Origin of the sequence: Brevibacillus nitrificans (genome assembly GCF_003710965.1) — a bacterium.
Taxonomy (GTDB): domain Bacteria; phylum Bacillota; class Bacilli; order Brevibacillales; family Brevibacillaceae; genus Brevibacillus; species Brevibacillus centrosporus.
The window spans coordinates 864,389-922,059 of sequence record NZ_RHHU01000003.1 but is presented as its reverse complement, the minus strand read 5'-3'; the positions used below and the strand labels follow the sequence as shown (position 1 = coordinate 922,059).

The 57,671-nt window shown below is 50.2% G+C and carries 53 protein-coding genes (2 of these 53 running past the window's edge); 46 read left to right on the top strand and 7 right to left on the bottom strand.

What is annotated here, in order from left to right:
- A protein-coding gene (locus tag EDM59_RS06225) for an oxalate decarboxylase family bicupin (RefSeq protein ID WP_122922800.1) crosses the window boundary here: on the bottom strand, positions 1-124 show its 5' end (the start). 1,043 nt of this gene lie to the left of the window's left edge; 124 of the gene's 1,167 nt are visible here — the first part of the coding sequence; the start codon lies at positions 122-124; its stop codon lies beyond the left edge, outside the window.
- Positions 125-399: 275 nt separating this feature from the next.
- Between EDM59_RS06225 and EDM59_RS06220 the strand changes: the two genes are divergently transcribed.
- The 5 genes from EDM59_RS06220 to EDM59_RS06200 all read left to right on the top strand — a co-directional run bounded on the left by EDM59_RS06220 (position 400) and on the right by EDM59_RS06200 (position 6,275).
- Positions 400-678, top strand: coding sequence for a hypothetical protein (locus EDM59_RS06220; RefSeq protein WP_246010914.1), 279 nt, complete (start codon positions 400-402; stop codon positions 676-678).
- 354 nt (positions 679-1,032) lie between these two features.
- Positions 1,033-2,178: an acyl-CoA dehydrogenase family protein gene (locus EDM59_RS06215; protein ID WP_122922798.1), complete on the top strand. Its 1,146-nt coding sequence runs from the start codon at positions 1,033-1,035 to the stop codon at positions 2,176-2,178.
- 46 nt (positions 2,179-2,224) lie between these two features.
- Entirely contained in the window at positions 2,225-3,028 is an 804-nt protein-coding gene (locus tag EDM59_RS06210) for an SDR family oxidoreductase (protein ID WP_122922797.1), read from the top strand.
- A gap of 51 nt (positions 3,029-3,079) precedes the next feature.
- Complete coding sequence (locus EDM59_RS06205) at positions 3,080-4,660, top strand: class I adenylate-forming enzyme family protein (RefSeq protein ID WP_183192826.1); 1,581 nt, start codon at positions 3,080-3,082, stop codon at positions 4,658-4,660.
- A 31-nt stretch (positions 4,661-4,691) separates the two neighbouring features.
- Positions 4,692-6,275 carry a long-chain-fatty-acid--CoA ligase gene (locus EDM59_RS06200; RefSeq protein ID WP_122922795.1) on the top strand — a complete coding sequence of 528 codons (1,584 nt, stop codon included), beginning with the start codon at positions 4,692-4,694 and terminating at the stop codon, positions 6,273-6,275.
- A gap of 65 nt (positions 6,276-6,340) precedes the next feature.
- On the opposite strand, the gene gltC is transcribed toward EDM59_RS06200, so the two are convergent.
- The gene (gene gltC / locus EDM59_RS06195) at positions 6,341-7,246 is read right to left on the bottom strand and encodes a glutamate biosynthesis transcriptional regulator GltC (protein WP_122922794.1); all 906 of its coding nucleotides are present in this window, start codon (positions 7,244-7,246) and stop codon (positions 6,341-6,343) included.
- A gap of 122 nt (positions 7,247-7,368) precedes the next feature.
- Between gltC and gltB the strand changes: the two genes are divergently transcribed.
- The 3 genes from gltB to EDM59_RS06180 all read left to right on the top strand — a co-directional run bounded on the left by gltB (position 7,369) and on the right by EDM59_RS06180 (position 13,115).
- Positions 7,369-11,982: a glutamate synthase large subunit gene (gltB, locus tag EDM59_RS06190; RefSeq protein WP_122922793.1), complete on the top strand. Its 4,614-nt coding sequence runs from the start codon at positions 7,369-7,371 to the stop codon at positions 11,980-11,982.
- A gap of 145 nt (positions 11,983-12,127) precedes the next feature.
- Positions 12,128-12,694 (top strand): NUDIX domain-containing protein, encoded by a 567-nt coding sequence (locus EDM59_RS06185; protein ID WP_342769192.1) that lies wholly within the window; start codon positions 12,128-12,130, stop codon positions 12,692-12,694.
- Between the two features lie 37 nt (positions 12,695-12,731).
- The gene (locus EDM59_RS06180; protein ID WP_122922792.1) at positions 12,732-13,115 is read left to right on the top strand and encodes an acyl-CoA thioesterase; all 384 of its coding nucleotides are present in this window, start codon (positions 12,732-12,734) and stop codon (positions 13,113-13,115) included.
- Between the two features lie 265 nt (positions 13,116-13,380).
- On the opposite strand, the gene EDM59_RS06175 is transcribed toward EDM59_RS06180, so the two are convergent.
- The gene (locus EDM59_RS06175) at positions 13,381-13,764 is read right to left on the bottom strand and encodes a hotdog family protein (RefSeq protein ID WP_122922791.1); all 384 of its coding nucleotides are present in this window, start codon (positions 13,762-13,764) and stop codon (positions 13,381-13,383) included.
- Between the two features lie 231 nt (positions 13,765-13,995).
- Between EDM59_RS06175 and EDM59_RS06170 the strand changes: the two genes are divergently transcribed.
- The 5 genes from EDM59_RS06170 to EDM59_RS06150 all read left to right on the top strand — a co-directional run bounded on the left by EDM59_RS06170 (position 13,996) and on the right by EDM59_RS06150 (position 18,423).
- Complete coding sequence (locus EDM59_RS06170; protein WP_122922790.1) at positions 13,996-14,439, top strand: helix-turn-helix domain-containing protein; 444 nt, start codon at positions 13,996-13,998, stop codon at positions 14,437-14,439.
- Between the two features lie 8 nt (positions 14,440-14,447).
- A complete protein-coding gene (locus EDM59_RS06165) occupies positions 14,448-15,683 on the top strand; it encodes an MFS transporter (RefSeq protein ID WP_122922789.1) in 1,236 nt (411 codons plus the stop codon).
- Positions 15,684-15,791: 108 nt separating this feature from the next.
- Complete coding sequence (locus EDM59_RS06160; RefSeq protein WP_122923399.1) at positions 15,792-16,109, top strand: ArsR/SmtB family transcription factor; 318 nt, start codon at positions 15,792-15,794, stop codon at positions 16,107-16,109.
- Positions 16,102-16,557: an SRPBCC family protein gene (locus EDM59_RS06155; protein WP_122922788.1), complete on the top strand. Its 456-nt coding sequence runs from the start codon at positions 16,102-16,104 to the stop codon at positions 16,555-16,557. Before EDM59_RS06160 ends, EDM59_RS06155 begins: the two co-directional genes overlap by 8 nt.
- 207 nt (positions 16,558-16,764) lie before the next feature.
- Complete coding sequence (locus EDM59_RS06150; RefSeq protein WP_122922787.1) at positions 16,765-18,423, top strand: flavin-containing monooxygenase; 1,659 nt, start codon at positions 16,765-16,767, stop codon at positions 18,421-18,423.
- 218 nt (positions 18,424-18,641) lie between these two features.
- Here EDM59_RS06150 and EDM59_RS06145 read toward each other — a convergent pair whose 3' ends face one another.
- Positions 18,642-20,051 (bottom strand): sigma-54 interaction domain-containing protein, encoded by a 1,410-nt coding sequence (locus tag EDM59_RS06145; RefSeq protein ID WP_122922786.1) that lies wholly within the window; start codon positions 20,049-20,051, stop codon positions 18,642-18,644.
- A 188-nt stretch (positions 20,052-20,239) separates the two neighbouring features.
- Between EDM59_RS06145 and pdhA the strand changes: the two genes are divergently transcribed.
- The 20 genes from pdhA to EDM59_RS06045 all read left to right on the top strand — a co-directional run bounded on the left by pdhA (position 20,240) and on the right by EDM59_RS06045 (position 41,514).
- Positions 20,240-21,307, top strand: coding sequence for a pyruvate dehydrogenase (acetyl-transferring) E1 component subunit alpha (gene pdhA, locus EDM59_RS06140; RefSeq protein ID WP_122922785.1), 1,068 nt, complete (start codon positions 20,240-20,242; stop codon positions 21,305-21,307).
- Positions 21,304-22,287: an alpha-ketoacid dehydrogenase subunit beta gene (locus EDM59_RS06135; RefSeq protein WP_122922784.1), complete on the top strand. Its 984-nt coding sequence runs from the start codon at positions 21,304-21,306 to the stop codon at positions 22,285-22,287. Before pdhA ends, EDM59_RS06135 begins: the two co-directional genes overlap by 4 nt.
- Positions 22,288-22,305: 18 nt before the next feature.
- Entirely contained in the window at positions 22,306-23,607 is a 1,302-nt protein-coding gene (locus EDM59_RS06130; RefSeq protein ID WP_122922783.1) for a dihydrolipoamide acetyltransferase family protein, read from the top strand.
- Positions 23,608-25,047, top strand: a complete 1,440-nt coding sequence (lpdA, locus tag EDM59_RS06125; protein ID WP_122922782.1) for a dihydrolipoyl dehydrogenase — start codon at positions 23,608-23,610, stop codon at positions 25,045-25,047. It begins immediately after the preceding gene.
- 279 nt (positions 25,048-25,326) lie between these two features.
- Positions 25,327-26,712 (top strand): sigma-54 interaction domain-containing protein, encoded by a 1,386-nt coding sequence (locus EDM59_RS06120; RefSeq protein WP_122922781.1) that lies wholly within the window; start codon positions 25,327-25,329, stop codon positions 26,710-26,712.
- A 21-nt stretch (positions 26,713-26,733) separates the two neighbouring features.
- Entirely contained in the window at positions 26,734-27,873 is a 1,140-nt protein-coding gene (locus EDM59_RS06115; protein ID WP_122922780.1) for an S-methyl thiohydantoin desulfurase family protein, read from the top strand.
- Complete coding sequence (locus tag EDM59_RS06110) at positions 27,842-29,233, top strand: hydantoinase/oxoprolinase N-terminal domain-containing protein (protein WP_183192825.1); 1,392 nt, start codon at positions 27,842-27,844, stop codon at positions 29,231-29,233. The genes EDM59_RS06115 and EDM59_RS06110 overlap by 32 nt, the downstream gene beginning before the upstream one ends.
- Positions 29,234-29,291: 58 nt before the next feature.
- Positions 29,292-29,837 carry a GrpB family protein gene (locus tag EDM59_RS06105; RefSeq protein WP_122922778.1) on the top strand — a complete coding sequence of 182 codons (546 nt, stop codon included), beginning with the start codon at positions 29,292-29,294 and terminating at the stop codon, positions 29,835-29,837.
- Positions 29,838-30,188: 351 nt separating this feature from the next.
- Positions 30,189-31,511 (top strand): purine-cytosine permease family protein, encoded by a 1,323-nt coding sequence (locus tag EDM59_RS06100; RefSeq protein ID WP_122922777.1) that lies wholly within the window; start codon positions 30,189-30,191, stop codon positions 31,509-31,511.
- A gap of 25 nt (positions 31,512-31,536) precedes the next feature.
- Positions 31,537-32,634, top strand: a complete 1,098-nt coding sequence (locus EDM59_RS06095) for an S-methyl thiohydantoin desulfurase family protein (RefSeq protein ID WP_122922776.1) — start codon at positions 31,537-31,539, stop codon at positions 32,632-32,634.
- A complete protein-coding gene (locus EDM59_RS06090) occupies positions 32,631-34,196 on the top strand; it encodes a hydantoinase/oxoprolinase N-terminal domain-containing protein (protein WP_122922775.1) in 1,566 nt (521 codons plus the stop codon). Before EDM59_RS06095 ends, EDM59_RS06090 begins: the two co-directional genes overlap by 4 nt.
- Before the next feature lie 67 nt (positions 34,197-34,263).
- Complete coding sequence (locus EDM59_RS06085) at positions 34,264-34,986, top strand: aspartate/glutamate racemase family protein (protein ID WP_122922774.1); 723 nt, start codon at positions 34,264-34,266, stop codon at positions 34,984-34,986.
- Between the two features lie 83 nt (positions 34,987-35,069).
- Positions 35,070-36,029: a branched-chain amino acid transaminase gene (locus EDM59_RS06080; RefSeq protein ID WP_122922773.1), complete on the top strand. Its 960-nt coding sequence runs from the start codon at positions 35,070-35,072 to the stop codon at positions 36,027-36,029.
- Positions 36,030-36,109: 80 nt separating this feature from the next.
- Positions 36,110-36,877 (top strand): HpcH/HpaI aldolase family protein, encoded by a 768-nt coding sequence (locus EDM59_RS06075; protein ID WP_246010913.1) that lies wholly within the window; start codon positions 36,110-36,112, stop codon positions 36,875-36,877.
- A 162-nt stretch (positions 36,878-37,039) separates the two neighbouring features.
- Positions 37,040-37,810, top strand: a complete 771-nt coding sequence (locus EDM59_RS06070; protein ID WP_122922772.1) for an alpha/beta hydrolase — start codon at positions 37,040-37,042, stop codon at positions 37,808-37,810.
- A gap of 74 nt (positions 37,811-37,884) precedes the next feature.
- Positions 37,885-38,487 (top strand): MSMEG_1061 family FMN-dependent PPOX-type flavoprotein, encoded by a 603-nt coding sequence (locus EDM59_RS06065; RefSeq protein ID WP_122922771.1) that lies wholly within the window; start codon positions 37,885-37,887, stop codon positions 38,485-38,487.
- 143 nt (positions 38,488-38,630) lie between these two features.
- Complete coding sequence (locus EDM59_RS06060) at positions 38,631-39,185, top strand: GNAT family N-acetyltransferase (protein ID WP_122923397.1); 555 nt, start codon at positions 38,631-38,633, stop codon at positions 39,183-39,185.
- Between the two features lie 188 nt (positions 39,186-39,373).
- Complete coding sequence (locus tag EDM59_RS06055) at positions 39,374-39,853, top strand: PTS sugar transporter subunit IIA (RefSeq protein ID WP_183192824.1); 480 nt, start codon at positions 39,374-39,376, stop codon at positions 39,851-39,853.
- Positions 39,850-40,134, top strand: a complete 285-nt coding sequence (locus tag EDM59_RS06050; RefSeq protein WP_092269879.1) for a PTS sugar transporter subunit IIB — start codon at positions 39,850-39,852, stop codon at positions 40,132-40,134. The genes EDM59_RS06055 and EDM59_RS06050 overlap by 4 nt, the downstream gene beginning before the upstream one ends.
- Before the next feature lie 33 nt (positions 40,135-40,167).
- Positions 40,168-41,514 (top strand): PTS galactitol transporter subunit IIC, encoded by a 1,347-nt coding sequence (locus tag EDM59_RS06045; protein ID WP_122922769.1) that lies wholly within the window; start codon positions 40,168-40,170, stop codon positions 41,512-41,514.
- Between the two features lie 64 nt (positions 41,515-41,578).
- On the opposite strand, the gene rarD is transcribed toward EDM59_RS06045, so the two are convergent.
- Together rarD and EDM59_RS06035 are read right to left on the bottom strand one after the other, a co-directional pair.
- Positions 41,579-42,511 carry an EamA family transporter RarD gene (gene rarD / locus EDM59_RS06040; protein WP_183192823.1) on the bottom strand — a complete coding sequence of 311 codons (933 nt, stop codon included), beginning with the start codon at positions 42,509-42,511 and terminating at the stop codon, positions 41,579-41,581.
- 2 nt (positions 42,512-42,513) lie between these two features.
- A complete protein-coding gene (locus EDM59_RS06035; RefSeq protein ID WP_122922767.1) occupies positions 42,514-43,026 on the bottom strand; it encodes a GNAT family N-acetyltransferase in 513 nt (170 codons plus the stop codon).
- A gap of 152 nt (positions 43,027-43,178) precedes the next feature.
- Here EDM59_RS06035 and EDM59_RS06030 point away from each other — a divergent pair, with 152 nt between their 5' ends.
- The gene (locus EDM59_RS06030) at positions 43,179-44,099 is read left to right on the top strand and encodes a LysR family transcriptional regulator (RefSeq protein ID WP_122922766.1); all 921 of its coding nucleotides are present in this window, start codon (positions 43,179-43,181) and stop codon (positions 44,097-44,099) included.
- 75 nt (positions 44,100-44,174) lie between these two features.
- On the opposite strand, the gene ptsP is transcribed toward EDM59_RS06030, so the two are convergent.
- Entirely contained in the window at positions 44,175-45,821 is a 1,647-nt protein-coding gene (ptsP, locus tag EDM59_RS06025; RefSeq protein WP_122922765.1) for a phosphoenolpyruvate--protein phosphotransferase, read from the bottom strand.
- Between the two features lie 285 nt (positions 45,822-46,106).
- Between ptsP and EDM59_RS06020 the strand changes: the two genes are divergently transcribed.
- The 12 genes from EDM59_RS06020 to EDM59_RS05970 all read left to right on the top strand — a co-directional run.
- Positions 46,107-49,031 carry a sigma 54-interacting transcriptional regulator gene (locus EDM59_RS06020; protein ID WP_183192822.1) on the top strand — a complete coding sequence of 975 codons (2,925 nt, stop codon included), beginning with the start codon at positions 46,107-46,109 and terminating at the stop codon, positions 49,029-49,031.
- A complete protein-coding gene (locus EDM59_RS06015; RefSeq protein ID WP_122922763.1) occupies positions 49,003-49,266 on the top strand; it encodes an HPr family phosphocarrier protein in 264 nt (87 codons plus the stop codon). The genes EDM59_RS06020 and EDM59_RS06015 overlap by 29 nt, the downstream gene beginning before the upstream one ends.
- 94 nt (positions 49,267-49,360) lie before the next feature.
- Positions 49,361-49,528, top strand: a complete 168-nt coding sequence (locus tag EDM59_RS30985) for a hypothetical protein (RefSeq protein ID WP_183192821.1) — start codon at positions 49,361-49,363, stop codon at positions 49,526-49,528.
- A gap of 145 nt (positions 49,529-49,673) precedes the next feature.
- Complete coding sequence (locus EDM59_RS06010; RefSeq protein ID WP_122923396.1) at positions 49,674-50,633, top strand: thiamine pyrophosphate-dependent dehydrogenase E1 component subunit alpha; 960 nt, start codon at positions 49,674-49,676, stop codon at positions 50,631-50,633.
- 26 nt (positions 50,634-50,659) lie between these two features.
- Entirely contained in the window at positions 50,660-51,640 is a 981-nt protein-coding gene (locus EDM59_RS06005; protein WP_122923395.1) for an alpha-ketoacid dehydrogenase subunit beta, read from the top strand.
- A 19-nt stretch (positions 51,641-51,659) separates the two neighbouring features.
- Complete coding sequence (locus EDM59_RS06000) at positions 51,660-52,889, top strand: dihydrolipoamide acetyltransferase family protein (RefSeq protein WP_122922762.1); 1,230 nt, start codon at positions 51,660-51,662, stop codon at positions 52,887-52,889.
- 15 nt (positions 52,890-52,904) lie between these two features.
- The gene (lpdA, locus tag EDM59_RS05995) at positions 52,905-54,293 is read left to right on the top strand and encodes a dihydrolipoyl dehydrogenase (RefSeq protein WP_122922761.1); all 1,389 of its coding nucleotides are present in this window, start codon (positions 52,905-52,907) and stop codon (positions 54,291-54,293) included.
- 79 nt (positions 54,294-54,372) lie between these two features.
- Positions 54,373-54,783, top strand: a complete 411-nt coding sequence (locus EDM59_RS05990) for a transcriptional regulator GutM (protein ID WP_122922760.1) — start codon at positions 54,373-54,375, stop codon at positions 54,781-54,783.
- A gap of 70 nt (positions 54,784-54,853) precedes the next feature.
- Positions 54,854-55,387, top strand: coding sequence for a PTS glucitol/sorbitol transporter subunit IIC (gene srlA, locus EDM59_RS05985; RefSeq protein WP_092269852.1), 534 nt, complete (start codon positions 54,854-54,856; stop codon positions 55,385-55,387).
- A gap of 25 nt (positions 55,388-55,412) precedes the next feature.
- Positions 55,413-56,435 carry a PTS glucitol/sorbitol transporter subunit IIB gene (gene srlE / locus EDM59_RS05980; protein WP_122922759.1) on the top strand — a complete coding sequence of 341 codons (1,023 nt, stop codon included), beginning with the start codon at positions 55,413-55,415 and terminating at the stop codon, positions 56,433-56,435.
- Between the two features lie 19 nt (positions 56,436-56,454).
- Entirely contained in the window at positions 56,455-56,820 is a 366-nt protein-coding gene (locus EDM59_RS05975) for a PTS glucitol/sorbitol transporter subunit IIA (RefSeq protein ID WP_122922758.1), read from the top strand.
- 39 nt (positions 56,821-56,859) lie between these two features.
- A protein-coding gene (locus tag EDM59_RS05970; RefSeq protein ID WP_122922757.1) for an NAD(P)H-dependent oxidoreductase crosses the window boundary here: on the top strand, positions 56,860-57,671 show its 5' portion. Its footprint extends 478 nt past the window's final position; the window shows 812 of its 1,290 coding nt (coding positions 1-812); its start codon is at positions 56,860-56,862; its stop codon lies beyond the right edge, outside the window.

Sequence of the window (57,671 nt, the reverse complement as noted above, 5' to 3'; positions counted from 1 at the left end):
GAGGAACGAGCATATCCGGGTTTTGCAGATCGCGTGCAATATTTCGAGGACCTTGATCGACCCAGCCAGCCCCATCGCTTCTCATCGGCTCGGGCACAGGGCGATCTGATTTCGATTTTCCCATTTTTCCGCGGCCTCCTTTCACGATCGTATGGTTTCTCAGCTACTCGCTTCTTTCATAAACAAGGATATGGTCAGCTGCTTGCCTCTTATTCAAAATTGGGCTTGGATAAATGGGAATAAAGGCAGCGGAACCCTTTAAACATACTTGACCGGTATGAATTATAGGATTAAAATAAATAAGAATCATTCTATTTCGGTTTTTGCCTCGGTTTCCTTCATGGAATACATTCTAGAGGGGCTTCTGTTTTTACTATCATCAGTCTGGAGGAATGGAACGTGGAATATATATGTCTGACCTGTCAGCAAATCGTTGAGTCACGGAAAGATCTATGTACACACCTTCAGCAGTTTTTCGCTTCTTTGCAAGGACAGAAAATCTGGCGTATCCGGTTTCTCCATCGGTATGCGTACGAATTTTACAGCGATCTGCAGATCAAGGATCTCATTTCGGAGCAGCCACTCATGGTGTCTGAGGTGATGTGCGTGGAGGAATTTGATCCGCGCACCTATACGGGCGTAAACACGATGGGCAAAAGTGTATCGATCTTTGAATAACTACGAATGACATATCTTGGTTCAAGGAAGAGAAGAGTGCATGGATTTTACAGCAAACCATGTGCTTTTTTGTTGTTTTCAAGAATGTGCCAAGTGGAGGATTCGGGAAAGGACAAGCTGTTTAGGCAAATAAGGTTACGGAATATTTATTATGTTAACAAACGTAGGCGTTCCAAACAAACTGTTTAAAAAATGCACATCTGTCTATGAAACGGGACGAATGCACGAAAGATAACCAATGAATCGCTGCCCGTTCTGTGATAAGGCTAGCCTATCAGTCTGGTACGCTCCTTGCATAATCAATTCGGGTGAGAATAACCTGACAGCAGTCTACCCAAACAGGTGGTGGCGTATATGGATTTTCCCCAGGAATTTGATTTGCTGAGGAAGACAGTAAGCAGCTTTGTGAAAAGAGAAATCGAACCGATCGCCGAAGAAATGGATCGCAAAGATGAGTGGCCAAAGGACATGTGGAACAAGCTGGGAGAGCTTGGCGTGCTGGGGCTGACTGTCCCGGAGGAATACGGTGGTGCAGGATTGGGACCAGTGGAGCAAGCGATGGTGACGGAGGAAATCGCGAAATACAGTGCAGCGATCGCGGTGTCCTACGCGGCACACGCGAATTTATGCACACACAATCTGTACCACAATGCAAACGAAGAGCAAAGGAAAAAGTACCTGCCTGGCCTATGCACCGGAAAGCTGATCGGGGCTTTAGGTCTGACTGAACCAGGCTCGGGATCGGATGCGGTCGGGATGAGGACGACGGCACGAAAAGTAGGGGACCGGTACATTTTACAGGGCAGCAAAACGTTTATCACGAATGGGCCTGTTGCTGACGTTATCATCGTCTACGCGAAGACAGACAAAGAGAAAGGAGCGCATGGGATCACAGCTTTTCTCGTAGAAAAGGGCTTTCCAGGCTTTTCGGTATCCAAGCGATTGGAAAAAATGGGGAATCGCGGCTCACAGACAGGGGAGCTGATCTTCGATGAATGCGAGGTTCCAGCCGAAAATGTGCTCGGAGAAGTGAACAAGGGCGTAAAGGTGATGATGTCCGGCTTGGATATCGAGCGTGTGATCGTCTCAGCACTGGCACTGGGAATTGGAGAAGGAGCGTTTCGCGAGGCAGTCAAATACGCCCAGGAGCGCAGCCAGTTCGGGAAGCCGATCTCCCATTTCCAACTCATTCAAGCAAAAATTGCAGATATGTACACCGCACTGGAAGCAGCTCGCTTGCTTACTTACGATGCTGCGCGACTGGCAGCCGAGAATCAAAAAATAACGCTGAAGGCTGCGGCTGCTATTCTTTTTACAGCGGAGACAGCGACAAAGGTAGCGCTGGAGGCGGTGCAAATTCACGGGGGCTACGGCTATATGCTCGATTATCCGGTGAATCGGTATTTGCGTGATTCGAAGCTATATGAGATCGGTGCAGGCACGTCGGAAGTAAGAAGATTGATCATTGCCAGAGAGCTGTTGGGAGTAAAGACGTTCTAGGATAAATAAATTCCGGTCCATCCGGTAGAAGGCAGGGGAAGAGATCATGCAGATCTTTTCGAAGAATCTCTTGGCGAATCAAGTAGCCATCGTAACTGGGGGAGGCACAGGCATCGGGAAGCAGATTGCAAAAACCCTCGGTGAAAGCGGGGCGAAAGTCGTTATCGCCGGGCGCAGAAAAGAAGTTTTGGAAGAAACCAGGAATGAATTGGTAAAGGAGGGGATTGAGACTCGCGCGTTTTCCATAGACATAAGAGTACCGGAGCAAGTCCAGCAGCTGGTAGATTTTACGGTAGAGTCCTTTGGCAAAGTGGATATTCTCGTCAACAATGCGGGCGGGCAATTTCCGAAAAAATCAGAGGAACTGACACCGAACGGGTGGAATGCTGTCATACACAACAATTTGAATGGAACCTTTTACGTCACCCAGGCAGTGGCTAAGCAGATGATCAAGCAAGGGACGGGAGGGGCAATAACCAATATCCTGGTCAGCTTTCTGCATCGAGGCGCTCCGGGGATTGCGCATTCGGTAGCCGCAAGAAATGGGGTGTACGGGATGATGCGGACATTGGCCCTGGAATGGGCGAAATACAACATTCGTATCAACTCGATTGGCCCTGGTCTCTTTGTGACAGAAGGGATGAAGGAGGAAATGGCAAGCTCGGCGGGCCCCCATTTCATAGAGCAAGTCACCCAGGACGTACCTCTCGGGCGGACAGGAAAACTGCAGGAGCTGGGGTGGCTGGTGACCTATTTGTCCTGCCCGGCAGCAGAGTATATGACTGGCGAATTTATTGTGATAGACGGCGGCAACTCGCTTGGTAGAGGACTGACGTTCGTCCCTTATTAAGAGCGAGAAACGTAAAGTCCGAAAATGTTGCCCGAAAGTGAGGAGGACGAAATGAATCTCGCATCCTATCTGGAAAGGTCCGTTCGGGAGAATCCTCAGCAGGTCGCTATTCGAATGGACGAGCAAGAAATCACTTATGAACAGTTTGACCAGAGGGCCAGAGCTCTCGCAGCGTATTTTCGTCAAAATGGATTTGCCAAAGGTGACAAAGTAGGTATCTATCTAGCCAATTGCCCTGATTACCTCATTCTTTTTTATGCCGCCTGGATGCTTGGGGGAGTGGCTGTCCCCATCAACTATCGCTTCCGCCAGGATGAGCTTGCGTTTGTGATCGCGGACGCAGAGATCAAATGGCTGGCTTTGACCAGGGAAGACCTTGAAAAATTACAAGACATCTTGACAGAGCACGAGCACATCCGGCTGCTGCTTGCTGGGGAGCTGGAGGAAGGCAATCGTCATACGTGCTTATCCGAGATCTATAAAACAAATGCAGAGCAGAAGGTGTCGGTATTGCCCTGCCGGGATTCAGAAGACGCGATGCTGATGTACACGAGCGGGACGACTGGCAAGCCAAAAGGAGTCAGGCAGACCCATCGAACCAATTCCGCATCGATCGAGATGGTTGTGGATGCATGGAAGCTGACCTCACGTGATCATATATTGGCTACCCTTCCGATGTTTCATGTAGGGGGATTGCAGTGTACGACACTTCCTACACTTTTTACAGGTGGGACGGTCACTCTGCTATCGCGCTGGTCGCCAAAAAACTGGATCAGCCAAAGCCGCGAGCTTCAGCCTACTTGGTCAGGATTGATTTCAACCATGCTGATCGATGTCGTGAACTTTTTCAAAGCAAACCCGCAGGAGCAGCGTCAGATGGATCATTACCGATTGTGCTTCTTTGGGGGGTCTCCCACACCCCGAGTGATTTGCGAGTATTTTGAAGAGGTAGTTGGTGTGAATTTACTGGAGATCTATGGGCAAACAGAGCTATCCGGTTTGATGATAACCTATCAAGCGGGAGAGAGGCGCATCCCAGGATCGATGGGCAAACCAATGGCACAGGTCGTGGAAACCAAAATCGTCTCTGCTGATGGAGAGAGAATGATTGCACCTGGGGACGAGGAGGCAGGGGTGATGTACTTGCGAGGTGACGTCGTGACTCCGGGCTACTGGAAGCGGGACGAGTTGAATCGCGAGCGATTTGAGGACGGGTGGTTGAAGACAGGGGACATCGTCCGATGGGATGAAAACGGGTACCTGTACTATACCGACCGCTTCGATGATCTCATTATTACCGGCGGCGAAAATGTTTACCCGAAGGAAGTGGAAAACATTCTGGCGGAGCATCCTGCCGTTGCAGAAGTTGCCGTCATTGGAACGCCGCACGAAAGATGGGTGGAGCAGGTTACCGCGATTATCGTTCCTCGAGAAGCGAATGTCGCTATTGCCGATATCGAAGCGTTTTGCATGCAGCATCGCGGACTCGCCGGATACAAACGACCGCGAAAAGTCATCTTCGTCTCGGAACTCCCCAAGACAGGAAGCGGAAAAATCAATAAAAGTATTCTCAAGCAGCAATATCGGATGCAGCAAAGCACAAACGAGACAATTGACGGAAATATTGTCTGAATTTTAAAAATAAAGAGAGGGAGGGATCGTCATGTCGATTACGTACAATTTAATTCACCGTGTGAACGTGGGGGATATTTTGAAGCGAAGCGCGGCGCGGTTTCCTCATAAAACGGCACTAATAGAAGGCGATCGCAGGATCAGCTACAAAGAGTGCAATGCGTGGGTAAATCAAGTCGCGAGGGGCTTGCTCGCATTGGGCCTGGGGCATGGCGACCGCTTGGCGATTTTGGCGAGCAATTCCATCGAATTTGTGCTTGTTTATTTTGCCTGCGCCAAAGCGGGGATCACGATTGTTCCGATTAATTTGGCGCTGCATCCGCACGAGGTCTCCTACATTTTACAGGACTCTGGCGCAAAAGCAGTCGTATTGGAAGAGGTGTTTCTGGATAAATGGCCAGCGGTAGGGGAGGGCCTTGCTGTCACAGATCTCATCCTGATTGGCTCTGAGTCTGTTCCCGAGCAGCTAGGAGCGATCCGCTGCCACAAGTGGGAACATGTATGGCAGGCACAGAACGACACAGAAGTTGTATGCCAGGTGGAGGATCGCGACCTCATGCAATGCTTGTACACCAGTGGAACGACCTCGCATCCGAAAGGGGTCATGAGCAGTCACATCGCGGTTTATTTGAATACGCTGGGCACCGCCTTTGATTTGAAGTTTACGGAGAACGATGTCTCAATCGCTATGCTGCCACTGTTTCATACCGCACAATTGAATGCGGTTACAACACCAGTCATGATCGCTGGGGGAACGACCGTGATTGTTAAAAAGTTCGACCCCGTTGCTGTCATGCAGCTCATCGAACGGGAGGGAGTCACTCAAATCTTCGGCCTCCCCATGATGTACCGTGCTTTGCTCGATCACCCGGAGAGGGAAAGCTTTGATTTGACTACGCTCAGGCTGTGCATTTATGCGATGGCACCTATGCCCAATCAAGATTTGCAGCGAGCACATGATGTTTTCCAATGCGATTTTGCCCTGTTGTTCGGTCAGACAGAAATGGCTCCGGTCGCTACTGTATTCCGGCCTGAGCATCAATTGACCAAATCGGGTGCGGTGGGAACACCGGCTGCGAATGTCGAGGTTGGGATCATGAATGAATATGGAGATCTATTGCCGACAGGGCAAGTCGGTGAAATCGTCTACCGCAGCCCGCAAACGATGGAAGGCTATTTGAATGATCCACAGAACACGGAACAGGCTTTTGCTAACGGGTGGTTTCATAGCGGGGACGAGGGATATTTTGACGAAGATAACATCCTGTGGTTCGCAGACCGAAAGAAAGACATGATTAAAACAGGCGGCGTAAACGTGGCATCGATCGAGGTGGAAAAGGTCATCTTCCAGCATCCACGGGTGCTCAATGTCGCAGTGGTCGGTTTGCCTCACGTGCATTGGACGGAGGCGCTGACGGCTTTTGTCATCTCCAAGGACGATGAGGCAGTGCCAGAAGAAGAAATCATCCAGCTGTGCAGAACCCAATTGGGAGGCTTCAAGGTACCGAAAAAAGTCGTGACCGTCAAAGCCTTTCCCATGACGACAACAGGCAAAATCCAAAAGCATCTGCTAAAGAAAGAGTATGCGGAGCTGTATGCCACTTCATTGACGTAAGCGAATCTAAGAATATCCCGACAAAAAAGAAACTGACGCTCAAAGGCGTCAGTTTTTGTCTTTCCTCATCCACTATAGCGGCCCAATCTGTCAAAGAACTCCTTCAGGAAGTTGTAAAACAGTTTTTCCGAAGGAGGCAGCTCCCGGTTTTTCGGGATGATGATGCCTACGGTTCTCGTCACGATTGGTTCATTGATTCGCAGCTTGACAGTCTCACGCGGGACATTATCTGCCAAGGTCAGTTCTGGTAGCAGGGTCACTCCAAGTCCAGCGGCCACCAGCCCTTTGATGGCGTCGATATCTTCTCCTTCAAATGCGACTTTGGGCTCGAACCCCATTTGAGCACAGGCATTGACGACAATGCTGCGCAAAATATACCCCGGTGGGAACAAAACAAATGTATCCTGCATCAGCTCGCTCAAACGCAGCGTTTGATTTTTCGCCAGTGGGTGCTTCGCCGGCAGCAGGGCAACGATCTCTTCGGCAAAAAAGATGTGGCTCTGCACGTTTTTTTCCTGAGTGGGAACCGGGCCGAGAAACGCGATGTCAAGCTCCCCTTTGATGACCGAATCGATCAGGGGAAGATAGGCACCTTGCCGCAGCTGAAAGCCGATGTCCGGATAGCGCGCGCGGAAAGCGGAAATCACAGCAGGAAGCGGGTTGGCTGCGAGACTGCTGGTAAAGCCTACACGGATTGAACCGCGCTCGGGATCGAGGATTTCCTTGATCTTTTTCTTGGCTTTCTCGATCTCAGCCAATGACAGCTCTGCATGCTGGAGAAAAATCTTGCCGATATTCGTCAGTTTGACATTTCGTCCTTCTCGGATAAACAAAGACACGCCCAGTTCCTTTTCCAGAATGGCCATGTGCCTGCTAAGTGCGGATTGGGCGACGTGAAGGGAATGGGCTGCCTCCGTATAATGCTCCCGTTTGGCGACCTCAATGAAGTATTGTATCTGTCTGAAATCCATTTTTTATCTCCTTACACGCGACTTATCTCAATATGAGATCAATTCACCAATTATTATATATTGTTTAAATAATTTGCTCAATCTAAAATAAGTCTTACCAGAGAGAGTAAGGAGTGGAGATTATGACAATGCGTGGAATGCCTGAACGACAGGGACTTTATGACCCGATGTACGAACATGACGCTTGTGGGATCGGCTTTATCGCCAACTTGAAAAACAAGGCGAATCACGAGATGGTGAAAAAAGGATTGGAAATTCTCTGTCACTTGGAGCATCGGGGTGGACAGGGAAGCGATCCGGAAACAGGCGACGGTGCCGGTATTTTGACAGGCATTCCGCACAGCTTCTTCAAAAAGTCATGTGAAGAGTTAGGCTTCAAGCTTCCTGCCCAAGGCAAGTACGGTGTGGGCATGCTGTTTCTCCCAATGGACGAGACTCTCCGCCAGACGTACGAAAAACAATTGGAAGAGATCATTATCAAAGAAGGTCAAAAGCTGCTCGGATGGAGAACGGTTCCAACCGATGCGACGAAAATCGGCAAAACAGCGAAGGCGAGTCAGCCGTTTGTCCGCCAAGTATTTATCGGCGCGAGCTCGCAGGTCAAAGAACAGCTCGCATTTGAAAGAAAATTGTATATGATCAGAAAACAAATGGAGCGGATCGCGAAAGAAGGCTTCTATGCAGCTTCCATGTCCAGCCGAACCATTGTTTATAAAGGCTTAGTGACTCCAGAGCAACTGGATCAGTTTTATACGGATTTGCAAGACGAAAGCTACGCGTCCCCATTTTCTGTCGTGCATTCCCGCTTTAGCACGAACACGTTTCCGACATGGGAGCGTGCTCATCCCAATCGTTATCTGATCCACAATGGTGAGATCAATACGCTGCAAGGAAACATCAACTGGATGCGTGCGCGTGAACAAATGTTCCAATCAGAAGCGTTTGGAGAAGATCTGAACAAAGTCGTGCCTGTTATCGATCTGGAAGGCAGTGACTCTGCGATCCTCGATAACTGTGTGGAATTCTTCTCCCTGGCCGGTCGGTCGCTGCCGCACGTGGCCATGATGCTGATCCCTGAGCCATGGGACCAAGACAAAAATATCGACGCTGCGAAAAAAGCGTTCTATGAATATCACAGCTGCTTGATGGAGCCATGGGACGGTCCAACAGCGATTTCCTTTACCGATGGAAAACAAATCGGGGCGATTCTGGACCGCAACGGTCTGCGTCCTGCTCGTTACTATATTACCTCTGATGATACTATTATTTTCTCATCGGAGGTAGGGGTTCTCGAAATTCCAGATGAAAAGATCGTGCAAAAAGGACGTCTGAGTCCAGGCAAAATGCTTCTCGTCGATCTGGAGGAAGGTAGAATTGTCTCCGATGAAGAGATCAAGCAGCAGATTGCCAGCGAGCAGCCTTATGAAGAATGGGTCAGCAAAAATCTGGTATCGCTTGCGAACCTGCCAAAAGCTGTTGCCCCAGCCAAGCTGACGAAAGAGGCATTACTGGCACGTCAAAAAGCTTTTGGATATACGCAGGAAGAGCTGTCCAAAGTTCTGACGCCGATGGTTGCCGAGAAAAAGGATCCGATCGGCTCGATGGGGATCGATACACCACTGGCTGTCCTGTCTGATCGCCCACAGCTGCTGTACAACTACTTCAAGCAATCTTTTGCACAGGTAACCAATCCACCAATCGATGCGCTTCGTGAGGCATGTGTCACTTCTACTTTATCCTATCTGGGTGCAGAGGGAAATCTGCTGGCACCAGATGAGAGCAACAGCCGGCGTATTCGCCTCAGTTCCCCGCTGTTGTCGAACGCAGAGCTGGCACAGCTGGTAAGCAATCCACACGCAGAGTTTCAAGCGAAGAGATTGCCGATTCTGTTCCCGGCCAATGGTGGCGCAGAAGAGCTGGAGAAAGCGCTTGATGAGTTGTTTGCTGCTGCCACGAAAGCGATGGCAGAGGGTAACACCTTGTTGGTTTTGTCTGACCGTGGGATGAACGAAGAGCAAGCAGCCATTCCCGCATTGCTGGCAGGAAGCGGACTTCATCATCACTTAGTAAGTCAAGGTACCCGGACACAAGTAAGCTTGATCATCGAGTCTGGAGAACCGCGGGACGTCCATCAATTTGCAATGCTGATCGGTTATGGTGTAGATGCGATCAATCCGTATGTGGCCATTGATTCTTTGGTTGAGCTGGTTGAAGCGCAAAAGGTCCCAGATGTTACCGCGGAAGAAGCGGTGGGGATCTACCTGCAAACGGCCATCGAGGGCGTCGTGAAGGTCATGTCCAAAATGGGGATTTCCACCGTCCAAAGCTACCGTGGCGCACAAATTTTCGAAGCAGTCGGTATTGACCAGACTGTCATCGATCGATACTTTACACGTACAGCCTCCAAAATCGGGGGAATCACGCTGGAGATTATTGCCAAGGAAGCGTTGATCCGTCATGCAAAAGCCTTCTTGCCTGAGCATGCTGAGGACACGCTGGAGGCAGGAAGCGATTTCCAATTCCGTCGTGACGGCGAGTTTCACCTCTTCAATCCAAAGACCGTGCACGCTCTGCAAAAGGCTGTTCGGGAAGGCAGCTATGAGCAATACAAACTGTATTCAGAACTGGCAAATGAACAGCAATTTGCGTTCCTGCGCCATTTGTTAGATTTTAAATCGGACAGAAAGCCTGTGCTTTTAAACGAAGTAGAGTCTGTAGATTCCATCGTTCACCGCTTTAAAACAGGGGCGATGTCCTACGGTTCCCTCAGCAAGGAAGCACATGAGTCACTGGCGATTGCAATGAACCGTCTGGGTGCAAAAAGCAACAGTGGGGAAGGTGGAGAGGATCCACAGCGCTATCTTACGGACGAAAATGGCGACCTGCGCCGCAGTGCAATCAAACAGGTAGCTTCCGGTCGATTCGGCGTATCGAGCCACTATCTGGTCAATGCCAGCGAGATTCAAATTAAAATGGCACAAGGGGCAAAACCAGGTGAAGGCGGCCAGCTCCCAGGGAACAAGGTTTATCCGTGGATTGCGGAAGTACGGAAATCTACACCGGGCGTCGGGCTGATTTCTCCACCGCCGCATCACGATATCTACTCCATTGAAGATTTGGCACAGTTGATTTTCGACTTGAAAAATGCGAATCCAAAAGCACGAATCAGCGTAAAGCTCGTTTCCAAAGCAGGGGTAGGAACGATTGCCGCAGGTGTTGCCAAAGGTCTGGCAGATGTGATCGTCATCAGCGGACACGATGGCGGGACGGGTGCATCGCCGAAAAGCAGCATCAAGCATGCGGGATTGCCGTGGGAGCTCGGACTTGCCGAAACCCATCAAACACTGCTCTTAAACCAGCTTCGTGATCGTGTCGTAGTAGAGACAGATGGCAAAATGATGACAGGTCGTGACGTTGTCATCGCGGCATTGCTCGGCGCGGAGGAGTTTGGGTTTGCGACTGCACCACTCGTTTCCATCGGTTGCGTCATGGCGCGGGTGTGCCATTTGGATACGTGTCCGGTAGGGGTTGCTACCCAAAATCCGGATCTGCGCAAAAAATTCAAGGGAGATCCCCAGCATGCGGTAAACTTCATGCGCTTTGTAGCTCGTGAAGTACGTGAAATCATGGCTCAGCTGGGTTTCCGCTCTTTCGAGGACATGATTGGCCGCAGCAATCTCTTGACGATGAACGACAAGGCAAAAGAACACTGGAAAGCAAAACACATCGATTTGTCTCTGCTTCTGTTCCAGCCAGAGGTACAGGGCGATACAGGCAGATTCTATCAGCGTGCACAAGATCACAAGCTGGATGCCACTCTGGACCGCAAGCATCTGCTCGATCTGACCAAACCTGCCCTGACCAAGCAGCGTCAAGTGGAAGTCAAGCTGCCGATCAACAACACGAATCGTGTGGTGGGAACCATTCTGGGCAGTGAAGTGACGAGACGCTATGGCGAGCATGGTTTGCCTGAGGATACCATTCTGCTGAATTTCCAAGGGTCTGCTGGTCAAAGCTTTGGTGCATTTGTACCGCGCGGCATCACGATGAAGCTCGAAGGCGATGCAAATGACTATGTAGGCAAAGGATTGTCCGGCGGGAAAATTGCCGTGTACCCTTCTGCAAAAGTGACTTTTGCTCCCGAAAAGAACATCATCATTGGAAACGTGGCCTTCTACGGTGCGACATCCGGTGAAGCCTATATCGGCGGTATGGCAGGAGAGCGCTTCTGCGTACGCAATAGCGGCATGACAGCTGTAGTCGAAGGAGTCGGCGATCATGGCTTGGAATACATGACAGGCGGACGCGTCGTCGTGCTGGGCCAGGTCGGGAAAAACTTTGCAGCCGGGATGTCAGGTGGTACGGCATATGTTCTGGTAGAAAACAAAGAGGAGTTCGCCGCTTCCTGCAATCAGGAAATGGTACTGCTGGAACAGCTTCAGGAGGAACGCGAACGGAAGGAAGTAAAACAGCTTCTGGAAAAGCATGTCGCGTATACCGGAAGCAAGCATGCCCAAAAATTGCTCGACCAATGGGAGCAGACAGTCACGAAGTTCGTCAAAGTCATTCCAAAAGACTACAAGCAAATCATTCTCACGCTGGAAGAATTGCTTCAGTCCGGAATGAAGCGCAGCGAAGCCATTTTGGCAGCCTTTGAGATGAGTCAAAAGAAAAACTCCGAAAAAGCCCCAAAGCGTAAAGCGGAAGAACAAGTCGCGGCTACTGTCGGGAAGTAGCATTCCGAAGCATCAAAAACCGATCCTTCACTGCAGTCAGGTGGAGGATCGGTTTTTCTTTGTTTGCTTCCCGGGCAGTTTAGGCATTCCTTTCTTGGGGAACGATCTGCTATCATTTTCTTATCATAGAAAGAAAAAGGGATGGATGAGAGAGATGGCTGTTAACTTCTGTATGTCATGTGGACACCCGATGGAGACCCGCGAAATAGATGGGGTCGATCGTCGCGTCTGCACAGCTTGTGGCCATGTACACTGGGGAAACTACAGTATTGGGGTCGGAGCCCTCGTGTTCAAGGACGAGAAAATGCTCCTCGTACGCAGAGCGCAGGAACCGGGAAAAGGAAAGTGGACGAATCCGGGTGGGTATATTGAACAGCTGGAGCCGATTGAACAAACAATCGTGCGCGAGGTTTTGGAAGAGACAGGCATCCAGGCGGAAGTGAAAAGCATAGTTGCGGTCCGCGACCAGCCACGCAGCGTTCATAATGTATACATCGCATTCGAAATGAATTATGTAGAAGGCGAACCTCGACCAGATGAAGTGGAAGTCGACCAGGCAGGCTTCTTTTCTCTCGAGGAAATGAAGGAGATGGAGCTGGCCAGCTTCACCAGATGGCTGCTCGATGTAGCGCTGCACGTAGACAAAAACGGACTTACGATTGATCAAAAAGCGACAGCGGTTGGAAATGGGGATGTCTATTTCCGACTCTAGCAAAATCCGAATCCGTTCATAAAAGGGAGGGATACGTATGCAATCGACTATTTATGAGCTGGTCGTACAACCGGACGTCATCCAAGCGGGACATGTGAACAACGTGAAATACCTGGAATTTTTGGAGCAGGCACGCATCCCGTGGTATGAAGCCTTTTCCAATCTGGGATTCAGCTCTTATATGGCGAATCTGAACGCTTCCTATAAAAAAGAGAGCTTTCTCGGTGATCAGCTCCGTGTTCAAACCAGTGTTCACCACGTCGGAAACACGAGCTTCGTGCTGAAGCAGACCATCACGAATCAGCGTGAGGAAGCCGTGCTGGAGGCAGAAGCGACTTTTGTAGCCGTTGATAAGAATACGAAAGAAAAAATTCGCGTTCCAGATGTCATGCGTGTAGCTGTCGAACCCTTGTGGAAATAAGGGTTCTTTTTTTTACGTTCATGATGAAGCAGAAGGCCGGAAGTGTGGAAAATGATGGATTCTTTCCTGTTACCTTTGACTGGAGTGAATTACAGATCGATTCTCTAATTTTGTAACAAGAAATTGTATCAACGGCCCTCGGGGATAACTCGGGGGTATTTTTTTGTTAAACGAAAAGGAATTCCCTCTTAAAAACAAACCCGTGAGTTAAGGCCCGCAGCACTGACTCACGGGTTTGTGCTGTAGGAAAGGCTTGGAATACGATTTAAACTCGCTTGTCCTTGATGATTCCCGCGAAGCTCCCATTTAGGACCACTTTATCTAGCTGGTTCTTACAAGTAAACGTTGCCTCTATTTCAATTCGAGTGTCCGAAACTTCGTTGTATGTTTCGATCTGAACGTCACATTGAATCGAATCACCGGTGAAAACAGGCCTTAGAAAATGAAACGTCATATGGCTCGCTAAGACGTTAAAATCGCCGCCAATTTTGGTTGGCAGAGTTGCTGTTAATAATCCTTGAACAGTCAGCCTTCCCCGTTCATCTGGAATGACGTGATGCACTCCGGAATCACCAGAAAGCTGTGTAAATGCCTGCACCTCTTCAACCGTAAATACTTTTTCCCAGGAGATAATGTCGCCGACCTTCATTATGTAGCACCTCGCATACATTTTCGTGGAATCTCGCTAAACCTCAGGCTTTGGGAAAGCTTCATTTCCATTTAACCATTCGAGTAACATCGTCCATCTCCTTGTTTTTTGACAACAAATGGATTCCACCTACTAGCGTGCAAGTGTTGTCGTAAAATATTAACGTTGACGTAAACGTTACTTACGTGATAATTTAATTCCATAAATCAGGAGTACTAGAGGGGAGATGTCATGAGCTTTTATAAAATTGAAGAAGTCGCAAAAGAGTGCGGCTTGACGAAGCGCACCATCCGTTACTATGAGGAAATCGGCTTGCTGTTTCCGCCGGAGAGAAGTGACGGAGGCTATCGCATGTATACAGATCGGCATATTGAGCAGCTAAAGAAGATCATCAGCGCACGGGATGTGCTGGGCTTTTCACTGCCGGAGCTTGTAGAGTTTATCCAGATGAGCGATAGTGTCAACAGTCAGCGTGTGGAAGCCAAGCAAACAGAGGATATTCAGAAGAAGCTGGAAAAAGTAGCCGAGCTGGAGGAAACGCTGGAGAAACAGCTTCGCATGATTGATCTAAAGCTGGAGAAGATCAAGCTGTTCCGGTTAGAACTGGTAGATTTGCAGGAGCGCGTAGAAATCGCCAAAACAAAATACACAGCCATGATGGCAAATCAGGAGTGAAGATAAAGATGTCACGTTCAGGAAATGCTGCAGCCAAGGCAAACAGTGCGGATACGTACGAGGCTGGACTTCTGCAGCAGCCCCGATCCGTCTGGGCGGTATTTTTTGCGGGTATTATTGCCTTCATGGGCATTGGGCTGGTTGACCCGATTCTGCCGGCTATTGCGGAAAAGATGCATGCAACCCCGAGTGAAGTCAGTATGCTTTTTACCAGCTATAATGCCGTCATGGCGATAGCTATGCTGTTCACAGGGATGATTGCTTCCCGGATCGGTGTGAAAAAGACGCTGCTTACTGGGATTGTCATCATCGCGCTGTTTTCTTTTCTCGGGGGTATATCCAATCATATTTGGGTACTGGGTGGATTGCGTGGAGGATGGGGTCTTGGGAATGCGCTTTTCGTAGCCACCGCATTGACGGCGATTGTCTCTTTGTCCCGATCAGGTGTGACAAAGGCGATCATCCTGTATGAAGCAGCAATCGGACTTGGTATTTCTGTCGGTCCACTGCTGGGAGGAGAGCTGGGAGCGATCTCGTGGAGAGGTCCATTTTTTGGAGTAGCTTCGTTGATGGTGATTGCTTTTATCGCCCTTATTTTCCTCATGCCGGCTGAGGCTGCGACAACCAATGCTCCGAAAAAGAAGACCTCGTTGAGCGATCCATTCCGCGCGATGAAGCATCGTTCCCTCGTCGTGCTTGGGTTGACGGCTTGCTTGTACAACATCGGGTTTTTCACTCTCATGGCGTACGCTCCTTTCGTGATGGGACTGGATGAGCATGGGCTGGGTTACGTCTTTTTAGGATGGGGAGTCTTGCTTGCCGTGACGTCGGTCTTCATGGCGCCCATCCTGCAGCGAAAGTTTGGGACAGTCAAATCCATGTCCGTCATGCTCGGCCTTTTTGGCTTAACCCTTCTCGCCATGGGAATATGGACGAATACACAAGCTGTCGTGATTGTGTCAGTCATTTTCTCCGGCGCTTTGCTGGGGAATAACAATACGCTGATTACGACCGCTGTGATGAATGCAGCACCAGTCGAGCGTTCGACTGCTTCGGCTGCGTATAGCTTCTTGCGTTTTATCGGCGGTGCGATTGCGCCTGTGATGGCCGGTAAGCTGGCAGAGTGGTTCAACCCCCATGTTCCGTTTATTGTAGGGGCGTGCTTTGTCCTCTTGTCCGTGGTTTTTGTATTCCTGAATCGCCGCCACGTCATGCACGTAGATCACGTTGGTTCGGGTCATTAAGATGAAAAGGCTGGAGAACTCCACGAATGAACGTGGGGTTCTTTTTTCGTAGCTACATGGCAGAAAGGAGAATTGACATGCAGCTATTTGGTTGCATATAATCGAGACATGGACAAGGTATTCAAAGCGTTAGCGGATGCGACAAGAAGGCAGCTTCTGGACTTGCTCTATCAGAATAACGGGCAAACACTTAGTGAGCTGTGCGATCATCTCGATATGACTCGGCAATCGGTCACGAAACATCTCGTCATTTTGGAGGAGGCCCATCTTGTCGTAGTGGAATGGCAAGGCAGGCACAAACGGCATTACTTGAATGCCGCTCCCATCGCAGAAATCTACGACCGTTGGATTGGGAAATACGAGCGGCAGCGAATCGATGCTTTGCTGGAACTGAAAAGAAAGCTGGAGGAGGACACACATGGATAATTCGACCTTCGTTTATGTGACCTACATCGCGACGACACCGGAGAAACTCTGGGAAGCTTTGACGAATAGTGACTTTACGGAGAAGTATTTCTTTGGAAGCAAAATTCAGTCTGACTGGAAGGTCGGTTCTGAAATCACCTATTCACGAGATGGAAAAGTCTCTGATTATGGAAAGATCCTAACGTGTGAGCCGCATCGGGTGTTATCGTTTACCTGGACGTATACAGCAGACACAGCTGTTCGGGAAGAGCCGACAATAGTGACCTTTGAGCTGAAACAGATGGACTCTGCGGTCAAGCTGACATTGAAGCATGAGAAGCTCGTATCCGTAGACATCGTAGACCGAGATGACACATTTGAGGGACTGAACAACGGATGGCCAGCCATTCTCAGCAACCTGAAAAGCTTGCTGGAAACAGGCAAAACCTTGGCGCCGATTAGCCTGTGAGCCATGATATCTGCCGAATAACCGCCCTAGAAGCGGTTATTTTTTATGCCTGCGAAAGGGGGCAAACCCCCTGATTTGAGGGAGTCAGTCTGCCTGAAAACAGGTAATTTCTCCGCTTATGAAATAAGAATAAAATGAAAATATCGATAGGGAGACAGGGATGTTCGGTAGGGCGCTTTCAAATTTCGTTGTGAGGGGGAAGGCTGGATGACAACGCAACACAACACAAAACCTAATCCGCTGCCTGCGTTTGATGCTGTCATTGTCGGAGCGGGGTTTTCCGGGCTGTACATGCTGCATAAGCTGCGCGAAGCTGGATTGTCCGCTTGTGTCTATGAGGCAGGAGATGGCGTAGGCGGGGTCTGGTATTGGAATCGCTACCCGGGTGCGAGATGTGACTCTGAGAGCGTCTACTATAATTATACGTTTTCCGAAGAGCTGTATCAGGAATGGACCTGGTCTTCCCGTTATCCGGGACAACCGGAAATTTTGCGTTACCTGAACTTCGTTGCGGATAAATTCGACCTGCGCAGAGATATTCAATTCCGTACCAGAGTCACTTCCGCGCACTACGATGACGATGAGCGCAAGTGGAGAATCCAAACGAATGATGGGGCAACCGTCATGGCTACCTATTTTATTTCGGCTGTGGGCTGCTTATCGGCAACGAACGTTCCCAAAATGAAAGGACTCGAAACCTTTGAGGGCCAATGGTTCCACACCGGAAATTGGCCGCATGAGAAAGTAGATTTCCATGGAAAGCGTGTAGGGGTGATCGGTACTGGCTCCAGCGGAATTCAGTCGATACCTGTGATTGCGGAAGAAGCCTTGCACCTGACCGTTTTTCAAAGAACAGCGCAATATAGCTCGCCTGCACAGAATCATGAATTGGAAGAAGCGTACGTGCAACATGCCAAAAACCGTTTTCATGAGATGAAACAGTCGATGCGAGAATCGACGGCGGGTTTCCCTTACAAACGCAGCCGAGTTTCGGCATTGGAAGTATCGGAGGAGAAGCGGCAGCAGGTCTATGAGTCCGCTTGGGCCCAAGGGGGGCTGATTCTCACCAGTACCTTTAACGATTTGCTTGTGAACGAAGAAGCGAATGAGACACTATCTGCGTTTATTCGCTCCAAGATCAGGGCGGTCGTTCACGATGAAAAGACTGCAGAAATGCTGATGCCGAATTATTTTTTTGCGACCAAACGTCCGATTCTGGACACGCGCTATTTTGAAACCTACAACCGGGAGAATGTCACACTGGTAAACGTAAAAGCAGACCCGATCGTTGAAATCACGCCTAAGGGAGTTCGCACGGAAAAAGGCGAATACGAGCTGGATATTCTGGTGTTCGCCACCGGCTACGACGCAATGACAGGACCCTTGATGAAAATGGACATCGTTGGAAAAAACGGCGAGAAGCTGAAAGACAAGTGGGCGGAAGGGGCAAACGTGAAAACGTATCTGGGAATCGCCAACGCAGGCTTTCCTAACATGTTCATGATCACCGGACCGGAAAGCCCGTCTGTTTTGAGCAATATGCCCGTATCCATCGAACAGCACGTGGAGTGGATCGCGGATTGCATTCAATATATTCGTGAACAAGGCTATGAGAGCATCGAGGCCGTGAAGGAAGCAGAAGAAGCATGGAGCAAGCACTGCTGGGAGGTTGCCAGCGCAACTCTGTTTACCAAAGCCGAATCCTGGTATACGGGCGCGAATATTAAAGATAAGCCGGTTGGGTTCCCCATCTACCTCGGCGGTGTGGGAAACTACCGCCAGATATGTACAGGTATCGCGGAGAGGGGGTACGAAGGCTTTACGTTTCAACGCGTTCCAGAAAGCGGGCAAGTGAACTCGCTCTAATACGCTTCGTTCAAAGTAGGAAAAAACAGCTCGATCCTTTGGGATGCGAGCTGTTTTTTTTGTACAGTAAGAATTGATAAGATTCTTATCCAGTATAAGCGCAACATAGCGAGACTTCGAACGAAGTGAGATAGCAAGACTTGTGCCCTTTGGGTATTAAGGCGGAGACCTGTACCCTTTGGGTGCAAAAGGCTTGGCGCAGCCAAGTTTTCTAATCTCTATTTGATTCCCAAGCTCCGTTTCTTACGTACGAGCGTAGAGATGTTTACGCCTAAACGGTCTGCACATTCCTGCATGGTCTTCGTCTCTTGCAAAATGCGGTGAATGTATTCCCGTTCAAAATGATCGACAGCCTCCTTCAATGACAGAGAAGGATCCATGGTGGACAGCTCGGCAGGAATCGCTGCATGCTGCACTTTGCGTATGGAGGCAGGGAGCTGCTCCAGTGAGATTTTTCCTTGCTCGCTCAGGTGGTAGGAGCGTTCTACGACGTTTTTCAGCTCGCGAATATTTCCTGGCCAGTCGTATTCCAGCAGAGCTTCCAGCGCATCTGACTCCACCCGCATGTCTTGCTGGTATTTCTTCTCCAGCAGCTTCAAAAAGTAAAAAATTAGGGCAGGTATATCCTCACGCCGCTCGCGTAATGGGGGTATGGTAATAGAAAGGACGTTCAGCCTGTAAAAAAGATCCTGGCGAAATCGCTTTTGCTCGACCATGGTTTCCAGATCGCTGTTGGTGGCAGCGATGATTCGCATATTGACCTCGCGGGATGTTTTTCCCCCCAAACGCCGGATCTTCCCATCCTGCAGGACGTTAAGCAGCTTGACTTGCAGCGGATAAGGCAGATCGCCTACTTCATCGAGAAAGATGGTGCCGCTGTGCGCCAATTCAAAGAGACCTTCTTTTGCATGACTCGCACCGGTAAACGCCCCTTTTTCATACCCGAACAACTCAGATTCCAGCAGATGATCCGGGATCGCACCACAGTTGATCTTGATGAATTCCCCTGTTCTTCCGCTTTTCGTGTGGATGTAGTTTGCCAGCACATCTTTTCCCACCCCTGATTCCCCGAGCAAGAGGATGGGAGAATCGTTCGTGGCAAAACGATCCGCGAGTGACACGATTCGCAGCATGAGATTGCTGCGGTAGATGAGCTGTCCGTCGTAGTCGATGTCGTTGCGGATTTGTTCCAAAGCTTGCTGAAAGGCAGTGTTGATCTGACGTGTCTCTTCCAGCTCCTGCTGCAGCTGGTTAAGCTCCGTAATGTCGCGAACGTTTCCGACAACGTACAGCAGCTCCTGATTTTCATCCAGCAGCGGGGTGGCTGTATTGATCGCTTTTCGGCCATTTGCGTAATCGATGACGACGCTGTGCATTTGCTTCGTCTTCATCGCCCGCACAGCGGAGGAATCTGGTACCATATGTAAATCTTTTTGCTCGAAATAGCTGTATTGGTTTAACACCTCTGCCGGTATGCCCGTGATTTGCAAATACGCTTCATTATAGAGAAGGACATAGCCATCCCTGTCGCAGATTGCAAGGCCATCATGCGAGCTTTGCAGAACGGTTGTCATCAGTTTGACGAGCTCCTCGGTATCGCTGGACTGAAAAAACTTTGTACGAAACATGGTTGCCCCCTTGGACCCAGTCTGTCTTTCGTGGGAATAGTCAGAATTGAGCATTCATGAGCAAAAATGCATATGCAAAAATGATCATCGATGCGTCGATAATGGTCGAAAATGCCGTTTTTTCGATTGGCACGTTATTTGCTCTACAGTAGCGTAACGAAGCGAATCAGAAAGAGAGGGATGTTGGAATGTCTACATTATATCAGGTATTGACTCCAGAAGGGGAGCTCGCCACAAACCTCGATGGCCAACTGGATCAAGCTACGATGGTGAAAATGTTTGAAAATATGCTGCTTGTCCGAATGTTTGACCGTAAATCAATTATCTTGCAGCGTCAAGGACGGATGGGTACTTATGCACCTTTTGAAGGACAGGAAGCTTCTCAGGTAGGCAGTGCCATGGCGCTAAGCCCTGGAGACTGGCTGTTCCCAACGTATCGCGATCATGCGGCGAGCATCGTCCATGGTCAGTCGATGGCTCGTGTTTTCCTTTATTGGATGGGACATATGGATGGCAGTATCAGCCCTAGTCATTTGAACATCATGCCGCAATGTGTGCCGATCGCAACCCAAATGATCCATGCCGTGGGTACAGCGTGGGCGAGCAAGCTGAAAGGGGAAAAGAAGGTCAGCCTGGCCTATTTTGGAGACGGAGCGACCTCCGAAGGGGATTTCCATGAGGCACTCAACTTCGCTGGGGTATTTAAAACGCCGACGATCTTCTTGTGCCAAAACAATGGCTATGCCATCAGCGTTCCTTTCTCGCAGCAGTCCGCGTCGAAAACGATTGCCCAACGTGCAGCCGCGTATGACATTCCTGGCGTTCGCGTGGATGGAAACGACGTGTTTGCGGTCTTTATGACGATGAAGCAGGCGATCGAGCGTGCCCAAGCCGGGGAAGGACCGACATTGATTGAGGCCGTGACATACCGTTATGGGGCACACACGACTGCAGACGATCCGAAAAAATACCGCGACCAGGAAAACGTATCGGAAGAATGGAGACGTGAACGCGATCCCATCCAGCGTCTGCGCGTCTATTTGGAAAAGCAAGGACTGTGGACAGAAGCGTGGGAAAACGAGCGCCTCGCAAGCTTTGGGGAGAAGATCGATGCTGCACTGGCTGAAGCGGAGAACTGCCCGAAATCGCGTCCAGAGGATATGTTCAAGCACGTCTATGCGGAACCTACCTGGATGGCGGCTGAACAAGAAAAAGAACTCGCACAGCCTGTAAAAAAGGAAGGGATCCCAGCATGAAGCGAAAACTGACCATGATACAGGCGATCACAGAAGCGATGGACCAAAAGATGGCAGAAGATTCTCGCACCATGCTGCTCGGCGAGGACATCGGCGTGAACGGTGGGGTGTTTCGAGCGACTGAAAATCTGCTTCAAAAATATGGGCCGAATCGAGTCGTGGATACACCGCTAGCTGAATCGGGCATTATCGGTGCGGCAATCGGGCTTGCCATGAACGGAATGATTCCCGTAGTCGAAATCCAGTTCCTCGCCTTTATCTATCCCGGCTTCGAGCAGATCGTCTCCCATGCAGCACGGATGCGCTATCGGACGCGCGGTCATTACAACGTACCTATGGTGGTTCGTACACCGTACGGAGCCGGCATTCGCGGGCCTGAGCTGCATGCAGAGAGCGTGGAATCGTTTTTCGCGCACGTACCTGGCTTGAAGGTCGTAGTCCCGAGTAATCCGTACGACGCCAAAGGCTTGCTCATTGCAGCGATGGAAGACCCGGATCCCGTTATTTTTCTGGAGCCGACAAAGCTTTACCGCGCCTTTAAGGAAGAAGTACCAGAGGAAATGTACCGGGAGCCAATCGGCAAGGCAAAGGTGGTCCGTGAAGGAAATGACCTGTCTATCTTTGCCTGGGGAGCGATGCTTCGCGTAGCCGATGACGCAGCCAGGCAGATCGAGCGGGAGCAGGGAATCAGCTGCGAAGTGGTAGATCTGCGCACGATTTACCCACTGGATCGGGATACGATCGTCTCCTCCGTGAAGAAGACGGGGCGTGCGATGGTCGTCCATGAAGCGCATAAGACTATGGGTGTAGGTGCCGAAATCATTTCCGTCATTAACGATGAAGCACTGATTTACTTGAAGGCCCCTGTGAAGCGGGTAACCGGTTTTGATGTACCTGTTCCGCAATTTAGCATCGAGGATGATTACATGCCAACGCCAAGTCGTGTCATGAACGGTATTTTGGAAACGGTTACGTACTAGAAAGAAGGAGCGAGGGCAATGGTAGAGTTTAAGCTACCCGATGTGGGGGAAGGCATGCATGAAGGCGAAATCCTGAAGATTCTGGTCCGCCCTGGCGATACCGTGTCACAGGATCAGCCTGTAATCGAAGTACAGACGGATAAAGTAAACGCAGAGCTGTCAGCACCCGTGAGCGGAGTCATACAAGAAATCAAGGTAGCAGAGGGAGAGACCGTAGAGGTAGGCTCGACGCTTTTGGTGATCCGAACCGGTGAAGCGGCAGCGAGCGTTCCAGCTGCTTCAGCTCAAGAGTCTTCCATCCAAAAGGCGGCTGAGAAGCGCCCGGCAGTCCCGCAAACGAGTCAAACGAATCAGAATCGACGTTCATTGGCTACCCCGTATGTGCGTCAGTTGGCTCGCGAAATGAAAATAGACATCGAGCGAGTCATCGGCACAGGACCGATCGGACGAGTAACGGAAGAAGATCTGCGTCAATTCCAACAGGGAAGCGGCAAGCCCAGCACACCAGATATTTCGCTGGTCCCGGCCAAAACAGAACCAAAGTCAGCCAATGTGCGACAGGCGGAAGAGCAAATAGCGGCTACTGCTTTTGCTATGCCTGAAACCTCTTCGCAGATGCGAGTGGAACGCTTGCCGCTGAAAGGGATTCGTAAAAAAATTGCGGAGCATATGGTGAAATCCGTGACGATCATCCCGCATGTCACCTCCGTGGATGAAATCGAAATGGATCAGCTGCGCGAATTGCGCGAGCGTTTGCTGCCTCATGCAAGCAAGCGCGAAATCAAGCTGACGTTCCTGCCGTTTTTCGTTAAAGCGCTCGTGATCGCTTTAAAGGAATTCCCGACGTTTAATGCTTCCATCGATGATGCGACGAATGAAGTGCTTTTGAAGCATTTTTACCATATCGGAATCGCTACGGATACACCAGACGGGCTGATCGTACCGGTGATCAAGGATGCGGATCGTAAATCCATCCTCCAGATCGCACGCGAAATCAGCGAGCTTGCTCAGCGGGCACGAGACGGCAAGCTTTCGCTGGATCAGATTACGGGCGGTACCTTTACAATCAGCAACGTCGGTCCGATCGGCGGCTTGCAAGCGACTCCGATCATCAATCACCCGGAAGTCGCGATCTTGGCTTTGCACAAAATGGAGAAGCGCTGGGTTGTTCGCGAAGATGAGGGCGTGATTCGCTGGATGATGAATCTGTCCCTGTCCTTTGATCATCGCCTAATCGATGGAGTTACGGCAGTCCGGTTTACGAACCGCATCAAAGAGCTGCTGGAGGATCCGAATTTGTTGTTCGTGGAGATGGTATAGATGGTAGTTGGAGAGGTTGCAGTCGAGACAGATGTTGTGGTAATCGGTGGAGGACCTGGCGGATATGCTGCTGCCATTCGCCTGGGGCAGCTGGGAAAATCAGTGGTCCTGGTTGAAAAGGATCAACTCGGTGGAGTGTGCCTGCATCGAGGGTGTATTCCTTCCAAGGCGCTCATTCACAGTGCAGGGGAATATCACAAGCTGGCGAGTTTAGAGAAGCTGGGTATTCAGCTGCCAAAAGGGGATGTCGCATTTCAGATGTCCACCTGGCAGACGTGGAAAGAATCGGTGGTACATCAGCTGAAAAATGGTGTCGACCAGCTTTGCCAGGCAAATGGCGTCACTGTAGTCAAAGGCGCGGCAACGTTTTTGTCCAATGACCGGATCGGGGTCGAGACCGGCGGCGATTTCGAGACGTACAAATTTCGCCAAGCGATTATCGCAACAGGCTCCAGACCTTTCACGCCGCCATTCGTGAAACCGGATGGGGTACATATATTGGACTCCACGGATGCTTTGAATCTGCAGGAAGTTCCTCAGTCACTGGGGATTATTGGCGGCGGGTATATCGGGATGGAGCTCGGGATGGCTTTTGCCAAGCTGGGCGCAAAAGTCACCATTGTGGAAGCAGCAGACAAGGTTTTGCCACAGACGGCTGCCAGTCTCACCCAAGAGGTATGGAAGCAAGCAAAAAAGCTGGGGATGACAATCCGCACTGGGACGAAGGTAGAGTCTGTTTCTGTCGAGCAAGCTCACGTTTCCCTTGATATTTTGACCCATCTGAACACACGAGAGCAGGTATCCGTGGAAAAAGTCCTCGTTACGATTGGGCGTGTGCCGAATACAGGGGAGATCGGGCTGTCACAAGCAGGCGTACAGACAGATGAGCGAGGGTACATCCATGTGGATAGCACAGGGCGTACGAACGTGGCACATATTTATGCGATCGGGGATGTGACGCCAGGTCCAGCTTTGGCCCATCGAGCATCCAAGCAAGGTGTCGTAGCGGCCGAGGTCATTGCCGGATTGCCAAGCAGCTTTGACACCCCGTATGTCCCTTATGTGATTTTTACGGAGCCGCAAATCGCGGGAGTGGGATTGACAAAGGAAGAGGCGGAGCAGCAAGGCTATCGCGTGAAAACGGCTGCCTTTCCCTACCGAGCGAACGGGCGTGCTTTGGCGACGGATGAAAAAGAAGGGTTTGCAGAAGTCATCGTGGATGAACAGAGCCATCTGCTGCTCGGGCTGCACCTCGTAGGCGCGGATGCTTCCAATCTGATTGGAGAAGGCGTGCTCGCTTTAGAGCTTGCTGCACGAGTAGAGGATTTGGCCCTCACGATTCATCCCCACCCGACACTGAGTGAGGTATGGTTGGAAGCGGCAGAAGCGGTACTCGGTCATGCCATTCATATTGTGAATAAAGCAAAAGTCTTGCAGTAGGCAAGCCATCGAGTAAATAAGAGGAGTCTGTACGTATGATTGCGTGCAGCTCTTTTTTATTTTGGGAATAGGTTTTTTATTCATCAAGGATTAAGACAGTATAGAAGGGCTTCAAAGGAAGAGAGCTAGAATTGTACCTTTACTGTCAATGCACCGCACAAGGCTTGGGGCAGCCAAGTTGTCGAATGGCGATCAAGCAAGTTTTTTTGGGGGCGTGCGGATAGATCGGCTATAATAGTCTAAACACGCATACAGGGACGCGCGCGAAGGGGGATGAAAATGGCGGAGCAGACAGAAAAGGAACGGAAGATGCTTTTACAGGAAGTTGAGGGGCTTCTGTCTTTTATCTCCTTGCCTATTTTGGTAGTTGAGAAGAGTGGACAAGTCATACACGTCAACCCAACAGCTGAGCACATTTGGCGCCGTTCACAGGTCGTTCTGCTGAATCAGAGGCTGACGGATCTCGTAGAATCGACGAAGCTGCTGGACTTTGTACGGAGAGGCAAGCCCCTTCGAGATTTTCCGGTAGAAATCAAGGACGCTGCCGGCAAGCACTTTCCATATCTATGCCGCTTGCACCCGTTATTCGTCAATCGTCAGGTCGAAGGGGCCATCCTTCAGTTCACGGAGCAAGTCATCGAGACCGAATTCGAAAAAAACCGAAAATATGCCACGCGCTATTCATTCGAGGATATTCGGGGAAACAGTCCAGCTATGATCGCCTTGCTGGAGCAGGCACGAAAAATAGCGAAAAGCGATTCGACCGTATTAATCCGGGGGGAGAGCGGGACGGGAAAAGAAGTGTTGGCGCAGTCGATTCATCATGCCAGCAACCGAAGCAACGGCCCGTTTGTCGCGATCAACTGTGCGGCCATCCCGGAATCCCTATTGGAAAGTGAACTGTTTGGTTATGAGGATGGCGCTTTTACCGGAGCCAAAAAAGGGGGAAAGCCAGGGAGATTTGAACTGGCTTTGAACGGGACCTTGTTTCTGGATGAAATCGGAGATATGCCACCCTTTCTCCAAGCGAAGCTGCTGCGCGTCTTGCAAGAGCGGCGGATTGAGCGCATTGGTGGGTCAGAGAGCATTCCGGTAGACACGAGGCTGATCGCGGCTACTCATAAAGATCTAGAGTCGATGATTGTCAGCGGACAATTTCGTGAGGACCTGTTCTATCGTCTGCATGTCATCCCGCTCTATGTCCCCGCTCTGCGGAATCGTAAAGAAGATTTGTACGATCTGATCCAGTTTTACATGAAATGGTTTGGAGATCGGCTAGGCAAGGAGCCCAAGCGCTTTACCACAGCGGCCATGAAATGCTTACTGGAATATCAATGGCCAGGGAATATCCGTGAGCTGGAAAATACATTGGAGTACATTGTGAACTTGGAGATCGGGGATTTGGTGACAATCAGCAGCTTGCCTGCGTCCATTCGAGGCGATCGGGTATCGGAAGAAGAGCAAACCGTGGCTGCATCCGTTGCTCCAGCTCCGTCCTTTGCGGATTCTTCTTTGGAAAAGACGGAAGAGCAGCTGATTATTCAAGCGATCCAACGATTTGGCAAAACAACAGAAGGAAAACGAAAAGCGGCCGAGCATCTCGGGATCAGTGTCGCGACGTTGTACAGACGTTTAAGCAAGATCAAGCGAAAGCACTTGGTGTAGCACGCAGAAGGGAGGGTGGACATGAGTCAAATTCTAACGGAAAAGGACGTCGATTCTTTGGCCTGCGGTGCCTTGTTTCTCGGTTCTGGCGGCGGTGGGGATCCCTCTATTATCCAAATGATGGCCAAGCAGGAGATACGGGATCGGGGACCCGTTCGACTTCTCTCGCCCTTTGAGCTTCAGGATGAGGATTGGGGGGTTACCCTGTCGATGATGGGCTCCCAAACGGTCGGGTATGAGAAGTTCCTGTCCGGTCAAGAATTTACGACGGCTTTGCGGATTCTGGAAAACGAGAAGCAGATTACAGCCAAGGTGATTGTGCCTTTTGAAATCGGGGGAATCAATGCGATTACGCCCATTTTGGCAGCATCCTTAACGAATCTTCCACTCGTCGATTGTGATGGGATGGGAAGAGCCTTTCCAGAATTGCAAATGACGACGTTTCATGCTTTTGGCATACAGGCGAGCCCCTTTATTCTTTGCGCCGACAACGGTCAGTGCGTGCGGATTCATCATGAATCCACCTTGGAAGTGGAGAAAATGGCGCGCAATGCTTTACCTGGCATGGGCGGATCGGTAGCAGCAGCTTCCTTTCCGATGCAAGCCAAAGCGCTGCAAGAAGCGGTCATTCCACACACATTCTTATTGTGCAAAAGGCTGGGGGAAGGTATTTTGGCCGCTGGAGCGGATGTACACCGTGTATTTCTCCATCTCTCGCGCGTTTTACAAAACTCCATATACGGTAAGCCCTTCAAGCTGATCGAAGGAAAAATTGTGGACGTCCAGCGCTATTTGAAGGACGGGATGCTACGCGGGGAAACCATCGTGGAAGGAACGGGCTATCATCACAGCGAGCAAATTGAGGTTCAGTTTTTCAACGAATACTTGCTGGCAAAGCAGGGCGAGCGAGTCATCACAACCGTACCCGATATTCTTTGTATCCTGGATGCGGACACAGGACTCCCCGTAATGATTGATGAGCTGGAGCTCCAAATGAAGGTATGGGTGGTAGCGATCCCTTGTCCCATACTCGTTCGCCATCCGAAAATGCTCGATGTCGTTGGCCCTTGGAATTTTGGCCTGATGGACCATTATGTACCGGTCGAACAACTAATCTCAGATGAGGGGAATGGCATACATCGTGCTGCGGCTTGGGATTGATATCAATAGCAAAACAACGACGGGCATTGTCATGAACCGTGATGGATCGATCCTGCATGTGGCGAAGTCCCCTACCCAAAAAGACTTTTTAACCGGGCTTTCCGAAGTTATAAAAGACATCACGGCGCCTGGCAAGAGCTGCACGAGTATAGGTGAAGTGATTATTGGAACCGATTACTTTGCCAATCTAGTAGAAAAAGGGGAGCGACTCTCTAAAGTCTGCTCGATCCGCATAGGGCATGCGAAAAACACCATCCCGCCACTGTACGGAGCATCCGATTCGATTCAAAAAGCGATCGAAGTCACTCCTTTTCAGTTATACGGGGGACACGAGATGGACGGCAGTTCCTCCGTGCAACCGGCAAGGCACGATCTGGAAACCTTTCTGGAAACGATTCGTGAGGAGGGCATCGATTCATTTGCGATCACAGGCGCCTTTTCACTTGTGAACCCTGCGCATGAAAATATCGTCGAGCAATGGATTCGCGAGATCGTGGGGGATGATTGTACTGTCACCAAATCGCATATGCTCGGCAGTATCGGTTTTTTGGAGCGGGAAAACTCCAGTATTTTCAATGCAGCTTTATCGAAGACGATCCTGCGTTCCGTCGAAGGGCTCCAGGACCTGATGCATCAAAACGGGCTCCACGCGAAGATCTACTTTACACAGAACGATGGTTCGCTCTTAGGCTATGAGTCTGCCTTGCAATATCCGATTCGTACCTGTGGGTCACGGATTTCCAACAGCTTTCGTGGAGCTTCGCTGCTCACAGGTTTAAACGATTGTGTAATTGTCGATATTTGCCAATCTAAAGTGAGTATCGGGGCATTGGAACGCGGATTTCCAAAAGAAAAGCGCCGTAACATGAAAATGGCCGGTGTTCCCGTCAGTCTGCAAATGTCAGATGTTACGACTCTCCCCGTCAATGAGGATCGTACTTACGACGACGACACGCTGGATGCGATCTATCACGCGATTCAAAGGTTTCAGCCTCGCTTCGAGCCCCTCCCTATCGTTTTTGTGGGGGATGGGAGCGATCGCATTTTCCCTTCGTTCAAGTATCCATGGTCAGATGTACTGCATCCAACCGAGTATGAACATGTTAGTGCGATTGGTGCCTGTATCGCGCAGGTGAGCGGAGCCGTCGATCGTATTTATTGGGTGGATGAAGAAGAGCGGGATAAAACGATTCAAATCGCGAAACAGGAGGCCATTGACGCTGCCATCGCAGAAGGAGCGTCCCCCAAGACGGTATTCGTACAAAGAGTAGAAATCAACCCTATTGCCTATATGCCAACGAAAGCAATACGTATCAAGGTGAAAGCCATAGGGACTTTGGATTTTCAGCATCTGCGGTAATCCAAAGGAATCGTTTCACCTGTCAGCATGAGAATCCGATTGCAGAGGGGAGTGCCAAATGGAGGATCAGTGGAGAATATCCGAGTATGACCCCAGATGGAAGAGTCTGTTTCGTGGCGTTGCTACTAGATTAAGAGAGTCGTTGGGAGATTCGGCTGTTCGAATCGACCATGTCGGCTCCACCTCTGTCGCTGGTTTGGCAGCAAAGCCTATTATCGATATCCAAATATCGGTAAGAAACGTTGATGACATCTCGACCTATCAGCAGAAGATTGAAAACGTGGGGTTCGTGTTACGAGAAGAAAATCCGGACAGGACGAAGAGGTATTTTCGGGAGATACCAGGAAATCGCAGGACGCATATTCATGTAAGAGAGGCCGGTAGTTATTCCGAACAAGTCACCTTGCTTTTCAGGGACTTCTTGCGTGCTCACCCTGCGGATTGCTTGCGGTACGCCCAAGAAAAGCATCGATTAATGGAGCTATACAGAGCGGAACGTCCGAAATATGTGGAAGGAAAGGGTCCGATCGTTTGGGATATTCTGCAGAAAGCCCATATTTGGTCCCAAGAAATAGGATGGCGACCCAGTACATCTGATGGGTAGAAAAAAGCATCAAGTATAAAAGCCGATTTGCAGTGGGCATGGCGTCCTTGCAAATTCGGCTTCTTTTTTATAAGGGAGAGTTCTCAGGTTGAGAAAAAGTATAATTGTGCGAAAAGTAGAGAAAAATTGAGAAAACATCACAAAAGTCTTCAGTAACAATCGTTTTCTGTGAATTTAGATTGTTTTGTGAGCTGAGAAATTTCTCAACTGCAACCGAAAAGGCAAGGAATATCTAGCTTTTAACGTTGGCATGGCATTTGCAACAAAGAATATTCAAACTGTTCGGAGGTGAACATTCAGTCTTTTCTGTTACATCCAGAAAAACAAAGAAGGTAAAGGAGGGGCGATATCATGGCAGGTCATTCAAACATGGCTGACGATTTCTCGCTGAGCAGGGTGCCGAAAGAGGCACGCGTACCGATGTGGGAAATTCTCGTCATTCGAATTGGTGCTTTTACTTCTCTCAGTCAGTTCATTCTTGGAGCGTTTCTCGGGTATGGCATGTCCTTTTGGGACGCTGCATTAGCTAGCTTTCTCGGTGCCATTATCCTGGAAGTAGTCATCCTCCTCATCGGGATTGCCGGTGCGCGCGAGGGACTTTCCACCAGTATGCTCAGCAGGTGGACGGGGTTTGGCAAATACGGGTCCAGTATTATCGGATTCGTCATCGCGGTTTCTACCATCGGCTGGTTCGGTGTGCAGAACTCCGTATTTGCAAACGGGATCAATGACGCTGTCGGTGGGGCATTAGGATTTCCTCTCGCTGCGACTCTGACAGGATTGTTTGTCACCGTGATCGTTATTTTTGGTTTCAAGTGGCTGGGAGTAACGGCCAAGATCGCCGTTCCGGGGTTTCTATTGACTGTCGCATACGGAATCTACCATGTGTTTGAAAGCCACTCGCTGCCTGAGCTCATGTCTTCTGCAGCACCTGGTCCAGCTCTTTCTTTGGGAGCAGCGGCGACGATGGTAGCCGGAAGCTTCATGGTTGGGGCGGTGCTGACACCAGACATGACCCGCTATTGCCGAAGCAGCAAAGACGTGCTTTGGTCGACTTTGATCTCTGTTGTCATCGGAGAAATTATCATCAATCTGATCGCAGTACTAATGGCTCACGCTGTCAAAACGAGTGATGTGGTGACGATTGCTTTGCAGACGTCTGGCTGGATCGGAGCTGCAACCGTCATTTTTGCTACCGTAAAAATCAACGATATTAATCTGTACTCGGCTTCGCTAGGCTTCACCAACATCATCCATGCCCTGTTCGGTAAGAACGTGAATCGCGGACTTATCACGCTAATTGTCGGAATTGCGGGAACGATTTTATCTGTTCTCGGTATCTTGGATCAATTCGTTAATTTTCTTATTTTTCTAGGGGTGTGGATCCCACCTATCGCCGGAATCATGGTAGTTGATTATTTCATCTTAAAACGAAGCAGAAAAGTGTTGGATGAAAGCCGAGAGCGCGGGGAGCTGCCAGCCGTAAGTGAAACGTGGAATCCGGTTTCGCTCGTCGCTTGGGCTCTAGGCTTTGGGGTCGGCTACATGGTTCAATGGGGGATTCCTTCGATCAACTCCTTGGTGGTCGCCGGTATTGTTTACTACGCCGGTATGAAGGTATTCGGGGCATCTCTGGATCAAAAATGGAATGTGAAAATGGACAAAGCAGGGTGAATCTGAAATCAAAGGAGAGGTACATGTGAGACAGATAGGTAAACAAGAAATAGAAGACATCGCAATTGGCGCGGCCGTACTCGGAACCGGAGGCGGAGGCGATCCGTACATCGGCAAATTGATGGCTCTGCAGGCAGTCGAAGAATACGGACCCATTACCTTGCTGTCAGTAGAGGAAGTTCCAGACGATGCGCTTGTCGTCGCATCAGGTGGAATGGGCGCACCTACCGTCCTGATCGAGAAGATCCCAAGCGGGCATGAAGTCGCGCAAACTTTTCAATCCCTGGAGAAGTACATGGGAAAAGAAGTTTTTGCTACGTATCCGATCGAGGCGGGCGGTATCAACTCGATGCTGCCTCTGGCTCTGGCGGCACAGCTGCGATTGCCGGTTGTGGATGTAGACGGAATGGGCCGTGCTTTCCCAGAGCTGCAAATGACCACTTTTTACCTCGATGGGATCTCCGCTACGCCAATGGTTCTGGCGGATGAAAAGGGAAACGTGACAATCATGGACACCATTGATAATTCCTGGACAGAGAGAATTGCGCGCAGTGTAACGGTGCAAAAAGGTGGATCTGCCACTTGCGCGATTTATCCAATGCTGGGCAAAAACCTGAAGGAAAGCGGCATTCACAGCATTTTGCAGCTGGAAGAAGAGATTGGCCGCGCTATCCGTTTGGCGAAGGAAACAAACGTGGATCCGGTCAAAGAAGTGCTGAAGCTGACCAGCGGCTTTGAATTGTTCCGCGGTAAAGTGGTGGATGTAGATCGCAAAACAGAAGGCGGCTGGGCACGTGGAGTCGCCAAAATCGAGGGATTGCAGGCCTATAAAGGTGAAAATCTCGAAATCCGCTTCCAGAACGAACATCTCCTGGCCCGTACAAAGGATCGTTTGCTTTGCGTCACTCCTGACTTGATTGCCGTCCTGGATGCGGAAACCGGACTTCCCATCACCACGGAAGGATTGCGCTACGGTGCACGTTGTGTCGTCATCGGCATGCCTTGCCATCCAAAATGGCGGACAGAAAAAGGGATTGAAACGGTGGGACCACGTTACTTCTGTTATGATGCCGACTACATCCCGGTAGAGCAGCTGGCAGAGAAAGGAAGTGTTGCGAAATGAATTACCGCATCGGAATTGACGTAGGTGGTACGCATACGGACGCTGTTTTGTTGGACAGTGAATACAAAGTGCTGGCGAAGACCAAATCCTCTACAACGCAGGATGTCAGCAGCGGGATCTATGCAGCCATGAGAGAAGTAATCGAGCAAGCAGGTGTTCCTCGCGAGCAGATTACGTACGCGATGCTCGGAACCACGCATTGCACCAATGCGATTGTAGAAAGAAAACGATTAAATGAAATCGCCTATATCCGGATTGGAGCACCTGCATCCCTGGCGATCAAGCCATTGGTTGGCGTACCGGATGACTTAAAAGCCCTGCTGGGCAAGCGCGTCTACATCGTACGTGGCGGTCACGAGTTCGATGGTCGCGAAATCGTGAAGCTGGATGAAGAAGAGCTCTACCGAATCGCAAATGAAATCAAAGGAAATGTAGATTCGGTAGCGGTAGCGGCTGTCTTTTCTCCTGTCGCCAAAGATCACGAGCTGAGAGCTGGGGAAATCCTGCGAGAAGTTTTAGGCGATGAAGTCCCCATTTCCCTGTCGTACGAAATCGGCAGCGTAGGTCTGCTGGAGCGCGAAAACGCAACGATCTTGAATGCGTCTATCGTGACGGTAGCAAAAACGACCGCCTATGGTTTCATAGACGCACTGAAGGCAGAAGGCGTCAACGCAAGAGTCTTCTTCGGACAAAACGACGGGACGCTGATGAGCATCGAGTACGCCATCAAGTACCCGATCCTCACGATTGGCTGCGGACCTACGAACAGTATCCGCGGCGCATCCTATCTGTCCGGATTGGCAAATGCTCTCGTGGTGGACGTAGGCGGAACAACGACAGACATTGGCGTCCTCGTCAATTCCTTCCCGCGCGAATCCTCACTGGCCGTGGAAATCGGTGGGGCACGCACGAACTTCCGCATGCCTGACCTGATCTCCATCGGTTTGGGTGGAGGTACGATTGTGCGAATCAAAGACGATGGGCAGTTTACGGTCGGGCCTGACAGCGTCGGCTATCAGCTGCCACAGAAAGGTCTTGCTTTTGGCGGGGATACGCTGACTACGACGGATGTTGTGATCGCGCTCGGAAAAGTGGATCTGGGTGATCCGCAAAAAGTGGCCCACCTGGATAAAGGGCTTCTCGAGAAGATCTACAGCCGGATCGTCGAGATGGCTGAGGAAGCGATCGACAAGATGAAGACCAGTGCAGAGCCCGTTCCAGTCATTCTGGTAGGTGGCGGAAGCATTCTGTTCCCCGATACCTTAAAAGGAGCATCACAGCTTATCCGCCCAGAGAACTTTGGTGTCGCCAATGCCATTGGTGCCGCGATTGCGCAAATCAGTGGACAGATTGATCGGGTCTTTTCTCTGGATGAAACGGGCCGCGAGCAAACGCTGGAAACGGCGAAACGGATGGCGATCGATGAAGCCATCGCAGCTGGAGCTGAACCGGAAACCGTTGAAATCGTTGAGTTTGAAGACATTCCCTTGTCCTATCTGGGCAATGCCACCCGTATTCGCGTAAAAGCGGCTGGGACGCTTGCAGCACCGGTAGAGGTCTAAACATTTCGTGAAGGTTCCATTTTGTTGAAATCGGCAGCTCCAAAATAATAGAAAAGAGGAGATTCAGATGAAAATCAGAGTCTTATTGCCAACCATCATGGATATTTTCAACGAAGAGGTTCAGCAGGAATTTGCGCATTACTTGGATGAATCCGTCGAAGTACAGGTTCGCCACCTCGATTACGGTCCAGCTTCTGTAGAAGGCGAGTACGATGAAGCACTGGCGATTCCGAACATGCTGGAAAAAGCCATAGAAGCGCAAAACGAGGGCTGCGACGGTGTCATCAGCTTGTGTTTCGCTGACCCCGGTGTCAAAGCGGCTCGTGAGGCAGTGGATATACCTGTCGTAGGTGCCGGTGAATCCTCGATGCTGTTCGCGAGTATGCTGGCCAAATCTTACTCCGTCGTTACCGTTCTGCCAAACGTGATTGCCATGATCGAGAATGTGACGAAATCCGTTGGCGTTCACGGCAAGCTGGCGTCAATCCGTTACGTCGACATCCCTGTACTCGATCTCGTGGACAAAGAGAAAATGGAGCAAGCGCTGTTCGAGGAAATGGTAAAAGCCATCGAAATCGACAAAGCTCATTCGTTGATCCTGGGCTGCACAGGAATGATGGGTGTGGCGGAGACGCTGCAAAACAAGCTGAAGGAGCATGGCTACGATGTTCCGGTTATTGATCCATCGTTTGCTTCTGCCAAAGTACTGGAAAGCGTGATCGCGATGAAGGTCAAGCAGAGCCGTATCACCTATATGAAACCGACCGAAAAGCTTCGTACCGCAAGATAACGTCCACACAGCCTGGAAGGAAGAGCGAATCACCTTTCAGGCTGTTTTTATGACCAGTAGACAATGCAAAGGAGGAGTTACGAATGGAAATCATCGAGACCACGAAAGGCCCATCTCCCAAACAGGAGATCACGTCTGGCTATTGCTTTTTTAAAGGACAAATCATGCCCCTCGCAGAAGCAAATGTCAATATTTCCACGCACGCACTTAACTACGGCACAGGATGCTTCGAAGGAATCCGCGCCTACTGGAATGCTCAAGAAGGGCAGTTGTATGTCCTAAAGGCTCTGGAGCATTACCAGCGTTTGCTCTTGTCCTGCCGGATTCTGAAAATCAACCTTCCGTACACTGCGGAAGAACTGGTCGAACGGACGCGTCTCATGCTTGCCAAAAACGATTACCGCGAGGACGTGTACATCCGTCCGTTTGCTTTCAAAGCCTCGCAAGTCATCAAGGTCACTCTCACAGGGCTACGCGATGAACTGGCGATCTTCTCTGTGCCGATGGGAAATTACGTCGATACGGCCGGGCTCGCTGCTACTGTCTCCAACTGGCAGCGCATTTCCGACAACATGATTCCTTCCCGCGCGAAAGTGACAGGCGCTTACATCAACCCCGCTTTGGCTAATGATGCAGCAACAGCAGATGGCTACGATGAAGCCATCATGCTCTCCAGCGACGGACAGGTATCGGAAGCAAGCTCTGCCAACCTCTTCATCGTACGCAATGGTGTGCTGGTGACAACACCGATTACCTCTGACATTCTGGAAGGGATTACGAGACGGGCGATCATGCAGCTAGCCGATGATCTCGGGTTGTCCTACGAGGTTCGCCAGATAGACAGAACGGAGCTGTACATCTGCGATGAAATGTTCCTGGCAGGTACAGGGGCGCAAATCGCCGCCATTACTTCCATAGACCGTCGTCCTGTAGGTACAGGAAAGATGGGATCGATTACAAAGCAGCTGCAGGAAGCCTACGACTCGGCTGTGAGAGGAAAAGACGAGCGCTACATGGATTGGGTCACGCCTGTTTATCAATGATTCATCAACGGAAAGAGGAGAATGTCGGCAATCTCTCGAATAGCAACGAGATTAGCTGAAAAGCAAAGGACTGGTTACCGATGATGAAAAATAGAGTGAAAGAAAAACTGAAGAACGGGGAGAAATCCGTTGGCGCTTTTGTAGGGATCTATAGCCCGGAAATGGTAGAAATGCTCGGGCACGCCGGCTTCGATTTTCTCGTCATCGACGACGAGCACGGGGCGTTTAGCCCGAGAGATCTGGAAAATATGATCCGTGCGGCAGAATGCGTCGATCTGGTTCCCATTGTTCGAGTGGCTTACGACCCTTCCAGCATTCAAAAGGCGTTGGATCGAGGGGCAAAAGGAATCCAGGTACCGATGGTGAACAACAGGGAAGACGCTGAAAGAGTGGTACAAAGAGTGAAGTTTCCTCCCCTCGGTCAAAGAGGAGCGAATTATACGACACGTCCGGCGCGCTACGGAAAGGATCACGGGATCGGCTTTCTGGATGCTGCAGACGATCAAATCCTGGTCATCGTCCATATCGAGACACCGGAGGCAGTGGCGAATTTTGAGGAGATTGTCAGTGTGCCTGGTATCGATATGGCTTTCATTGGTCCGACTGATTTGTCTATATCCATGGGTTACAAGGAAGAGGGAGCTCGGCATCCTGAGGTGCAAAAAACGATCGCGCAGCTGCGAGAAAGAGCCCAGCAACAAAATATTCCATTGGGAAATATCGCGGCCAATCCAGCAAGTGTACGCCAAGAGCTGGAGAATGGAACTGCGTTTGTTGCCGTAGTCATTACGTCAGTCATGATGTCAGCCTTCTATGAAGTAGTGGAAGCGGGTATCAGGAATGACTGAGCCATCGCAAGCAAAACGACTCCGTTGTCAAATAACGGAGTTTTTTCATTTTTTCATGAGCACATCCGTACTTGCTCCATGGAGCATCTGGATATCGTACATGTTCAGTGCCACGAACTCTCTCTATAATAGGAGAAATACCGTGGAAATGAGGAAGTAGCAATGAAAAAGAAACGGATCATCATCGAAGAAGTTGCCGGCTTTGTGCTGCATATTTACTTGCCTGTTCATTATTTTGAGAGCAACCACCGTTATCCCGTCGTCTATGTTCAGGATGAAGCCAGCGTCGTACTGGATAGCTACAATTACGTGGACCATCTGTTTCTCACCAAGCAGCTTCCCGAAATCATCTTTGTCGGGATCAAACCGCATGAGCGAAATGATGAGTATACGCCTTGGCCGGCAGCTTCCCTTGTTCCAGGCGGCAGAGATTTTGGGGGCGGTGCGAAGACATACTTGCAGACACTTGTCGACCAGGTAAAGCCATATATAGACCAAGCCTATCGTACATTACCTGAGAAAGAGAATACCGCCATCGCGGGGTGCTCGCTCGGTGGCCTGGTCAGTATTTACGCCTACTATGAGCATGCGGAGATATTCGGCAAGAGCGCGCTGATCTCCGCCTCTTTTTGGTATGATGGCTTTGTCGAGTACATTCGAAGCAAACCGTTGCCAGCATTGGACCACCAGATGTACATGTATACAGGTGAGCTGGAAGGAGTCTACAAAAAGACGATTCAGTCCCAAATGGTCAGTAAAACGAAAGAAGCTCATCACGTCCTCCTGGAAAAAGGCTTTGTTCCAGAGAACCTCCGTTTGGAAACGGATCCGCTTGGTACACACGATTCTTTCTTCTTTTCGATCCGATTTATAGCGGCAATGAAATGGCTGTTTGGAGAAGCTTGCATTCAATCCGATGAGCCATTAAGATGAGGAGTAAGTATGAGAATCATTCGCAATTTTTTATATGATCGGCATACATAGTGGTTAGAGAGGAGCGGGAATCGATGTGGAATCAAATGACAGCGGAAGATCGCATCACTAGCGCGGATGAACTAAGAAGTCTCGTGGGAGTCCCTCATGAAACTGTCGTCAAAAAAACGATTGCGCAAGTGGACTCACACGTCCGGCAATACTTGTCAAAATCCCCCCTGTTCTTTTTATCGACAGCCAATTCAGAAGGAAAAGGAGATGTTTCTCCACGCGGTGACGAGCCAGGTTTTGTGAAGGTACTGGACGATCACCATCTTATTTATCCGGAAAGAATGGGGAATCGGCGTGTAGATTCCATGTTGAATATTTTGGAGAATCCGCAGATTGGCATGATTTTTGTGATTCCTGGGCTGGAAGAAGTGCTGCGAATCAATGGTACCGCTACTTTAACCAAAAATGCTGAACTGTTGGCTCAGCAAGAATGGAAGGGCAAAACGCTCAACATTGGCGTGGTCGTAAAAGTAGAAGAATGTTTCATCCATTGCCCGCGAGCTTTCAAACAAGCAGGTTTATGGAATACATCGTCCTGGCCGGAAAAAGAAACGGTACCTTCCATCCTTGAGATGTTCCGTGCCCATTTGCAAATCAACGGCGTTCAACTGAAACAAAATGATTAGCTCGGCTTGCTAGTTTAGCAAATGTACAACCCTTGAATCGGAATGTGTGCCCATGCACCTCTCTTTGATTCAAGGTTTTTTCATGAAAAAGGAAGAGAATGGGAAAGCCAATAGGAGGTTCGAGCAGAAAGGGGATGCAGGGCATGGATGTCATCACTACAGATCATTGGGACGAAGCCTTGTGGCGTGAAGCGGAGCCCATCTACTATGCGGCGTTTCCCGAGCATGGGAGGAAAAGCAAAGCGATCATCCGCAATATGTTTCAAAAACAACTCTGTCAATTGCATCTTGCGAAGAGTGAGGGGGAGCCCGTGGCGATGGCAATCACGGGTACACTCGAAGGTAGCCGTGCCATCATTATCGACTACTTTGCCGTTCGGGCTGATTTGAGAAACAAAGGGATCGGTTCCATTTTTCTCGGGCGACTTAAAGAATGGGCAAAAGCGGATGGCGACTACACGATCCTCCTCATAGAAGTGGAGGCGGAAGACACCCAGACGAATGCAGAGCGCGCAAAGTTTTGGGAAAAGGCAGGGTTTCATTCTACGGATTATGTCCACAAATACATTTGGGTTCCAGAACCGTATCGGGCGATGTACGATCAGCTCAACTCCACACCTATTTCAACCAAAGGCGAGCATTTGTTTTCCATCATTACGCGTTTTCATCGGGAGAGCTTTTCAAAAAAGGAACAGTAGTATTTAGGCGCGTTCGCGTTTCGTCCTTTCGCAAAACCGCCCACAAACCATGCTGAAGAATTTGTGTGCTGCCCGCCAGAAATTGTGTAGAAAATGCTGTGAAGGCTTGCTGAATAAGGCTTTCCTCAAGGGAGCGAATTTGGCATAGGAATTGCTATTTAGAAAAGGAAAGGAGGTGCGATAAAAGAGTGAGTTTGTCTGAATATATTGGGAAGGACCATATTCGCATATTTGAAGAACACCTGGAGCAGTCCGAGCTGATCCGTCAGTTGGGAGACACGTTGATACAGACGGGAGCAGTAGGTGCGGAGTACATCGAGGCGGTGTGTGTACGGGAGCAATCTTACCCGACAGGTTTGCTCACAGGTGAAGTGAATGTCGCTATCCCTCATGCGGACCCCCAGCACGTTCGGAAACCGACGATCGCTGTTGGAGTAGCCAGACAGAGTGTGCGCTTTCGCAATATGGCAGATCCAAACCATGACCTGCCTGTACAAGTGGTTTTTTTGCTTGCTCCCGAGCGAGGCGAGACGCAATTAAACATTTTGGAACAAGTCATGAACCTGATTCAGGATCAGGCGAATATGCAGAAAATTATGGATGCTCAAGGAACGGAAGAGGTATGGAATGTACTCTCCCAGCTTGAGCAGGTGGAGGAGAAATCATGAACAAGAAAAAAGTACTCGTCATCTGTGGTACCGGTGTAGCTACTTCAACTGTCGTCATGCAAAAATTGAAAGCGTTTTTACGGGACAAAGGCATCGATGCTTCGCTGGATCAGTCCAAAGTCAGTGACGTGCTAAACAAAGCCGATCAATACGACCTGATCATTTCCACCACGACGGTCCCTCCTTCGCTGCAAGAAAAAGTCATCAATGCAGTACCTTTGCTGACAGGAATCGGAAAAGAGCAAGTGTTTGAACAAATTGAAGCAAAGCTAACATCCTAAATCAAATATGTGCCTTATCAAAGGAGGTTCACTATGGACGTTATCAAGTACCTCGTAGACCTTGGCCCCTCGGTTGTATTGCCCGTTCTCATTTTTCTGTTTGGGATCATCTTGAAAACAAAGCCGGGGGAAGCCTTCCGTGCAGGTCTGACGGTCGGGATTGGATTCATTGGGATCAACCTTGTGATTGGCCTGCTGATGGGAAGTCTGGGACCCGCTGCCCAGGACATGGTCAAAAACCTGGGCATACAGCTTACGATCATTGACGTAGGCTGGCCGGCTACCTCGGCTATTGCGTTTGGCTCGGCAGTCGGTGCGCTTGCGATTCCGATCGGTCTTGCCGTCAATCTGGGCATGCTGGTGCTTGGTCTGACACGAACGCTGAACATTGACCTCTGGAATCTGTGGCACATTGCCTTTACAGGTTCGCTGGTCGCAGTCATGTCGAACAACATTACCTTGGGGATTTTGACTTCGATTGCCCATGCCATTATCCTTCTTGTCTTGGCGGATCTCACGGCGAAGCACGTATCCAACTATTATGGCTATCCGAACATTTCCTTCCCGCACGGAACGTCGACACCGTATTACTTGATCGCTCTGCCGCTGGAAAAGCTGTTTGATCGGATTCCGGGCTTCCGCAACCTGAAGGCAGACCCCGAAACGATTCAAAAACGTTTGGGCTTGCTAGGTGAATCTACTGTTTTAGGACTTATTTTAGGCATTATTATCGCGCTTTTGGCTGGCTGGGATCTTCAGAAGGTTCTCGATTTGGGTGTGAAAACCGCTGCCGTCATGCTGATTCTGCCGAGAATGGTCAGCATCTTGATGGAAGGCTTGATACCGATCTCGGAAGCTGCGAGTGAATTTGTTCGAAAGCGCTTTCCTGGACGGGAAGTCAATATCGGCATGGACGCAGCACTGGCTGTCGGTCATCCAGCCACGATTGCCGCTTCACTCTTGATGATTCCGATTGTTTTGGGTCTGGCTGTTTTGATGCCGGGCAACAAGGTTCTTCCTTTTGGAGACTTGGCTACCATTCCGTTCATCGTGTGCTTGATGGTGCCTATTTTTAAAGGAAACGTTATTCGTACTGTGATCGGGGCGACCATTTCACTGGCATTCGGCTTGCTTTTGGCTACTTATATTTCGCCGCTGTTTACACAAGCTGCCCAAAACGCCGGTTTCAAATTCCCGGACGGAGCGAGTGCGATATCCTCCCTTGTCGATGGAGCGGTTCCGACTACGGCAATCTTCTTGTTTGGAGCAAAGCTAGGGTACGCAGGAATTATCGGGATTGCCATCATTGGTTTGGGCGTTGCTTACCTGGTCCAGCGCAAGCAAAAGAATTCTTCGCAATCAGTGAACAAAGCGTTATAAAGGATGAAAACGAACAACCACCCTGTGTGTTGCCTGCTGGCATGTACAGGGTGGTTTTCTTTTCTTACTTCCGATTGGACACCAGCATAACAGCAATCGATAACCAAATGAGACTAAAGGCAATCCAATGCAGCAAAGTGATTGTACTTTTAAAAAGAAAAATCCCGAAAAGAAAAGTGATAGTTGGGGTTATGTACTGAAAGAAACCGATCGTCGCCAAAGGAATTCTTTTTAAACCTTCAGCGAACCACAGCAGCGGCAAAACGGTTAGGATGCCTCCGAAGATCAGAAGGAACGTGACAGGAAACGCTGAACCAAAATGCACGCTGCTAGTTTGGTGTAAAAACATGAATAACAGGAGTGCAATCGGGGTGACCAGCAATGTTTCTACACACATGCCGACAAGTGCATCTGCCTTGATGTGCGTTTTGGCTAAGCTATATACCCCAGAAGTAAGGGCTAAAGCCATTGAAATCCATGGAATTCTTCCATAGTCATAGGTAATCACGAGAACGCCAGAAAATGCGATTAGCATCGATAGAAGCGTACTTTTTCGTATCTTGTCCCCTGCGGCCAGAACACCCAGAAGCATACTAACGATTGGCGTAATGTATAGTCCTAAGCTCGCTTCCAGGATATGATCGAATATCATTGCCCAAACAAAAATCAACCAATTGGCACTGATTGCGAGCGAGGCCACAAAAAAGTAGAAGAGTTGCTTAGCGTTGACCCGCAGTTCTTTTACCAGTGTAAAAAAAGCCGCTCGCTTCGTAGACTGAAAGAGCATGAGCGTAAAAATAAAGAAAAATCCCCAAAGAATCCGATGGGCCAAGATTTCCATAGAGGAGACTGAATCCAGAGCCCTCCAATATAATCCGAGAACCCCCCAAAGGAAATAGGCTGAGGAGGTATAGAGATAACCGATCATCTTCTCACGATGACTGGAATCTAACGCTTTCCCTTTTGCTGAAGGATTCCAACCCGTCACAGTTTTCACCTTTACTTTTCTGTTGGATTTTTAGGGCCGTTGAGCTCCAATTGATAAAAAGCCAAGTCAAGCCATTTATTGAATTTAAAACCCGCCTTTCGAATCGTTCCGGAATGAACAAAGCCAAAGTTTTTATGCATGGCAATGCTTTTTTCATTGTCTGCGTCAATACCGGCAATTAACGTCATGTATTCTCTTTCTTTGGCAATCGCGATGATTTCTTTTACTAAAGCTGTCCCGATTCCTTGTTTTCTGGATGCTGCCTCTACATAAACAGAATGTTCAATGGAGTATTGATAAGCAGGCCAGGCTCTAAAGGGGCCAAATGTCGCAAAACCTACGACCCGATGATCCTGCTCGCATACCAAGATGGGGTAGCCTTCCTGCATCTTTTGTTCATACCAAGCTTGTCTGTTTTCAAGTGTTTGGGGTTCGTACGCGTAAACAGCGGTCGTATGCAGAATGGCGTCATTATAGATTTTGAGAATGTCTAGTAAGTCTTCGCTAGTTGCTTGCCGTATCATTCGTGTTCTTCCTTTCAGATGAAAAGTTGTTTTCTCTCCTTATTGTAGAGCCCTGTATTTCAAACGTAAAATGGAACGTAGTAACCGCTTGCTATAGACTAAAGTTATAGCAAAAACGGTCAACAGAAAAAAGGGACAGGTGTGGTGGGAAAATGACGCTCCAACAATTTCGTTATATCGTGGAGATTGCCAAGCATAATTCGATCAGTAGAGCCGCCTCCGAACTATACGTGACGCAACCCAGCATCAGTAAAGCCGTACGTGAACTCGAAGCGGAGCTGGGAATTACGATTCTCGAGAGAACGAACAAAGGGGTAGTCTTTACTAAAGAAGGCACAGATTTGTTGTTTTACGCGAAAATGCTCCTGGAACAGATGGAGTCGGTCGTTCATCATTTTCACAAAGAGAAAAAAGCGGACATCACCAAGCTTGCGATATCCTCGCAGCATTACGGCTTTGCGATCGAGGCAGTTGCTCATCTCATGGATTCCTTTGCCGAGCGAAAATATGAGCTTGCGATTCGGGAAGGGAAGTCAACCGATGTCATTGATGACGTGTATGCAAATCGAAGTGTCCTCGGTATTTTATCTTTAACCGACTTAAATAAGCATTTGTTTGAGCGATACTTTCTTTCAAAATCACTAAAGTTTACTCCTATTGCTTCCATGAAGCAGCATGTCTTTCTCCGAAAAGAGCATCCTCTGGCGGATCAGGACAGCATATCCTTGGAGCAGCTACGAGACTATCCCTATTTGACCTATCAGCAGGACGACATGCTGCTGCATTTTGCGGAAGAAACCCTCCATGTGGACAAGATCGGCAAGCTCGTCTACCTCAAGGACAGAGGAGCCATGAATAACCTTCTGGCCAATACAAATAGCTACAATTTAGGAACAGGCTGTATCGTGAGTCATTACATGAATCCGAATATTATCTCGATTCCATTGGAGGGGGGAAATTTGATTCAGGTGGGATATGTGAAGCGAAGTGATGTTGTGCTGCCAGAAGAGCTGCAGGTCTATCTTGATTTTTTAACAAGGGCACTTGAGAAATCGATGCCACGAAAACGGTAAGGTAATACTTGCTCTCATCGTTCACAAAAGCGCAAAAACCCACAAGATCATTTGTGGGTTTTGTCTCGTAATCCATTATTGATAGATGAGCGTAGTAGTGGACATGCCTTTGATCGCCTGTTTCATTCTGGGGATCAGCGAAGGAGTCATGCTCAATTCATCGACGCCAAGAGCGATCAGCTCCTTTGCGTAAAGAGGATCGCCAGCCATTTCCCCGCAAACGCCGACCCATTTGCCATGTGCATGCGCGTCTTGGACGACTCGACCGATCAGCCGGAGGATAGCAGGGTGCACCGGATTGTACAGATAGCTGACCTTCTGATTCATACGGTCAGCGGCAAAGGTATACTGGATCAAGTCATTGGAGCCAATGCTGAAAAAGTCGACATGAGGGGCAAGCTGGTCGGCGATGATGGCTGCGGAAGGGACCTCGATCATGATTCCGGTCTCGATCTTCTCGTCAAATGGAAGCTGTCTTTCGCGCAGCTGTTCCTTCGCTTGTGCGAGCATAGACTTCGCCTCGAGTAATTCTTCCTCTGTCGCAATCATCGGAAACATCACTCTGATTTTGCCATGGCTGGAAGCTCGCAGGATGGCGCGCAGCTGGGTGAGGAACATTTCTTTTTCAGCCAGGCAGAGTCGAATGGCACGAAAACCGAGGAATGGATTTTCTTCTGCTTCCATCGGCAAATAAGGCAGCTGCTTGTCTCCGCCAATGTCCATCGTTCGAATAATGACAGGGCGCCCAGCCATTTCACGCGCCGCCTCGGCGTACGCCTCGAACTGTTCCTCTTCACTCGGCATCTGCTCTCTCTCAAGGAAAAGAAACTCTGAGCGGAACAAGCCTACACCGTCTCCGCCGTTCGCGAGTACAGAGCGGCTGTCCGCGGGATTCCCGATATTCCCTGCAATCTCAATCCGTTTTCCATCTGCTGTGTATACGGTTTCAAAAGCGGCAGCACGCAATCGCGTTTGCTCTTCTTGGAAGGCGAGCTGCTCCCGGTGATAGAGATCGACCAGCTCCTGCTCTGGATGGATCGTGATCTCTCCCGTATTTCCATTTAGAGCAAGAATCGTGTCATCGGTAATCTCGCAGGCAATCGGACCACAACCCACGACAGCAGGAATCTGCAGAGTGCGTGCCAGGATAGCAGAATGACTGGTCGGTCCGCCTATTTCCGTCAGGATTCCTTTGACCCATTTCGGATTCAGCCGCGCCGTTTGGGAGGGCGTCAGATCATGGGCGACAAGAATAACTGGTCGATCCAGCGTTTCAAGAGATACGTCACCGACGCCGAGAAGCCGTCTCGCGAGTTTGCCTCGCAAGTCTTTAAAATCAGCGGCACGCTCGCGCAAATAGGCATCGTCCATCGCTTCAAAAACAGAAGCGTGAGTAGTCAGGACATCGTGGGCAGCCCAGACGGCATTTTTGGCTGAATCGAGGATTTCTCGATCGATTTCTTCTAGTAGAGTGGGGTCTTCTAGCATCATCAAGTGAGAGTCAAAAATGGCGCATTCCTCTTCACCGAAGCGCTCGCGGACATCTTCTCGTGTGACGGCAAGCTCCTGTTTGACCTGCTCTAAGCCGTCGCGGACTTTCTGCTTTTCCAGCTCCACTTGGTCTGCCGTGATTGTTTCTTGGGGAATGGATAATGCTTGTTCCTTCAGTACAAAAGCGCGTTCTGCGGCATAGCCGGGTGAGGCGGCAATCCCTTTATACATCGTATCCCTCCAGCGAAAGTTAAGTTATAGACGCAAAAAAGGCCAGGGAATCGTCCCTGACCCATGATCCAAAGGATTTGAATACGTTTATCTTAGCGGTTCCACTCATAATCGTCAACGAAAAGGTATACATTGTGGAGAAGTGCACACAAAAGATGCCACAGAATATTCTGATACTGTTTTTGAATTATGTTATGGTAGATAATGTAGAGCGAAGTTGCGAGGAAAATGCGAGTTTTAACCATTGGCACGAATGTTGCTTGTAATAGATTGTGGGGGGATGGTATGGAGGAACGCATCAGGCACATCATCGAATACGAGGATAAAAAAGCTCCCTTAACCGATGAGCAAATCGCCCGTCAATTGGGAGTGCGACGTGACGAGGTGACTTTGCTTCGGCACAAGCTGCAGATTCCTGATTCTCGGAAACGCAGGCAGCCACTCCTGCTCAAAGAAATGGAGCACCTTCTGAAGCAAACCCCTAGCATGCCGAGTCGAGAGCTTACCAGTCGTCTAAACGAGATGGGCTATGAGGTTTCGCGTTTTATGGTCCATCAATTGCGTGGCAAAATGGAAGCGTTCTCAGAAGAGGATACGCCCAAAACGGAAGAACGCACGCGTCAAAAAGCTCGCAAAGCCAGCCAGGCGGTGACCTTCGCCAGCTTGATCGGTGCAAAAGGGACGCTCAAAGCAGCCATCCAGCAAGCACAGGCAGCGGCGCTTTATCCACCAAACGGGCTGCATACGCTATTTTTTGGAGCAAGTGGCGTCGGGAAGAGCCGGATGGCCGAGGCGATGTATCATTTCGCGATTGAGCAGCAAGTGATGAAGCGAAATGCCCCTTTTATCATTTTTAATTGCGCGGACTATGCCAAAAACCCGCAGCTCTTGCTATCCCAGCTATTCGGATATGTGAAAGGTGCATTTACAGGTGCGCAGCAAGACAAGCTCGGATTAGTCGATCAGGCGGATGGAGGCATTCTGTTTCTAGATGAGATCCATCGCTTGCCGCCAGAAGGGCAGGAGAATCTCTTTTATCTGATCGACAAAGGGGTGTATCGGAGACTCGGAGAGGTTCAGTTTCAGCAAAAGGCGACGATCTTGATTGTGGGGGCGACTACGGAAAGCCCGGAGTCGAGCTTGCTGCTGACACTGCGCAGGCGCATCCCGATGACCATTGAGCTGCCATCCTTGTCCGAGTGGACGCAGCAGGAGCGGCTCTCGCTGATTTTGCATTTTTTGAACGAAGAAACCGATCGGATTGGGAAAGAGGTCGTCGTCCAAAAAGAAGTGATTGCTTCCCTCATGATGTACGAATGTCCCGCCAATATGGGGCAGCTGCACAGCGACATCCGAGTACTGCTGGCAAAAGCGTTTCTCAAAACGATCCATCAGGAAGAAAAGTCCGTAGTGCAGGTGGATCGATACGATTTGCCCATGCACGTCGTAAGTCAGCAGCAATCGAACGGGCTGGCACCCGAGCTGCCTATGCTGAAAAAAGATCAGTTCCTGTTTATTCCGGGACAGCGCTCCGATCTCGGCAGTGAGTTGTGCGAAGATTCCGCCCAGCATTTATACAACTGGGTCGTTGAACGGTATCGCAACCTGAAAAATCAGGGCCAAAGCGAAGAACTGATTGAGCTGATCGTAAACAAAGAGCTGGATACACGCCTGGAGCCTGCAGCAGGTGAACATGAAAAGAGAGCGCTGCGCCTGCAGCAGCTGGTAAAGCTTGTTGGCGATCAGGTGGTTTCGGCGGTCGAACAAATGCTGTGGATTGCGGAGCGGCACATGACGCTGGATTACCAGCGAATTTCCTATGCCTTGGCGATTCACCTGCACGGTCTCTTGGATCGATGGCCGGATCCAAAAACGCGGGAGCTTCCGCTGGAGTCGGACTGCGAATCGATGGAGTACAAAGTCGCCCTGGAAATGGCAAAGGTCGTGCAGACCATATGGGGAATCACTCTGCCGGATGCGGAAGTGGCGCTGCTCGAGATGTATTTGAAGCAATGCTCGGTATTCACGGAACCAAAACCGATGATCGGCGTGGTCGTTACCTCGTATGGGCAGGTAGCAAAAAGCATGGTCGAGGTTGCGGCGCGCTTGTTTGAGAGGAAGCATGCGCTCGCAGTCGAGCTGTACTGGAACGACGACCTCTCTTCGGCGATCGAACGTATCAGTGCTTCGATACGGCAGGTGGATCAGGGAGAGGGCGTCATTTTGCTCGCGGATATGGGCAGTAATTTGCTGAGTGAAGCCGAGTGGGAGATGCGGACCGGCGTGCGTGTGCAGGTGCTGCCAAACGTGACAACGACCTTGGTGATTGAGGTCATGCGAAAATGCCTGTATTCGAGCGAGTCGATGAGCCAGATCGTGAATCGGTTGCGCACAATGCCAACGAATGCGCTGCCGTCCGTCTATACGACCAATTCGAAGCCGGTTGCGATCGTGACGATTTGTTTGACTGGAGAAGGAGCGGCGAAAAGACTGGATATGCTCTTGAAGGAAAAGCTGGAGGCGACAGAAGAACAGGTAACGATTCTTCAGGCAAGCTCGCTCTCCATTCGCAAGCTATACAAGGAATGGCTGGAAAAATATCATATCTTCGCAGTGGTAGGGACAGTCAATCCGATGTTGGATGGAATTCCTTTTATTTCCATTAAAGAGATCGTAGATGAAACCGGGATCAGCTTTATTAAGAGATTGCTACTCGTGGCAAATGGGACACTCTCCCCATCGCTGCCGCCGCATTCTTACGGACTGCGAGAATTATGGCATCCCGAGCTGATCTGGAATTGTGCGGAGCCAGCCAGCAAGGAACGAGTCATCGATACCCTTGCAAGCCTTTTGCGCGAAAAAGGGTTTGTCGAGCACGATTTTGTCCAGAAGGTTTGGGAACGGGAACGCATGGGGAATACATGCTTGCTGGGAGTGGCGATCCCGCATGCGGATACACTGCAAACGATCCGTCCGGGAATTGCTGTCGCCAGGCTTGCATATCCAGTGGAATGGGAGCCAGGTCAATTTGTCCAATACGTTTACATGCTGGCGATCACAGAGCACTGCCAGTTAGCTGTGGAGGAGCTGTATTCTTTTTTAAGCGAAAGGCTAGAGGCGAATCAATCACCCGATTTGCAAGCATTACTCGAAAATGGCGAAACATCAGGGAGGATATTGTATGGAAAAACAAGTAACGATTTTGAATAAAACCGGTTTGCATGCCCGTCCTGCTGCAGAATTTGTAAAGCTGGCGGCGGGATACAAATCAGAGATCACGATTCTTTTGGGGACAAAAGTGGCAAACGCGAAAAGCATACTCAATGTTCTTTCCTTGGCAGCTACGATGGGATCGGTATTGACGCTAAAGGCGGTAGGACCCGATGAGGAAGAAGCGATCGACTCGCTTTCCGCTCTTGTGGAGCGAAAGTTTGGGGAAGAATAAACGTTTGCCACTTGACTAGGTTATCAGAATATTTATAATGAATTACAAATGTAACTATCTAGAACAAATGTAAAGACATCCGGAGGTGACACGCATGAAGGTCATTGAAAAGGTAACTCCCGGAACGAAGGTCTACAAACTGTTTGAACACGAAGAGCTGATTTGCGAAGGAAAAGATGAAGTGTTTCTCATCTCCGTCAAAAAGATGACGCGTGAAGAATACGAGCGTGATCAAAGACAGCAAAAGCAGCCAATTCCATAATCTCGATAGGCACAACCGACGCTTGGACCACGGGTCAGGTGGGGGATATTCCCTCCATCTGATCCGTTTTTGCTTTATACAAGCCTGGCGAGAAAGACAACTTGAGGAGGAGAGGAATTTGGTTATCCATGTAAGTGTTCCATCGATGGTTACAGAGAAAAAGCTGGTGGAGCTGTTTCGCCAAATGTGGGTCATCCGCTTTTTCGATGAAAAGGTCGATGAATTTTTTGCCAAAGGGATGATTCACGGGACCACGCACCTATGTGTAGGGCAGGAAGCTTCCGCAGCTGGTGCCATTGCGGTGCTGGAGGATCGCGACAAGATTACGAGCACACACAGAGGACACGGCCATTGCATCGCCAAGGGTGCAGAGGCCAACCGGATGATGGCGGAACTGTTTGGACGGGTCACCGGTTACTGTCGAGGAAAAGGCGGCTCCATGCATATAGCCGATGTAGAGAAAGGCAATCTGGGGGCAAATGGCATTGTCGGTGGAGGGATCCCGATCGCTGTTGGCTCTGCGCTGACTTCCCAAATGAAGCAGCTCGGCTATGTCACTCTCTGCTTTTTCGGAGATGGGGCATCGAATGAAGGGAGCTTTCACGAGGCGATGAACATGGCGGCCATTTGGAATTTGCCTGTCGTCTTTATTTGTGAAAACAACCAGTACGGCATGTCTGGATCGGTAAAAGAGATGGTGAAGGTCGCCAACATCGCAGATCGGGCCACAGCGTACGGCATTCCTGGAGCAGTCGTAGACGGAAATGATATTTTCGCCATGATGAATGTAACCCATGAAGCTGTGGAGCGTGCCCGTAGAGGCGAGGGCCCGACATTGATCGAAGCCAAAACATACCGTTGGAAAGGGCACTCGAAAAGCGATGCGAAAAAGTATCGGACTCGGGAAGAGGAAATGGACTGGCGCAACAACCGCGATCCGATTGAGCGAATGAAACGGGTGCTGATCAGTGAAGGAATCTTCAGTGAACAGGACGCAGCCCGGATCGAAGCGGAGGCCAGAGCGGAAATAGAGGATGCGGTGAAGTTTGCTGAGGAAAGCCCGATGCCGCCCATCGAAATTCTAGAAGAAGACGTCTACGCATAGGCGAGGGAGGGAACACAGTGTCAACGTTGAGAGAGCTTACTTATTTGGAAGCGGTGCGGGAATGCATGAGTCAGGAAATGCGGGTCAATCAGGATGTATTCATCATGGGCGAGGACATCGGCGTCTACGGTGGCGCGTTCGGTGTGACGCGTGGCATGATCGAGGAATTTGGAAAAGAGCGCGTGAGAAATACACCGATCTCGGAAGCGGCGATCGCAGGGGCAGCTGTTGGAGCAGCTATGACGGGAATGCGCCCGATCGTGGAGCTGCAGTTTTCGGATTTTATCACGATCGCAACCGATCAGATCGTGAATCAGGCGGCAAAAAACCGGTACATGTTCGGCGGGAAAGGCAAGGTTCCACTTGTTCTGCGTACGCCCTCTGGCTCGGGGACAGGCGCTGCAGCCCAGCATTCCCAAAGCCTGGAAGCGTGGATGGCACATATTCCGGGGCTAAAGGTCATACAGCCTTCTACCGCCTATGATGCGAAAGGATTGCTGAAGGCGGCCATCGATGACGACAACCCTGTCATCTTTTACGAGCACAAGCTGCTCTATCGGACAAAGGGCCATGTGCCGGAGGAGTCCTATAGCTTGCCGATTGGAAAAGCCGATATCAAACGTGCCGGAACCGATGTGACCATCGTGGCAACTGCGATTATGGTACACAAAGCTTTGCAGGCAGCAGCCGAGCTGGAGAAGGAAGGAATCAGTGTAGAAATTATCGATCCGCGCACGCTGGTGCCTTTGGATATCGAGACGATCGTCGAATCGGTCAAGAAGACAGGGCGTGTGGTTGTCGTCCATGAGGCAGTCAAGCGCGGCGGTTTTGGCGGAGAAATAGCGAGCCTGATCGCGGAAAGCGAAGCCTTCGATTATCTCGATGCGCCGATCAAACGTCTGGGAGGAAAGGCAGTTCCGATTCCGTACAATCCTGTCCTCGAAAAAGCAGCCATTCCACAAGAACAAGATATCATCCAAGCAGTCAAGGAAACGGTATTCCGCTGACAGGAAGGGGATAAGCAAGATGGCAACCGCAGTATTCATGCCAAAACTGAGTATGACGATGGAAACCGGAACCGTCATCCAATGGTTTAAACAAGAGGGAGACCCGGTTCGTGAAGGTGATGTTTTACTGGAAGTCTTAACGGATAAAATCAATATCGAGGTAGAGTCCTATACGACAGGGACGCTGCTGAAAATTTACTATGGCCCAGATGAAGTCGTACCTGTCAACCAGGTTATAGGATATGTCGGCGCTGCAGGCGAGGTGGTAGCAGACGCGCCTCCTTCTTTGGAAGCAGCTGATACCCAGCAGGTCGGCGAAAAACAGGAAGAGCATGAGGAAACAGCAAGAAAGATGGAGGAAACCCAATCGGATGGAGCTAAACTCAGAGCCACGCCAGTCGCTCGACGGATTGCGCGTGAAAATGATGTAGACCTTCGCCAACTAAAAGGCTCCGGACCGAATGGACGTATTCAAAAAGGAGACGTCGAGCACGCCATTTCAGCACGGAAAGGGCAGTCCCAGCCTGCTGTGAGCCAAGCTTTTGAAACAGTTGCTTCCTCGAGTACGTCAAGTAAGCTCGAGGGAATGCGCAAGGTAATCGCACAGCGAATGACGCAGAGTGCATTCACCGCTCCCCATGTGACATTGACGACAGAGGCGGACATGACGCGGGTGCAGGAAGTCAGAGCGACACTGCTTCCCTCCATCGAGAAAACGACCGGTCAGCGCCTGTCTTATACCGAAATGATCATGAAAGCGGTCGCAGCCGCTTTGGCACGCCATCCAAAGGTCAATGCTTCCTTGCAGGATGAAACGATTGTGTACCACGATTCGGTTCATGTCGGATTGGCCGTAGCGGTTTCCGATGGACTGCTCGTCCCCGTCGTTAAGCATGCCGATCGCAAAGGTCTTGCCGAGCTGACCACAGATACGAAACGACTGGCAGGATTGGCACGTGAAGGACGACTGCTGCCAGATGACATGCGTGGTGGTACATTCACGATCAGCAATTTAGGGATGTACGCGATCGATGCCTTCACCCCGATCATCAATCAACCGGAGAGCGCCATTTTAGGTGTGGGAAGAATTCATGAGAAGCCTGTGGGAGTCGATGGACAGATTGTGCTGCGCCCGATGATGTCTTTGAGTCTTTCCTTTGATCACCGTGTCATGGATGGTGCTCCTGCGGCAGCTTTTTTGCAGGATGTCAAAGAATATCTAGAGGCACCATACCACCTGCTGGCGTAAAAGGAGGAGCTAACTATGTCGCAAACATACGATATCGCAGTGATTGGGGGAGGCCCAGCAGGGTATGTTGCAGCCATTCGCGGTGCGAAGGAAGGAAAGCGCGTGGTACTGATTGAAGCAGACCATTTGGGTGGTACCTGCTTGAATCGAGGCTGCATCCCTTCCAAAACGCTGCTGCATCAGACGGGGATTTTGGACCAGATCCGGAATGCCGCTAGCTGGGGAATCGAGACCGGGGAGGTGACGTTTTCTCTCGAGAAGATGCTGAACCGAAAAAATCAGGTGATCGCAACCCTTCGCACGGGTATTGCTGGTCTATTAAAAGCAGGCAAAATCGATCTTGTACAAGGCTTTGGCGAGGTGAATCCAGACAAGAGCATTTCCGTTCAAAGAGCTGACGGCTTGCGCACGGTCGTCAAAGCAAGCTCGATCATTTTGGCAACGGGTTCCACGCCTTCTGTACCACCGATTCCCGGACTAGCACAGGTACCTTATTTCACGAGTGACACGATCTTTGATGTCGAGCAGGTTCCAAGGTCAATCGCGATTCTCGGGGGAGGCTTTATCGGAGTAGAGTTCGCCTGCATTTTTGCGAGCCTGGGGTCGAAGGTGACTGTGCTGGAAATGGCGGACAGACTCATTCCTCAAGAGGACAAAGACGCAGCTAGTAGCCTGTCCAAGTCGTTGCGCAAGAAAGGGGTGACGATTGGGACGGGGTTAAAAGTGACTTCGATCGCAAATGGTGAGACAGGGATCGTAATCCATGCCCAGGATACGAAGGGGAATACCGAAGCGATTCCTGCCGACGCGTTGCTTGTAGCTGTGGGTCGGAAGCCAAATTTGTCCGCTGTAGCAAATTTGAGTGTAGAGATGAACGGCCCGTTTGTCCAGGTCAATGAATACTTGGAAACATCGATACCAGGTATCTATGCGGCGGGAGATATCATCGGTGGATGGCAGCTCGCACATGTCGCGAGTGCAGAAGGTCAAACTGCAGCGATCAATGCAGCAGGCGGAAAACAAAAGGGAAATACCAAAGCAGTTCCTCGCTGCATCTATACCTCGCCTGAGATTTCCAGCGTGGGCTTGAGCGAAGAGGAAGCAAAAGCACAAGGATATGCCGTCAAGACGACGATTTACTCGCATACAGGAAACGGAAAAGCGATGGCTTCAGACGAGAATGGCGGCTTTACCAAGCTGATTGCAGAAGAAACGTACGGAGAAGTGCTGGGAGTCGTCATGGTCGGCCCCCACGTCACAGAAATGATTTCAACAGGCACAGCCTTCCTGTCACTGGAAGCAACCGTAGACGATGTCGCGAACATGATCTATCCTCATCCTACCGTTTCAGAGAGCTTCATGGAGGCAGCGGCAAAGTGGCTTGGGAAAGGCATCCACGCCTAAGAAAGAATCTGTTTGACATGAAACCGTTTTCAATTTACAATTGTAACTAGTAAGAACATTTGTAAAAGGAGGTGGTCACTTGACTTGGGGGTACGTTGTTCTGTTGTTCGCAGGGCTTTGGATTTTGCAGCTTGTGCTGACACAGCTACAGTCACGCCATTACTATCAGGAGCTGCGTCTCATGCAGCAGCAACCGAACGGCTACCTGGGAGTGGGAGTGAACAAACGACGCTTTGGAGTCGGTGCCGTCGTCATTCTCGTTACCGATCCACAAGGAATGGTGACTCAGTGCAAGCGGATGTCGGGGGTCAGCGTTTTCTCCCGGTTTCAGAAGTACGGGGAACCGATTGGCAAATCAATGGACACATTGTACGACACAGCCTCCAAACAGCAAAAGCAGCCGGTGCAGACAGCGCTTCGAATGGCAATCGAGCAAATCCGGGCCGCGCAGGCCAAGCAGCAACAAAGGGAACAAGAGCAAATTGGATAAAAAAGTGGGGCCGCGGGCCAGATGGATTCTTTCATCTGGTTTTTATTTTTTAATCGGGAGGTATGCGTAAATGGACTTTTTTGTACATCTTGCAGAAGGGTTTATCGGAATGTTTCAGGAAGGCGGAAAGACCTTCGTAGGATTAGTGACAGGAATCATTCCTACATTGATTTGCTTGATCACAGCTGTAAACGCATTCATCAAATTCGTTGGAGAAGAACGAATCGAACGCTTCGCTGCCAAATGCACAGGCAATATGATCCTGCGCTACACCATCTTCCCGATCTTATCCATGTTTTTCCTGACCAACCCGATGGCATACACATTCGGTAAATTCTTGCCGGAGTATCAAAAACCGGCCTTCTATGATTCTGCTGTATCGTTCTGCCATCCGATCACGGGATTGTTCCCTCATGCGAACGCTTCTGAGCTCTTCGTTTACATGGGTATCGCGACCGGCATCACTCAGTTGGGGCTGTCTCTCGGGCCTTTGGCGATTCGCTACTTCCTGGTCGGGATTCTCGTCATTTTGATTCGCGGTATCGTAACCGAGTACATCACAAAGGCGATGATGAAGCGCCGCGAAGCACAAGCAGCAGTATAAGGAAGCGAAGAGGGGAGACGTTGACATGAGCAACTATCGTGCGGTGCAAGTAACAAAAGCGTCAAGTGGGTGGGGAGGTCCTCTTACCATCCTGCCGACAGACGAAAAACCATATATCGCTTCGATTACAGGTGGAGGGATTCATCCCGTTGCCGCCCGAATCGCGGAGCTGACGGGCGGGATCGCCGTCGATGGCTTTTCCAGCAAGGTAGAGCCGGATGAAATGGCATGCGTCGTAATCGATTGCGGCGGAACGGCACGCTGCGGTGTGTATCCAAAGCTAGGAGTACTGACTGTAGACGTGACTCCTGCTTCTCCCTCTGGTCCACTGATCAACTTTATCAAAGAGACGAATTTTGTCTCCGGCGTAAAAGAGAATAATGTGAGCTTAATGGATGAAGTGGCGACTGCTGCCGCGAGCCATGCCGCAAGCCAGCAAAAAAAATCGGCACAGGAGCTGAAAGCGGAAGCCCGTGCGAAAGTCGCCAGCATGCAAGGCAATCAGCCGCCGAAGAAAACCGGGTTCATTGAGAAAATTGGTCGCCTGATGGGGGGCGTGGTCGGAACCTTCTACCAGGCAGGTCGTGACACGGTCGAGCAGGTGTTGCGCAATATTCTTCCGTTCATGGCATTCGTCAGTACCTTGATCGGGATCATTCTCTTCACCGGAATTGGCGATATTTTAGCGAACGTTATCAAACCGCTCGCAGGAAATATCATCGGCCTGTTGATCATCTCGATCGTCTGCGCACTGCCGTTCCTCTCGCCTTTGCTTGGACCAGGTGCCGTCATTGCGCAGGTAGTCGGTGTCTTGGTGGGGGTAGAGATTGGGCGTGGCACGATCCCGCCTCAGTTAGCTTTGCCAGCATTGTTTGCCATCAACCCGCAAGTAGGCTGCGATTTCGTACCCGTAGGTCTGACGTTGGGAGAAGCAAAGCCAGAGACCATTGAAGTAGGGGTACCAGCCGTACTGCTCTCCCGCCAGATCACGGGCCCGATCGCCGTCGTTATCGCCTACGTAGCAAGCTTTGGTCTCTACACCGAGTAATCATTTCAGGAGGTATTTCATGAACACCTTGTTTACCAGCACCGTTGTCTCGATTGGAGCCATGGTTCCAGACTTTTTGAATGAAAATATGCTGATTCTCTTCAATCAGGACGCCCCGGAAGAGCTGCACGATATGGCCGTGCTGCATACCAAATCAGCGCATACAGAGGAAATCAGGCCAGGGGACATTCTGCTTCTGGGAGATACACAATTGCAAGTGACGAGTGTGGGCGAGAAAGCAAACGAAACCCTTCAAAACATCGGTCATTGCACTGTGAAAGCGGATGGAAGTGAAACCCCGCAGCTGCCTGGGAATATCCACGTAGCGAAGGTTGACTTTCCCCCATTGGAAGTTGGCCTGAAAGTCGCCTTCATCCGTCCGTAATTCACAACATCCAATCAAGAGAAAAGAGGGAGAGACACCATGTTGGGATTCAATAGACGACTTGCAGCACTAGAAAAAGAAGGAGGCTGCATTCGCGTCGGTCTGGTCGGCGCTGGGCAAATGGGACGCGGTTTGATCTCGCAAATAGAAGGCATGCACGGAATGAGAGTCGTCATCACGGCTGACCTGTTTCCGGAAAACATCAAGGCTGCCTATCGCAGAGCAGGGGTACCAGATTCGCGCATTCTGGAAACGCAGGATTTTGACAAAGCGGATCAAGCGATTGCCTCGGGCTATTCGGTTGCGACGACAGAAGCCGAGCTGATCCCGCAGCTATCCAATGTGGATGTAATCGTGGATGCGACGGGTATGCCAGACATCGGGGCGAAAGTAGCTTGGGAAGCGATCCGCCATAAAAAGCACATCGTCATGCTGAACGTAGAAGCGGATGTCACCGTAGGCCCATGGCTGAAGAAGCTGGCAGATGATGCAGGAGTCGTCTATACGGGTTCTGCTGGGGATGAGCCGGGTGCGATTATGGAGCTTCATGACTTTGCCGACGCGCTAGGCTTTGAGATCGTTGCGCTCGGAAAAGGAAAGAACAACGCTCTGAATGTTCACGCCAATCCCGATACGGCACGGGAAGAAGCTGCTGCCAAAGGCTCCAGTCCCAAGATGCTTGCTTCGTTCCAGGACGGCACCAAGACGATGGTGGAAATGACGGCAGTGGCAAACGCAACCGGGTTCGTTCCGGATGTTCCGGGTATGCATGGCCGCAAAGCACAGCTGGCTGAGCTGCCAGGGTTGTTCTCACTGACAGAAGCAGGCGGCATGCTGCACCGTACCAGGAT

What these genes read in the sequence shown, in the direction of transcription:
- EDM59_RS06215 (WP_122922798.1), top strand. Translation starts at nt 1,033, where the DNA reads ATGGATTTTCCCCAGGAATTTGATTTGCTGAGGAAGACAGTAAGCAGC.
- EDM59_RS06210 (WP_122922797.1), top strand. Translation starts at nt 2,225, where the DNA reads ATGCAGATCTTTTCGAAGAATCTCTTGGCGAATCAAGTAGCCATCGTA.
- EDM59_RS06205 (WP_183192826.1), top strand. Translation starts at nt 3,080, where the DNA reads ATGAATCTCGCATCCTATCTGGAAAGGTCCGTTCGGGAGAATCCTCAG.
- EDM59_RS06200 (WP_122922795.1), top strand. Translation starts at nt 4,692, where the DNA reads ATGTCGATTACGTACAATTTAATTCACCGTGTGAACGTGGGGGATATT.
- gltC (WP_122922794.1), bottom strand. Translation starts at nt 7,246, where the DNA reads ATGGATTTCAGACAGATACAATACTTCATTGAGGTCGCCAAACGGGAG.
- gltB (WP_122922793.1), top strand. Translation starts at nt 7,369, where the DNA reads ATGACAATGCGTGGAATGCCTGAACGACAGGGACTTTATGACCCGATG.
- EDM59_RS06185 (WP_342769192.1), top strand. Translation starts at nt 12,128, where the DNA reads ATGAGAGAGATGGCTGTTAACTTCTGTATGTCATGTGGACACCCGATG.
- EDM59_RS06180 (WP_122922792.1), top strand. Translation starts at nt 12,732, where the DNA reads ATGCAATCGACTATTTATGAGCTGGTCGTACAACCGGACGTCATCCAA.
- EDM59_RS06175 (WP_122922791.1), bottom strand. Translation starts at nt 13,764, where the DNA reads ATGAAGGTCGGCGACATTATCTCCTGGGAAAAAGTATTTACGGTTGAA.
- EDM59_RS06170 (WP_122922790.1), top strand. Translation starts at nt 13,996, where the DNA reads ATGAGCTTTTATAAAATTGAAGAAGTCGCAAAAGAGTGCGGCTTGACG.
- EDM59_RS06165 (WP_122922789.1), top strand. Translation starts at nt 14,448, where the DNA reads ATGTCACGTTCAGGAAATGCTGCAGCCAAGGCAAACAGTGCGGATACG.
- EDM59_RS06160 (WP_122923399.1), top strand. Translation starts at nt 15,792, where the DNA reads ATGGACAAGGTATTCAAAGCGTTAGCGGATGCGACAAGAAGGCAGCTT.
- EDM59_RS06155 (WP_122922788.1), top strand. Translation starts at nt 16,102, where the DNA reads ATGGATAATTCGACCTTCGTTTATGTGACCTACATCGCGACGACACCG.
- EDM59_RS06150 (WP_122922787.1), top strand. Translation starts at nt 16,765, where the DNA reads ATGACAACGCAACACAACACAAAACCTAATCCGCTGCCTGCGTTTGAT.
- EDM59_RS06145 (WP_122922786.1), bottom strand. Translation starts at nt 20,051, where the DNA reads ATGTTTCGTACAAAGTTTTTTCAGTCCAGCGATACCGAGGAGCTCGTC.
- pdhA (WP_122922785.1), top strand. Translation starts at nt 20,240, where the DNA reads ATGTCTACATTATATCAGGTATTGACTCCAGAAGGGGAGCTCGCCACA.
- EDM59_RS06135 (WP_122922784.1), top strand. Translation starts at nt 21,304, where the DNA reads ATGAAGCGAAAACTGACCATGATACAGGCGATCACAGAAGCGATGGAC.
- EDM59_RS06130 (WP_122922783.1), top strand. Translation starts at nt 22,306, where the DNA reads ATGGTAGAGTTTAAGCTACCCGATGTGGGGGAAGGCATGCATGAAGGC.
- lpdA (WP_122922782.1), top strand. Translation starts at nt 23,608, where the DNA reads ATGGTAGTTGGAGAGGTTGCAGTCGAGACAGATGTTGTGGTAATCGGT.
- EDM59_RS06120 (WP_122922781.1), top strand. Translation starts at nt 25,327, where the DNA reads ATGGCGGAGCAGACAGAAAAGGAACGGAAGATGCTTTTACAGGAAGTT.
- EDM59_RS06115 (WP_122922780.1), top strand. Translation starts at nt 26,734, where the DNA reads ATGAGTCAAATTCTAACGGAAAAGGACGTCGATTCTTTGGCCTGCGGT.
- EDM59_RS06110 (WP_183192825.1), top strand. Translation starts at nt 27,842, where the DNA reads ATGGCATACATCGTGCTGCGGCTTGGGATTGATATCAATAGCAAAACA.
- EDM59_RS06105 (WP_122922778.1), top strand. Translation starts at nt 29,292, where the DNA reads ATGGAGGATCAGTGGAGAATATCCGAGTATGACCCCAGATGGAAGAGT.
- EDM59_RS06100 (WP_122922777.1), top strand. Translation starts at nt 30,189, where the DNA reads ATGGCAGGTCATTCAAACATGGCTGACGATTTCTCGCTGAGCAGGGTG.
- EDM59_RS06090 (WP_122922775.1), top strand. Translation starts at nt 32,631, where the DNA reads ATGAATTACCGCATCGGAATTGACGTAGGTGGTACGCATACGGACGCT.
- EDM59_RS06085 (WP_122922774.1), top strand. Translation starts at nt 34,264, where the DNA reads ATGAAAATCAGAGTCTTATTGCCAACCATCATGGATATTTTCAACGAA.
- EDM59_RS06080 (WP_122922773.1), top strand. Translation starts at nt 35,070, where the DNA reads ATGGAAATCATCGAGACCACGAAAGGCCCATCTCCCAAACAGGAGATC.
- EDM59_RS06075 (WP_246010913.1), top strand. Translation starts at nt 36,110, where the DNA reads ATGATGAAAAATAGAGTGAAAGAAAAACTGAAGAACGGGGAGAAATCC.
- EDM59_RS06070 (WP_122922772.1), top strand. Translation starts at nt 37,040, where the DNA reads ATGAAAAAGAAACGGATCATCATCGAAGAAGTTGCCGGCTTTGTGCTG.
- EDM59_RS06065 (WP_122922771.1), top strand. Translation starts at nt 37,885, where the DNA reads ATGTGGAATCAAATGACAGCGGAAGATCGCATCACTAGCGCGGATGAA.
- EDM59_RS06060 (WP_122923397.1), top strand. Translation starts at nt 38,631, where the DNA reads ATGGATGTCATCACTACAGATCATTGGGACGAAGCCTTGTGGCGTGAA.
- EDM59_RS06050 (WP_092269879.1), top strand. Translation starts at nt 39,850, where the DNA reads ATGAACAAGAAAAAAGTACTCGTCATCTGTGGTACCGGTGTAGCTACT.
- EDM59_RS06045 (WP_122922769.1), top strand. Translation starts at nt 40,168, where the DNA reads ATGGACGTTATCAAGTACCTCGTAGACCTTGGCCCCTCGGTTGTATTG.
- EDM59_RS06035 (WP_122922767.1), bottom strand. Translation starts at nt 43,026, where the DNA reads ATGATACGGCAAGCAACTAGCGAAGACTTACTAGACATTCTCAAAATC.
- EDM59_RS06030 (WP_122922766.1), top strand. Translation starts at nt 43,179, where the DNA reads ATGACGCTCCAACAATTTCGTTATATCGTGGAGATTGCCAAGCATAAT.
- ptsP (WP_122922765.1), bottom strand. Translation starts at nt 45,821, where the DNA reads ATGTATAAAGGGATTGCCGCCTCACCCGGCTATGCCGCAGAACGCGCT.
- EDM59_RS06020 (WP_183192822.1), top strand. Translation starts at nt 46,107, where the DNA reads ATGGAGGAACGCATCAGGCACATCATCGAATACGAGGATAAAAAAGCT.
- EDM59_RS06015 (WP_122922763.1), top strand. Translation starts at nt 49,003, where the DNA reads ATGGAAAAACAAGTAACGATTTTGAATAAAACCGGTTTGCATGCCCGT.
- EDM59_RS30985 (WP_183192821.1), top strand. Translation starts at nt 49,361, where the DNA reads ATGAAGGTCATTGAAAAGGTAACTCCCGGAACGAAGGTCTACAAACTG.
- EDM59_RS06010 (WP_122923396.1), top strand. Translation starts at nt 49,674, where the DNA reads ATGGTTACAGAGAAAAAGCTGGTGGAGCTGTTTCGCCAAATGTGGGTC.
- EDM59_RS06000 (WP_122922762.1), top strand. Translation starts at nt 51,660, where the DNA reads ATGGCAACCGCAGTATTCATGCCAAAACTGAGTATGACGATGGAAACC.
- lpdA (WP_122922761.1), top strand. Translation starts at nt 52,905, where the DNA reads ATGTCGCAAACATACGATATCGCAGTGATTGGGGGAGGCCCAGCAGGG.
- srlA (WP_092269852.1), top strand. Translation starts at nt 54,854, where the DNA reads ATGGACTTTTTTGTACATCTTGCAGAAGGGTTTATCGGAATGTTTCAG.
- srlE (WP_122922759.1), top strand. Translation starts at nt 55,413, where the DNA reads ATGAGCAACTATCGTGCGGTGCAAGTAACAAAAGCGTCAAGTGGGTGG.
- EDM59_RS05975 (WP_122922758.1), top strand. Translation starts at nt 56,455, where the DNA reads ATGAACACCTTGTTTACCAGCACCGTTGTCTCGATTGGAGCCATGGTT.